Source organism: Mycobacteroides sp. LB1 (assembly GCF_013449725.1).
Lineage (GTDB): Bacteria > Actinomycetota > Actinomycetes > Mycobacteriales > Mycobacteriaceae > Mycobacterium.
In genome coordinates this window covers 1-57,671 of sequence record NZ_JACCFF010000006.1, presented here as the reverse complement: position 1 = coordinate 57,671, position 57,671 = coordinate 1, and the positions used below count along the sequence as shown (strand labels likewise).

The 57,671-nt window shown below is 63.4% G+C and carries 48 protein-coding genes, 1 tRNA gene and 3 rRNA genes (1 of these 52 running past the window's edge); 19 read left to right on the top strand and 33 right to left on the bottom strand.

What is annotated here, in order from left to right:
* From MLB1_RS20335 to MLB1_RS20320, 4 genes are all read right to left on the bottom strand, one after another.
* Nucleotides 1–1,093: the 5' end (the start) of a type I polyketide synthase gene (locus tag MLB1_RS20335; protein ID WP_180751673.1), read on the bottom strand. 8,156 nt of this gene lie to the left of the window's left edge; 1,093 of the gene's 9,249 nt are visible here — the first part of the coding sequence; the start codon lies at nucleotides 1,091–1,093; its stop codon lies beyond the left edge, outside the window.
* Nucleotides 1,094–1,638: 545 nt separating this feature from the next.
* Nucleotides 1,639–2,361: a DUF1906 domain-containing protein gene (locus tag MLB1_RS20330; RefSeq protein WP_180751672.1), complete on the bottom strand. Its 723-nt coding sequence runs from the start codon at nucleotides 2,359–2,361 to the stop codon at nucleotides 1,639–1,641.
* A gap of 123 nt (nucleotides 2,362–2,484) precedes the next feature.
* Entirely contained in the window at nucleotides 2,485–3,306 is an 822-nt protein-coding gene (locus tag MLB1_RS20325; protein ID WP_180751897.1) for an alpha/beta fold hydrolase, read from the bottom strand.
* Between the two features lie 71 nt (nucleotides 3,307–3,377).
* Nucleotides 3,378–5,075, bottom strand: coding sequence for an alpha/beta hydrolase (locus MLB1_RS20320; RefSeq protein WP_371750669.1), 1,698 nt, complete (start codon nucleotides 5,073–5,075; stop codon nucleotides 3,378–3,380).
* A 281-nt stretch (nucleotides 5,076–5,356) separates the two neighbouring features.
* Between MLB1_RS20320 and MLB1_RS20315 the strand changes: the two genes are divergently transcribed.
* On the top strand, nucleotides 5,357–6,097 hold the full coding sequence (locus MLB1_RS20315; RefSeq protein WP_180751670.1) for a TetR family transcriptional regulator: 741 nt from the start codon (nucleotides 5,357–5,359) through the stop codon (nucleotides 6,095–6,097).
* 7 nt (nucleotides 6,098–6,104) lie between these two features.
* On the opposite strand, the gene MLB1_RS20310 is transcribed toward MLB1_RS20315, so the two are convergent.
* Nucleotides 6,105–6,800 carry a sensor domain-containing protein gene (locus tag MLB1_RS20310; protein ID WP_180751669.1) on the bottom strand — a complete coding sequence of 232 codons (696 nt, stop codon included), beginning with the start codon at nucleotides 6,798–6,800 and terminating at the stop codon, nucleotides 6,105–6,107.
* 134 nt (nucleotides 6,801–6,934) lie between these two features.
* On the opposite strand from MLB1_RS20310, the gene MLB1_RS20305 reads away from it, so the two are divergent.
* The 3 genes from MLB1_RS20305 to MLB1_RS20295 all read left to right on the top strand — a co-directional run bounded on the left by MLB1_RS20305 (nucleotide 6,935) and on the right by MLB1_RS20295 (nucleotide 9,641).
* Nucleotides 6,935–7,390, top strand: a complete 456-nt coding sequence (locus tag MLB1_RS20305) for a MaoC family dehydratase (protein WP_180751668.1) — start codon at nucleotides 6,935–6,937, stop codon at nucleotides 7,388–7,390.
* Nucleotides 7,391–7,644: 254 nt separating this feature from the next.
* Nucleotides 7,645–8,217: a TetR/AcrR family transcriptional regulator gene (locus MLB1_RS20300; protein ID WP_180751667.1), complete on the top strand. Its 573-nt coding sequence runs from the start codon at nucleotides 7,645–7,647 to the stop codon at nucleotides 8,215–8,217.
* Nucleotides 8,214–9,641 carry an FAD-dependent monooxygenase gene (locus MLB1_RS20295; RefSeq protein WP_180751666.1) on the top strand — a complete coding sequence of 476 codons (1,428 nt, stop codon included), beginning with the start codon at nucleotides 8,214–8,216 and terminating at the stop codon, nucleotides 9,639–9,641. Before MLB1_RS20300 ends, MLB1_RS20295 begins: the two co-directional genes overlap by 4 nt.
* Here MLB1_RS20295 and MLB1_RS20290 read toward each other — a convergent pair.
* Together MLB1_RS20290 and MLB1_RS20285 are read right to left on the bottom strand one after the other, a co-directional pair.
* On the bottom strand, nucleotides 9,638–11,872 hold the full coding sequence (locus MLB1_RS20290) for a molybdopterin oxidoreductase family protein (RefSeq protein ID WP_180751665.1): 2,235 nt from the start codon (nucleotides 11,870–11,872) through the stop codon (nucleotides 9,638–9,640). The two genes, MLB1_RS20295 and MLB1_RS20290, sit on opposite strands and share 4 nt — an antisense overlap.
* Nucleotides 11,869–12,441: a TetR/AcrR family transcriptional regulator gene (locus tag MLB1_RS20285; RefSeq protein ID WP_180751664.1), complete on the bottom strand. Its 573-nt coding sequence runs from the start codon at nucleotides 12,439–12,441 to the stop codon at nucleotides 11,869–11,871. Before MLB1_RS20285 ends, MLB1_RS20290 begins: the two co-directional genes overlap by 4 nt.
* An 83-nt stretch (nucleotides 12,442–12,524) precedes the next feature.
* Here MLB1_RS20285 and MLB1_RS20280 point away from each other — a divergent pair, with 83 nt between their 5' ends.
* Entirely contained in the window at nucleotides 12,525–13,310 is a 786-nt protein-coding gene (locus tag MLB1_RS20280; RefSeq protein WP_180751663.1) for a crotonase/enoyl-CoA hydratase family protein, read from the top strand.
* A gap of 21 nt (nucleotides 13,311–13,331) precedes the next feature.
* On the opposite strand, the gene MLB1_RS20275 is transcribed toward MLB1_RS20280, so the two are convergent.
* The 5 genes from MLB1_RS20275 to MLB1_RS20255 form a co-directional block, all read right to left on the bottom strand.
* The gene (locus tag MLB1_RS20275) at nucleotides 13,332–16,697 is read right to left on the bottom strand and encodes an ATP-binding protein (protein ID WP_180751662.1); all 3,366 of its coding nucleotides are present in this window, start codon (nucleotides 16,695–16,697) and stop codon (nucleotides 13,332–13,334) included.
* Nucleotides 16,684–17,418 carry a DUF4194 domain-containing protein gene (locus MLB1_RS20270; RefSeq protein WP_180751661.1) on the bottom strand — a complete coding sequence of 245 codons (735 nt, stop codon included), beginning with the start codon at nucleotides 17,416–17,418 and terminating at the stop codon, nucleotides 16,684–16,686. Before MLB1_RS20270 ends, MLB1_RS20275 begins: the two co-directional genes overlap by 14 nt.
* Entirely contained in the window at nucleotides 17,415–18,875 is a 1,461-nt protein-coding gene (locus tag MLB1_RS20265; protein WP_180751660.1) for a DUF3375 domain-containing protein, read from the bottom strand. The genes MLB1_RS20270 and MLB1_RS20265 overlap by 4 nt, the downstream gene beginning before the upstream one ends.
* Before the next feature lie 149 nt (nucleotides 18,876–19,024).
* On the bottom strand, nucleotides 19,025–20,824 hold the full coding sequence (locus tag MLB1_RS20260) for a fatty acyl-AMP ligase (protein WP_180751659.1): 1,800 nt from the start codon (nucleotides 20,822–20,824) through the stop codon (nucleotides 19,025–19,027).
* A 53-nt stretch (nucleotides 20,825–20,877) separates the two neighbouring features.
* Nucleotides 20,878–20,963 (bottom strand) — tRNA-Leu (locus tag MLB1_RS20255).
* A 162-nt stretch (nucleotides 20,964–21,125) separates the two neighbouring features.
* On the opposite strand from MLB1_RS20255, the gene MLB1_RS20250 reads away from it, so the two are divergent.
* The 4 genes from MLB1_RS20250 (at nucleotide 21,126) to MLB1_RS20235 (ending at nucleotide 23,116) form a co-directional block, all read left to right on the top strand.
* Nucleotides 21,126–21,344: a hypothetical protein gene (locus MLB1_RS20250; RefSeq protein ID WP_255486061.1), complete on the top strand. Its 219-nt coding sequence runs from the start codon at nucleotides 21,126–21,128 to the stop codon at nucleotides 21,342–21,344.
* Between the two features lie 47 nt (nucleotides 21,345–21,391).
* Nucleotides 21,392–21,760, top strand: a complete 369-nt coding sequence (locus tag MLB1_RS20245; RefSeq protein WP_180751658.1) for a hypothetical protein — start codon at nucleotides 21,392–21,394, stop codon at nucleotides 21,758–21,760.
* Nucleotides 21,757–22,116: a DUF3817 domain-containing protein gene (locus MLB1_RS20240; RefSeq protein WP_180751657.1), complete on the top strand. Its 360-nt coding sequence runs from the start codon at nucleotides 21,757–21,759 to the stop codon at nucleotides 22,114–22,116. The genes MLB1_RS20245 and MLB1_RS20240 overlap by 4 nt, the downstream gene beginning before the upstream one ends.
* A gap of 67 nt (nucleotides 22,117–22,183) precedes the next feature.
* The gene (locus MLB1_RS20235) at nucleotides 22,184–23,116 is read left to right on the top strand and encodes an NADP-dependent oxidoreductase (protein ID WP_180751656.1); all 933 of its coding nucleotides are present in this window, start codon (nucleotides 22,184–22,186) and stop codon (nucleotides 23,114–23,116) included.
* A gap of 86 nt (nucleotides 23,117–23,202) precedes the next feature.
* Here the strand turns inward: MLB1_RS20235 and rdgB are convergent, their stop codons facing one another.
* From rdgB to clpS, 11 genes are all read right to left on the bottom strand, one after another.
* Nucleotides 23,203–23,823 (bottom strand): RdgB/HAM1 family non-canonical purine NTP pyrophosphatase, encoded by a 621-nt coding sequence (rdgB, locus tag MLB1_RS20230; protein ID WP_180751655.1) that lies wholly within the window; start codon nucleotides 23,821–23,823, stop codon nucleotides 23,203–23,205.
* Between the two features lie 10 nt (nucleotides 23,824–23,833).
* A complete protein-coding gene (rph, locus tag MLB1_RS20225) occupies nucleotides 23,834–24,613 on the bottom strand; it encodes a ribonuclease PH (RefSeq protein WP_180751654.1) in 780 nt (259 codons plus the stop codon).
* A 118-nt stretch (nucleotides 24,614–24,731) separates the two neighbouring features.
* A complete protein-coding gene (locus MLB1_RS20220) occupies nucleotides 24,732–25,493 on the bottom strand; it encodes a cyclic nucleotide-degrading phosphodiesterase (protein ID WP_180751653.1) in 762 nt (253 codons plus the stop codon).
* A 41-nt stretch (nucleotides 25,494–25,534) separates the two neighbouring features.
* A complete protein-coding gene (murI, locus tag MLB1_RS20215) occupies nucleotides 25,535–26,389 on the bottom strand; it encodes a glutamate racemase (RefSeq protein WP_180751652.1) in 855 nt (284 codons plus the stop codon).
* Nucleotides 26,386–27,048, bottom strand: a complete 663-nt coding sequence (locus MLB1_RS20210) for a rhomboid family intramembrane serine protease (protein WP_180751651.1) — start codon at nucleotides 27,046–27,048, stop codon at nucleotides 26,386–26,388. The genes murI and MLB1_RS20210 overlap by 4 nt, the downstream gene beginning before the upstream one ends.
* Nucleotides 27,045–28,019 (bottom strand): cysteine synthase, encoded by a 975-nt coding sequence (locus MLB1_RS20205; RefSeq protein ID WP_180751650.1) that lies wholly within the window; start codon nucleotides 28,017–28,019, stop codon nucleotides 27,045–27,047. The genes MLB1_RS20210 and MLB1_RS20205 overlap by 4 nt, the downstream gene beginning before the upstream one ends.
* A gap of 6 nt (nucleotides 28,020–28,025) precedes the next feature.
* A complete protein-coding gene (locus MLB1_RS20200; RefSeq protein WP_180751649.1) occupies nucleotides 28,026–28,298 on the bottom strand; it encodes a MoaD/ThiS family protein in 273 nt (90 codons plus the stop codon).
* Between the two features lie 32 nt (nucleotides 28,299–28,330).
* Nucleotides 28,331–28,744, bottom strand: coding sequence for a M67 family metallopeptidase (locus tag MLB1_RS20195; protein ID WP_180751648.1), 414 nt, complete (start codon nucleotides 28,742–28,744; stop codon nucleotides 28,331–28,333).
* A gap of 19 nt (nucleotides 28,745–28,763) precedes the next feature.
* Entirely contained in the window at nucleotides 28,764–29,756 is a 993-nt protein-coding gene (locus MLB1_RS20190) for a P1 family peptidase (RefSeq protein ID WP_180751647.1), read from the bottom strand.
* Complete coding sequence (locus MLB1_RS20185) at nucleotides 29,753–30,340, bottom strand: DUF2017 domain-containing protein (protein WP_180751646.1); 588 nt, start codon at nucleotides 30,338–30,340, stop codon at nucleotides 29,753–29,755. Before MLB1_RS20185 ends, MLB1_RS20190 begins: the two co-directional genes overlap by 4 nt.
* Nucleotides 30,341–30,378: 38 nt before the next feature.
* The gene (gene clpS, locus MLB1_RS20180) at nucleotides 30,379–30,681 is read right to left on the bottom strand and encodes an ATP-dependent Clp protease adapter ClpS (RefSeq protein WP_180751645.1); all 303 of its coding nucleotides are present in this window, start codon (nucleotides 30,679–30,681) and stop codon (nucleotides 30,379–30,381) included.
* 105 nt (nucleotides 30,682–30,786) lie between these two features.
* Between clpS and MLB1_RS20175 the strand changes: the two genes are divergently transcribed.
* From MLB1_RS20175 to MLB1_RS20155, 5 genes are read left to right on the top strand one after another with little or no spacing between them, the layout of a single operon-like run.
* Nucleotides 30,787–32,091, top strand: a complete 1,305-nt coding sequence (locus tag MLB1_RS20175; protein WP_180751644.1) for a nicotinate phosphoribosyltransferase — start codon at nucleotides 30,787–30,789, stop codon at nucleotides 32,089–32,091.
* Nucleotides 32,092–32,108: 17 nt separating this feature from the next.
* The gene (locus tag MLB1_RS20170; protein WP_180751643.1) at nucleotides 32,109–32,702 is read left to right on the top strand and encodes a TetR/AcrR family transcriptional regulator; all 594 of its coding nucleotides are present in this window, start codon (nucleotides 32,109–32,111) and stop codon (nucleotides 32,700–32,702) included.
* Between the two features lie 25 nt (nucleotides 32,703–32,727).
* Nucleotides 32,728–33,282 carry an isochorismatase family protein gene (locus MLB1_RS20165; protein ID WP_180751642.1) on the top strand — a complete coding sequence of 185 codons (555 nt, stop codon included), beginning with the start codon at nucleotides 32,728–32,730 and terminating at the stop codon, nucleotides 33,280–33,282.
* Nucleotides 33,279–35,357, top strand: a complete 2,079-nt coding sequence (locus tag MLB1_RS20160) for an ATP-dependent DNA helicase (RefSeq protein WP_180751896.1) — start codon at nucleotides 33,279–33,281, stop codon at nucleotides 35,355–35,357. The genes MLB1_RS20165 and MLB1_RS20160 overlap by 4 nt, the downstream gene beginning before the upstream one ends.
* Before the next feature lie 19 nt (nucleotides 35,358–35,376).
* The gene (locus MLB1_RS20155) at nucleotides 35,377–36,834 is read left to right on the top strand and encodes a peptidase (RefSeq protein WP_180751641.1); all 1,458 of its coding nucleotides are present in this window, start codon (nucleotides 35,377–35,379) and stop codon (nucleotides 36,832–36,834) included.
* A gap of 13 nt (nucleotides 36,835–36,847) precedes the next feature.
* Here MLB1_RS20155 and glgP read toward each other — a convergent pair whose 3' ends face one another.
* A complete protein-coding gene (gene glgP / locus MLB1_RS20150) occupies nucleotides 36,848–39,466 on the bottom strand; it encodes an alpha-glucan family phosphorylase (RefSeq protein ID WP_180751640.1) in 2,619 nt (872 codons plus the stop codon).
* 134 nt (nucleotides 39,467–39,600) lie between these two features.
* Here glgP and MLB1_RS20145 point away from each other — a divergent pair, with 134 nt between their 5' ends.
* Genes MLB1_RS20145 through MLB1_RS20135 form a run of 3 tightly spaced genes read left to right on the top strand, consistent with a single transcriptional unit; the run spans nucleotide 39,601 to nucleotide 45,395 of the window.
* Nucleotides 39,601–41,673, top strand: a complete 2,073-nt coding sequence (locus MLB1_RS20145) for an alpha-1,4-glucan--maltose-1-phosphate maltosyltransferase (protein WP_180751639.1) — start codon at nucleotides 39,601–39,603, stop codon at nucleotides 41,671–41,673.
* Nucleotides 41,673–43,889 carry a 1,4-alpha-glucan branching protein GlgB gene (gene glgB, locus MLB1_RS20140; protein WP_371750681.1) on the top strand — a complete coding sequence of 739 codons (2,217 nt, stop codon included), beginning with the start codon at nucleotides 41,673–41,675 and terminating at the stop codon, nucleotides 43,887–43,889. Before MLB1_RS20145 ends, glgB begins: the two co-directional genes overlap by 1 nt.
* Before the next feature lie 51 nt (nucleotides 43,890–43,940).
* Nucleotides 43,941–45,395: a neutral zinc metallopeptidase gene (locus MLB1_RS20135; protein ID WP_180751637.1), complete on the top strand. Its 1,455-nt coding sequence runs from the start codon at nucleotides 43,941–43,943 to the stop codon at nucleotides 45,393–45,395.
* Between the two features lie 31 nt (nucleotides 45,396–45,426).
* Here the strand turns inward: MLB1_RS20135 and MLB1_RS20130 are convergent, their stop codons facing one another.
* The 3 genes from MLB1_RS20130 to MLB1_RS20120 are packed head-to-tail and all read right to left on the bottom strand — an operon-like array spanning nucleotide 45,427 to nucleotide 47,980.
* The gene (locus MLB1_RS20130) at nucleotides 45,427–46,347 is read right to left on the bottom strand and encodes a co-chaperone YbbN (protein ID WP_371750668.1); all 921 of its coding nucleotides are present in this window, start codon (nucleotides 46,345–46,347) and stop codon (nucleotides 45,427–45,429) included.
* A gap of 34 nt (nucleotides 46,348–46,381) precedes the next feature.
* Nucleotides 46,382–46,735: a DUF3817 domain-containing protein gene (locus MLB1_RS20125; protein ID WP_180751636.1), complete on the bottom strand. Its 354-nt coding sequence runs from the start codon at nucleotides 46,733–46,735 to the stop codon at nucleotides 46,382–46,384.
* 57 nt (nucleotides 46,736–46,792) lie between these two features.
* A complete protein-coding gene (locus MLB1_RS20120) occupies nucleotides 46,793–47,980 on the bottom strand; it encodes an acetyl-CoA C-acetyltransferase (protein ID WP_180751635.1) in 1,188 nt (395 codons plus the stop codon).
* A gap of 60 nt (nucleotides 47,981–48,040) precedes the next feature.
* Here MLB1_RS20120 and mce point away from each other — a divergent pair, with 60 nt between their 5' ends.
* Nucleotides 48,041–48,514 (top strand): methylmalonyl-CoA epimerase, encoded by a 474-nt coding sequence (gene mce / locus MLB1_RS20115; RefSeq protein WP_180751634.1) that lies wholly within the window; start codon nucleotides 48,041–48,043, stop codon nucleotides 48,512–48,514.
* On the opposite strand, the gene MLB1_RS20110 is transcribed toward mce, so the two are convergent.
* The gene (locus tag MLB1_RS20110) at nucleotides 48,511–48,813 is read right to left on the bottom strand and encodes a hypothetical protein (protein ID WP_180751633.1); all 303 of its coding nucleotides are present in this window, start codon (nucleotides 48,811–48,813) and stop codon (nucleotides 48,511–48,513) included. The genes mce and MLB1_RS20110 overlap by 4 nt on opposite strands.
* Nucleotides 48,814–48,842: 29 nt before the next feature.
* A complete protein-coding gene (nucS, locus tag MLB1_RS20105; RefSeq protein ID WP_180751632.1) occupies nucleotides 48,843–49,520 on the bottom strand; it encodes an endonuclease NucS in 678 nt (225 codons plus the stop codon).
* A 36-nt stretch (nucleotides 49,521–49,556) separates the two neighbouring features.
* Between nucS and MLB1_RS20100 the strand changes: the two genes are divergently transcribed.
* Nucleotides 49,557–51,164 (top strand): adenylate/guanylate cyclase domain-containing protein, encoded by a 1,608-nt coding sequence (locus tag MLB1_RS20100; RefSeq protein WP_180751631.1) that lies wholly within the window; start codon nucleotides 49,557–49,559, stop codon nucleotides 51,162–51,164.
* Between the two features lie 10 nt (nucleotides 51,165–51,174).
* On the opposite strand, the gene MLB1_RS20095 is transcribed toward MLB1_RS20100, so the two are convergent.
* The 4 genes from MLB1_RS20095 to MLB1_RS20080 all read right to left on the bottom strand — a co-directional run bounded on the left by MLB1_RS20095 (nucleotide 51,175) and on the right by MLB1_RS20080 (nucleotide 57,269).
* Entirely contained in the window at nucleotides 51,175–52,047 is an 873-nt protein-coding gene (locus MLB1_RS20095) for a DUF4436 domain-containing protein (protein ID WP_180751630.1), read from the bottom strand.
* A gap of 93 nt (nucleotides 52,048–52,140) precedes the next feature.
* Nucleotides 52,141–52,257 (bottom strand): 5S ribosomal RNA (gene rrf / locus MLB1_RS20090).
* 82 nt (nucleotides 52,258–52,339) lie between these two features.
* Nucleotides 52,340–55,455 (bottom strand): 23S ribosomal RNA (locus MLB1_RS20085).
* Between the two features lie 298 nt (nucleotides 55,456–55,753).
* Nucleotides 55,754–57,269 (bottom strand): 16S ribosomal RNA (locus MLB1_RS20080).
* The 16S, 23S and 5S rRNA genes sit together here, the layout of an rRNA operon.
* Nucleotides 57,270–57,671 lie beyond the last annotated feature (402 nt).

Below are 57,671 nucleotides of genomic sequence, written 5' to 3'. Positions count from 1 at the left end.
TGACAGGGGCGGTCAGACGGGTGAGGAGGTCACCGGGGCCAAGATCCAGGATCCAGCGGGCACCGGCGTCGGCGACATGGCTCACCTCATTCACCCAGTCGACCGGGGCCACGAGGACCGACTCGGTCAAGGCCTTGGTCAGCTCGACGTCGAGGCCTGCAGCGGCCGCCCAGCGGCCGGCGATCTCGACACCATCGGCAAGGCGCGGAGAGTGGAAGCCCACCTCGACATTGACCGGGTCGAAGACCGGACTGAACACCGCGCCCCCGCGCACCTTGTCCTTGCGCTCGGCGGCCTCGCGGTCTGCGATCTGCTCGCAGTACAGCTCGAACCGTGACAGCTGCTCGGGGGTACCGGTGATGACGACGGAACGGCGTCCGTTGCGGATGGACAGCGCGGGCGGCTGAACGGTGCGGACATCCTGAGCGAAATCGTCGAGTAGCGCCTTAATGCGTTCGGGGTCGACATTGGTCACCGACACCATGGGGGTGCGGTTACCGCGCACCACGATGCCGCGGCGCCGCGCGACCAGGGTCGCCGCGGCGCCCACCAGCTGAGCGATGGCCAGCAGCTCGACATCGCGAGCACCGTGGGCCTTGAGCGCCTCGACCGCGAGCACGCCCTGTGAGTGTCCGACGACGGCGACCGGCGGGAGCTGGGCCAGATCCAGGCCTTGGATCTTCAGTGCGCGGACAGCGGCCAACTGGGCCAGCAGTACACCGGGCATGGAGACCGCGGCCGAAGTGAGCTGCGCGGCGACAGGCACAGGCTCCTCGGCGGTCAGCGCACGCATCCAGGTGAGCGGCGTGAAGCCGACCGGACGCACCACCACAAGTTCCTTGGCGACGGGCTCCAGGAGCAGCTCGGCCTCACCGGCCAGAGTCGCCAGCTCCGATTCGATACCGGCCGAGGCCGCCAGGTCGGCGAGTGACTCCAGCCAATCGCTGCCTTGACCCCCGAAGGCCACCGCGTAGGGCTCACCGGACTCCAGGCGATCAATCAGCGCGGGACCCGCACTGGGACCCGGATCGGCCGCACCGTTCGCGTCGGGGCCCTCAGAGCTGGTCACCTTGTCGTACTCGTTGATAGTCACGTCGCCGCTACCCGTCTTTCCGTCAGTCGTGAATCCAGCCGTACCCCGTGTCGTCGTCTCTGTCGATCGGGATTGATTGAGGCCGTGTTTTCGTATCGGTATCCGCATCACCGCAGGTCTGGACTTAAGAGTGTCATAAGAGGGGTGGCGATATCTTCTGGCGTAATAGTTACTGCCGAGTTCTACGCAGGAGTAACCACCGCTTACGTAACGGCAGGCCAAGTGCTGGCAACCAACCGCCCAATCAAACGCGCTGCATGCGGGTGGTTACGGCCGAGTAGGTATAACATCGCAGATCAGACATTGATTGTTATCGAATCGTTATGCTTGATTCCGGTAGCGGCGACCGCGTTCGCGCGTGTCGCGTTCAGCGCCTTCAACACGGTCATCCACACCAGGAAAAGCCAGAACATGTGCCATAAGTTTGCTGGCACACCAACGCGTTTCCAACTTGTGTTACCAGTGCGACTGGTGATGTTTAGCCAGCTACGTATCCGACCGCGAAAATGCTCAGGAGGCGCGTCAGCGCTGGTGAGACTCGACGCCTAGACCCACTGCCCGAAATTGGGCTGAAGAATGTCGTTGAGGTCGACGCCGATTCCTCCGACCTCGCGCTTGTCGATCTCGAACTGATGCAGATGAGCCTGGGGATGGACGAAGCCTTTAGGGCTGCCCCAATTGTGCTGCCAGAAGTACGAGCACAGCCCGTCCTGCAGGGCCCAATCGATGGTCTTGGAGTTGCCGTACAGCCCGGTGCGGGCATGTCCCAAAACCGACTCCCAGGCCTTCAGGTACGGCGCCACCTGGTTCTTGTACTGCTCAGGTGTCGGGTTGTCGTCGACCGAGACGTAAATCGGCACGTTGTAGGAGCCACCGGCGGCGACGTGCAGCTGCCACCCGCGTTGCGCGTGTTTGATTCCTGCGTCATGGCCACCGAGCCAGTCCGCGGTGTCCTGCTTGCCGTATTGGTAGTTGGAGACGATCTTCAGGCCGGCGCGATACAGATCGCGCGCTTCGGCAAGTTTGATGGGCTTACCCGCCGACAATCCCGGGCTGCGCGGATCCGATACGTACCGAATCGCACCCAGGTGTCCGGCGGCCTTGATCGACTCCGGAGACGGGACACCACCGGCGTAGTCGATGAGTGTCCCGAGCGAGGCAGCGTTCGCCCGCGCAGCCGTCAGGGAGGCTGTGGCACCTCCCAGTGCTACCGCGGCGGGTATGCCAGCGGCGTATTTGAGGACACCCCGGCGGGATATGGACACCACTACCTCACTGAAGCTGTTCGAAGTGCTGTTTTGCAGAACTCAAGCCTCAGATTACGACAACTGCCTCAACAAACACGGTAGCCACGCTAGTCACATACGCCACAGCGGCGTCTAGACGGGCGCCTACGCGTCCGCGATCCGAAACACCTCGTCGGCGATCAATCGCGGTTCGGTGAGGACAACCTGATGTCCGGATTTGCGAGCGAGCACATGGCGTGCCCCGAGCCGATGCGCCGTCACCTGATGGGCGGCGTTCAGCTCGGACCGTGTCTCCTCGTTCAGAAACTCAGCGCGGGCTCCCGATATGACAGTGACGGGAATGCCGTCGAACATCGGCGGGTTATCGCGCAATCGGGCCATCCCGTCGACAAAGCGGCGCTCCTCCTCGTTGGCGGCGCGTCCAGCCCGCCACGTGAGATCTTCGGACGTCATATCGTCGACGACATCGCGTGGCATCCGGGGCATCATGCGGCGCACGAGGTGCGCCAGCAGACCCACCCGCCCCATCGCGTCGAGCGTCGCACGATGGATGAACCCGAGGATTCGCGTGCCGATCGAGGCCGGACGGAAGTAGGAATCCAGGTTCTCGTCAGAGTGGTCGACGAGAACGATGCCCGCGATGCGTGACGGATCAGCCGCCGTCGTCGCCAGCGCGATGGTTCCGCCGTAGCTGTGCCCCACCAGGATGTAAGGCCCCGAATCGAGGGCCGTCAGCAAGGCGCCCAGGTCCGCGGTGATTCGCTCCAGCGTGCGCGGCTCCGGGTCGTCACCACTGCGCCCCAAGTTCGCACGGTCGTAGACCACCGACCGAAAACGCTGGGCGACAAGGGGTTGCACTAGACCCCAGGCCGACCGCGAGAAACCCATTCCCGATTCGAACACCACGGTCGGCTCACCGGATCCGGCGACCATGTAGTGCAACTCGCGCCCGTCGGCGGTCGTCACGTAGTTACTCGACCCCAGGGTGTGGCTCACCCAGCCACCGTACGGAATGCACGCTTCCCAGGTTTGGTGCCCTACTCCCCCGAGCGCAGCAGCAACCGCAATCGTTCGGTCTTCTCCGGAGTCCAGCCGGGCGGCTGCAGGATGGCTGCCCAGGCATCGGCGACGGCCCGGACATAAACGTGACCGTGACCATCGGGAACATCGACCGCGACAGCCATATCGGCGGATACCTGTAGGAACGTCACGAACGGTATCCACTCCATGCTCGGCAACACGTCGTAGCCGCGGGGTTCACGCAGCCAGTCAGGCTTGCTCAGGATGAGGTCCGGATTCCACCACGCGATCGGATCGGATGCGTGCTGCAGGTACACAATGCGTGGGCGCGCCCAAGGATCAGCGGGCCGATTCAGGTCCTCCGGGCGTGAGGCGAACCGGACGTTCCGCCCGTTGTCGTAGATGGGCAACACCTCCGGCGACCCGTCATCGCGGTTATGCGTGGCCTCAAGCCACATGGTGTTGTTGAACGTCGGGCCGGAGAACAACGCACCGTCGGTGCGGGCCACGATGTTGTTCACCGACAGGAACGGCGCTTCACCGCCGAATGAGCCGAGGCTCTCACCGAACACCACGAGCTTGGGCCGCACACCCTCCGGCATTGCACGGACCCGTGCCGAAACGGCCTCGAACAGCGCCTGCCCCGCCTGGCGGGCGTTCTCCTTGTCGACCAGGAACGAAATCCAGCTGGGCAAGAACGAATACTGCATGCTGACGATGGCGGTGTCACCGTTGTACATGTATTCGAGGGCGTCGGCCTCCGCTTCGTTGATCCAGCCGGTTCCCGTTGTGGTGGCCACCGCCACCACCTTTCGGTGAAGGCCGCCCTCACGTTCCAGTTCACGGGCGGCGAGCTCGGCCGTCGCCTTAATATCGTCAGCGGATTCCAGGCCCGCGTACGCCCGGATCGGTTCGGTCGCCGGAGCCTTGTTGAACGCCGAAAGCTCTTGTGTAGTGGCACCGCCTCCGATGAAGGCACGGCCTTGATTGCCCAGCGAGGCCCAGGAGACCAATGAATTCGGTCCGCCGGAACGCAATGAGGTGGTGGGCGGCGGGTTGTCGGGGTTCTCCTCGTTGTTCACCGCCGAGAATGTGTTGTTGAGGGCGCGCATCGTGAACCTCACGACGACGCCGTTGATGAGTGCCATCCCGAGGACCACCACCAACGTGACGGCGACCACCGCGGATACCCGTTTGGGGGCTACGCGATTGAGCCGCTCGACGAGGAACAGGATCAACCGGCGAATCTGCTGGCCGAATTCGACCAGGACGAACAATGCGATGACCGACATCACCGCGGTCTGCGGGTGCGCCCAGAATCCCAGCCGCGGCACACCCATGAGGTCACGCACCCGGTCCTGCCAGAAGTGGAACCACACGATCATCAGGGCAGTGCCGATAATCCCGAACACGATGAGCATTCGCCACGCGATGGCGGGCGGCGGCGGACTCGAATCCTTTGACCGCATGTACCGCACCAGCCATACCGCCAAGACGCCGAGCCCGTACCCGATGGCACCCGCGCCTCCGCTCACCAACGCCTGGAACAGCGGGCCGCGCGGAAGTAACGACGGGGTCATCGACAGCCAGAGGAAGGCCAGGCCCACCGCGGTACCCGTGAACGTGTACTGCCGCACCCACCAAGGGGTTTTCTCGGGCTTCGATACGGCAGCGTCTGCCGCCGGTTCCGTTTCGATATCCCTGTCGATTGCCATTGCCAAGCCCTTCCCGATGCCGCCAGCTGCGAATGCCAATGGTGCCCGCCGTCAGTGCCCCGCACACGGGTATGGCCAGAACAAGATCCATGTGTACTGCGGGAGGTACCCGGCGCGCAAAGCCCTGAGTCTGACCGCGTGCCACCGGCACAGCGAACTGAGCCAAACAGGGAGCTGACCGTGCCCACAGTTCTCTGCGGTATCCTGCCAACTTGCTACCAGGGCCTTTAAACCGTGGGCGGGGACAGATCGACGCAACGGGGGTACGACGAGGATTACACATGCAACATGCCGGTGTCGGCCGCGAGGCCAAGACGACCAGCACACAAGGCCCAAAAAGAGAACGGCGACGCCGCGGCTCCATCACTGCCGAGGACATCATCGCCGGAGCATTTGAGCTCGCCGAGGAGATAGGGATCTGCGGGCTGAGTATGCCGCTGCTAGCGAAACATCTCGATGTCGGTGTCACCAGCATCTACTGGTACTTCCGCAAAAAGGGCGAACTGCTCGATGCGATGACCGATCGCGCCACCAAGCAGTACCACTTCGCCGCACCCTTCATCGGAGACGAAACCTGGCAGGACGCCCTGCGCAACCACACCCGCCGGATGCGCCAGGCATTTCGAACACGCCCGGTGCTGGTCGAGCTCATCCTGATGCGCACGAGCGAGCTCAGTGCCGAGGCGCTGCAGGCGAGCATTCAGAACCTGGAATCCCTTGTCCAGACCCTGATCGGCGTCGGATTCAGCCCGGATAATGCGATAGACGTGTATTTCTCTCTGTCCCTGCATATTCGGGGCATCGTGGTGCTGGAACACTTGGATACCGTCATGCCTGCCTCCGGCGACGCCCGCAACCTGGCACCGAGCGCCACGGTCGCGCCCACCCTGCATGACCTCGCGTCCCGCGGCCATTCGATCGCGACCATCTCGGATGCCAACTTCGATTTCACCGTCAATGCCATCATCGAACGAGCCGAGCACCTGCTCACCCAGGACATCGCGGCACGCGAATCGTCCTGACCGGTCGTCACACCTTGGAGTTGAGCAGCTCCTCGATCTTCTGAAGCCGTTTGTTCGACAGTGCCCTATTGTCGATCGACCGATCCGCCGAACAAGTGACGAGCTGCGAGATCACGTTCGCCTTGGCGATTACGGTGAACTCGCAAACCCATTGATCACCATTGAGATTCGTCGACCAACGCACCATGTCCGGTGAACCGGGTACCACCGGACCGGGTGTGACGGTATGACGTTTCTCGTCATCGCCCCAGGCTGCGACCTGACGCTGGCACTCGGAGACGGTCGAGCGTACGGAGTCCAGAAACTTCACCGCCTGGAAGTCGCCGGGGTAGGTGGCCGACACCTCGAGGAGTTGGTGCTGGTTCGGGTACTGGTTGTCAATCTGTGTCCGCGCTTCACGCCCGGTGTAATTCGTGGGGAAGAGCGGATATCGGCCGTATCCGACGACACCTTGACATTCCGCGGGATCGGCACCGATCCAGAGGACCGACTGCATATCGGTTTCGAACAGCGGCTTTCCCGGCGTAATGGTCAGCGACTGCGCCGGAGTCAGGAGTTGGTCGAGCTGCGCCGGCTGAATAGGCCCCGCCGGGTCCGGCCCCTTATCGGCCGTCGCTTCCCCGTCGACACCACGTTGACAGCCCGTCGCCACGAGCAGTAATGCGAGCAGCAGCGGCACAGACCACCTCATGTCGGCAAACATTACCCGCACCCATCGCTCCCCCGGATTTCGGCATTGTCCCGTGGCAGGCATGAGAACTCGGGTAAGAAGAGTCCAGTCAACACAACACGTCGGTAATGCGATAAGGCACCACGACCCGAAAAGGAGCGCGCGGTATGTCCACCAAGCTGGCGACACCACAGGAGCTACTGTCCCTGGGCAGAGTTGAATTGGGTACCAGCAGTTGGGTTCAGATCACCCAGGAACAGGTCAACGAGTTCGCGGACGCGACAGGTGACCGGCAGTGGATTCATACCGACGCCGAGCGCGCCAAGGCCGGCCCATTCGGCGGGACCATCGTGCATGGATACCTCACCCTCGCGCTCGCCCCGGCCTTCCTGGACGAGGTGCTGGAGATCGCGTCCTACGACGCCGTGCTCAACTACGGGGTCAACAAGGTTCGGTTCCCAGCGCCGCTGCATGTGGGCGCGCGGGTTCGCGGCCACGTCACGCTACTGTCGGCCAAGCTGCGCGACAAGGGCACCGTCGAGGCGACGTACGGCATCAAGTACGAGACCGAGGGCAAGGACCGCCCGCCCTGCGCCGCCGAGAGCGTGTATCTGTACCAGTAGTCACGGCCTCGTCGAGCGCCGAGAACAACAGTTCCTGCGCGAGCACCTGAATCACCCGCTGGTGGCCCGCCCAATTACCTTGGGTGTCAACACATGCCCGCGACTGTCGATCCGTAAGGGATGGGGTCGAAAATTGCGACGAACACACCCAGCAGCACCGCATACGGCACGCCGACAGCCGACATAGGAGCGTCGGCGCCAGTTGGCGCCTAGATCCCGTTTTACTATGTGTACGAATAACGTACACTTAGCGCATGGTCCCCCGCGGAGAGGCGCGCAGCGCCGCAATACTCGATACCGCACTACAGGTATTGATATGCGACGGGTATGACCGATTCTCTATGGATTCCGTTGCAGCACAGGCACATGCCAGCAAAACTACGATATATCGCAGGTGGGGAAACAAGGCCGAGCTGGTGAAGGCCGCCCTGGACGCCCACGACGCGAGCTTCAACGACGAAGTCCCCGACACCGGCAATCTGCGTGGGGATCTCATTGCGACGCTGGGCATGCTGCGCCGGAAGGCCGAAGCAGTCCCACCGGCCCTCTATGCCGACCTCATCCGTGCGATGGGACACGACGAGGCGCTGACCGAGGCGATCAATCGTCATCTCGCCGATCCTGGCCTCTCGCCCTTCGATATGCCCCTGTCCCGGGCCATCTCTCGCGGCGAGGTGTCCGCCGAGGTCGACCGGGAGCTCATTCACGATGTCGCTGAGGCGATGATCACGCACCGGCTGACTCTGGACGCCCCCATCGACGATGCATTCATCGAGCGGCTCGTCGACCATGTGCTGATCGTGCTTATCCGAGGTGGTGTTTTATGACGGTAGTGATCGCCGGCGCCGGCCCCACCGGCCTAACGCTGGCATGCGAATTGGCACGTCGCGGGATCCCGTGCCGGGTGTTCGACAAGGCACCCGGCCTCTTCCCCGGTTCTCGCGGCAAGGGGCTGTCACCGCGCACCCAGGAGGTGCTCGACGATCTGGGTGTCGCGGATGCCATCGAGGCCGGCGGCATGGACATGCCACCGTTCCGTATCTACGCCGGACGGGAGACCGTCGGCGAACGAACTCTGGCCGAGATGGTCGGCTCGGGTGTGCCTTGCGGCCCCGGTGTGCCCTATCCACGCTTCTGGATGGTTCCGCAGTGGCGCACCGATGAGATCCTGTTAGGCCGTCTGCGTGAACTCGGAGGCGATGTTGAATTCAGTAGTGAGGTAATCGGTTTCGAGCAGGACGGCGAGGGGGTGACCGTCACGTTTCTTCGCGACGGCATCCCGGTGCGGATACGCGCGTCGCACCTTGTCGGCACCGATGGCGGGCGTAGCGCGATTCGCAAGGCCCTCGATGTGGGATTCGCCGGGAAGACCTTCGAGAGCGAACGAACACTGATAGGCGATGTCCGCGCCGACGGTTTGGACGGCACGTTCTGTCATGTACTGACACGCGGCGGGCAGGTGTCCGAACGGTTTTCGTTGTGGAACCTGCCGAGCAGTGATCACTATCAGTTTGTCGCGAGCATGGCCACCGACGATGTACCCCCATTGACGCTCGAGGCCGTACAGGGCCTCTTGGTGGAGCGGTCCGGACGCGATGACATTGTGCTGCACGACCTCCGGTGGATATCGCTCTACCGGGTCAACGCACGGATGGTGGACCGATTCCGCGTGGGCCGGGTGTTCCTGGCCGGAGACGCCGCCCACGTGCATTCCTCCGCGGGCGGGCAGGGTCTGAACACCAGCGTGCAGGACGCCTACAACTTGGGCTGGAAGCTGGCGGCAGTCATCTCGGGCGCCTCCGAGCAGCTGCTGGATACCTACGAAGAGGAACGGATGCCCGTCGCCGCATCGGTGCTCGGGCTGAGCACCGACCTGCACTGCCGCAACTTCGAGCCCTCCAATGAGACTGCGCCGCAGTTGCATCAGCTGGATATCGGGTATCGCAGAAGTTCCCTAGCGATCGACGACCGCGCGTCCCCCGGAAAGCTCCGGGCCGGGGACCGAGCGCCCGACGCGGCGCTGCAGGGCGGACGTCGTCTCTTTGACGTGCTCCGCGGAACCCACTTCACTGTGCTCACGTTTGAGAACCGCGCGGTGCACATCGATGGAGTACGCGTGCAACGCCTCGCACCGTCGGCCGAGTACGACGTCTCGGAATCGACACTCGCATTGGTGCGCCCCGACGGTTACCTCGGTGTCATAACCGAATCCGAGGAGACGGTGCGGAAATACGTCGCCAGCGTGCGTTAGACGCTAACCGCCAGCGGCTCGATACGCGCAGGAACGTGCTTGTGCCATGGGGTACCGGCGTACTCGTCACGCCAGGCCGATGAGGTGAGCGCATTCGGGGCGACACCCGGCACGTGCCTCACGCCGGTCTCGTCGGTGTAATCGAGCCCAAACCCGTTCGGCAATGAGGCATGGCCGGGCTGCATCATGTCGCTGATCTCGACGGTGGCCTCGGCGCTACCGGCCGCAGTGGCGACGCGCACTCGTTCACCGTCGGCGATACCGAGCTGCTGCGCATCCTCCAGGCTGATCCGTAGTGCACCTTGCTGGTCTCGCTTTCGCCACGACGGGTCCCGGAGGATGTCGTTGGCGGTGTATGCCCGCCGCTCACCCGCGGAGAGCACGATCGGAAATTCGGGTGTCGTCAGCTGGGCCGGGCGAGATGCCAATCCCCGGATATCCTCAAGCATTTCGGGGATCACCAGCGCAATCTTGTGGTCCGCATGAGTGATCAGCGCGAAGTCGTCCTCGTAGTCGTGAACGGTGAAGGTGACACCGGAAGGACTGTTCAGGATAGCGTCGAAAAGCGCGTTGCCATCGCGGTGGCCGGCTCGCGCCACCGCCTGCGGGTAGGTCATCATCGCCTTCTGCGCCAGACCCCAGAGTGCGGCGGCACCTTCCAATCCCTGGGGCAGGGTCGGGCCGAGGGTTTCGTATAGGACATAGGGTGCCAGCGAGGCGAGTGCCGGATTGGCCAGCACCGTGAAGAACGCCTGCAGATAGGCATCCCGGCCCTGTGCGGCGGCTTCGCGCAACGGCTGCAGATCCGCATCGTCCACCACACCCAGCGCCCGGACCAACCGCGCCCAGATCTCGGGCTCGGGGAGCGTTCCCCGCTCGGGTTCGAACAGCGGGTGTCGCAGCTGAAAGGTGTTGTGCGGAAACTCGAGATTGAAGAACGTCGCCTCCACCTTCTCGAATTGTGTGGCAGCTGGCAGCACGTAATGCGCGAGGCGGGCGGTCTCGGTCATCGCCACGTCGACGACGACAAGCAGCTCCAAGGTTTGGAACGCTTCCTTGCATCTCGCCGAATCCGCCAGGGAGTGTGCGGGATTGCTGCTCTCGACAATCATCCCGCGGAACCGGTCGGGGTGATCGGTGAGGATCTCGTCGGGGATGACGTTCGAGGGCACCAAACCGCCGATGATGCGGGCGCCGGTTACCGGGGTGTTTCCGAAGAAGCCACCCATGAGCGGTGCCATCCACGAATGCAGATGCTGGCCTCCGCGCTTGGCGAAACTCCCGGTGAGTATCCACAACATCTTGTTGAGGTAGGAGCTCAGTGTGCTGTTGGGGGCCTGCTGAATCCCGAGGTCTTCGAAGACCGCCACGCTCTCTGCGGACGCGACCCGACGGGCCGCCCGCCGAATGAGATCCTCGTCGACACCGCTGCGCTGTGCGTAGTCGCCGATCGGTACCGCACGTAGCGCGTCCCGAACCTCTTCGGTACCGGTGACATGTTCGGCGAGAAATGTTTCGTCACACAGGTTTTCCTGGACCAGCACCGCGGCGAGTGCCGCAAGGCACCAGGCGTCGGAGCCGGGTCTCACCCGGAGGTGAAAGTCGGCCATCTTGGCGGTATCGGTGATCACCGGGTCGATGACGATCATCGAGCGCTGCGGATCCTTGGCGATCTCGTTGAGCACCACCCGTGCCCGCGGAAAGCTCTGCGACATCCATGGGTTCTTCCCCACGAACACCGACACCTCGGCGTGCTCGAACTCCCCTCGGGTATGCCCGCCGTAGAGGCTCTTGTCGATCCAGGCCTCCCCGGTCTTTTCCTGGGCAAGGGCGTTGGAGCGGTACTTGGACCCGATCGCCTTGAGGAAGGCGCCGCTGTACGCGCCACCCAGATGATTCCCCTGGCCTCCACCGCCGTAGTAAAAGATCTTGTCTCCGCCATGGTTGTCGCGGATGTCTTTGAAGCCCTCGGCGATCTCCACGATCGCAGTGTCCCAATCGATTTCCTCGTAGGTGCCGTCGGGGCGGCGGCGCATCGGCGAGGTCAGCCGGTTGGCGTTGTTCTGGTAGTGATCCAGGCGCAGGGCCTTATTGCAGGTGTAGCCCTTCGAGCCCGGATGTTCTTTGTCACCGCGAATCTTGGCGAGCGTGCGGCCCTCGGTCTGTACAACGATGCCGCAGTTGCACTCGCACAGGATGCACGCGGTGGGCAGCCAATTGGTGGCGGTCATGACAGGGCCTCCTCGATCAGTGTGCGTAATTGCTTATGCACCACATCGATTGGTGTGACGTCGCGGATGGATCGCGCGACGATGATGGCCCCCTCCAGCGAGGTCGTCATCAACATCGCGAGTTCGTCGGCGCGGGTGCGAGTGGCACCGGCGGCGGCCAGCTTGTCCGCGATGAGGCCGACCCAGCGCTGGAACACCACCGCCGAGTGCGCGATGAGCTTCGCATTGCTGGCCGGACTTTCCGGGTCTCCGGCCTCGACAGCGACCGCTACCACCGGGCACCCTGCCCGAAAATCTGTGCGCACCAGTTGCTTCCGGTAGAGGGCGACGAGAGCGTCGAGAGCGTCCGTAGCGGTGGGCTTCCCATCGATCATCCCGGCGATGTACTCCCCCGCGAGATCCACGGCTTCGCCGAGCAGTTGGGTACGTCCGCCGGGAAAGTAGTGGTAGGCGGAGCCGCGCGGTGCACCGCTGTGTTCGAGAACATCGGAAATGGCGGTGGCATGTGCGCCGCGCTCGCGGATCAGTAGGGCCGCCGAGGCAACCATTCGTTCACGCGGCGTGCTCATCCTCGGCCTTCCGGTGTTCTCCCTCGCCCTGCGGCAACTATGTATGCTGCTCTACATAATCCTCGGTGTGGACGGAGAAGTCAATGAGCGAGTACGAAACCCTGAGCATCCGGCGTGAGGGATACGTCCTGGTGATCGGCCTGAACCGGCCGGCCAAGCGCAATGCGTTCGATAAGGCGATGCTCCAGGAGCTGTCCCGGGCATTCGGCGAATTCGACGCGGATGCCGATCTGCGGGCCGCGGTGCTTTACGGGGAGGGGACCATGTTCACCGCCGGCCTCGACCTGGCCAGCGTGGCGGCCGAGATTCAGAGCGGCGCGTCGTTAACAGCCGAGAACGGGATCAACCCGTGGCAGGTCGACGGTACGCATTTGTCCAAGCCGCTTGTCGTTGCCGTGCACGGCAAGGTGCTCACACTGGGTATCGAGTTGGCACTCGCCGCCGATATCGTGATCGCCGACGAGACCGCTACCTTCGCCCAGCTCGAAATCAACCGTGGCATCTACCCATTCGGCGGTGCCACCATCCGCTTCCCACGCACCGCCGGCTGGGGCAGTGCCATGCGGTGGATGCTGACGGCGGAGCCCTTCGACGCCGCCGAGGCGTATCGCATCGGGATCGTGCAGGAGGTCGTATCTGCCGGTGAGCATGTCGACAAGGCGATCGCTATCGCCCAGACGATCGCGCGCCAGGCGCCGCTGGGTGTGCAAGCCACCTTGCGCAACGCCCGGTTAGCCCTAGCCGAGGGTGAGGCCGCTGCCGAGGCGCAGCTTGTGCCCACCATCCGCGAGCTGTTCACCACCGAGGATGCCGCCCTGGGTGTGCAGGCATTTTTGACCCGCACCACCGCCGAATTCGTCGGGCGCTGATGACAGCCTGCGCGAAGAAGCTCAAACCCCGCGCGCGCTCACGGCCTTTCGCACATCTCCAAGCTCCCCGATCGGCACCGTGCGGGTCGAGGCCACCGGCCGCACCCCCGGGCCATCGGGTTTGGACACCATGACCACGCTGTCGATATAGGGCTGGATGGTGGTGGTGTTCTGCACGGTGGCGACGATCACCAGCTGGAACCCGAACTTGCGGAACGCCGACAGCGCCTGCTGCGCGAACTGTGGATCGGATTTCGAGAACGCCTCGTCGAGCATCAACTGCGCGAATACCGGCCGGTTGTCCCCGGTTTCGGGATTGGCGAGGTTGAAGCTCAGCGCACCGGCGAGACAGAACGCCATCAGCTTCTCTTGTTCCCCACCGGAGTTCGCACCCGCATTGCTGTAGGTACGGATCACCTCACCGGTGGTGGCGTCACTCTCCTCGCAGTACAGCACGAACCGGTTGCGCACATCCAATGCGTCGCGCGTCCACTGTCGGGCCTCGGGAGTCTCGGCCGCCAGCAGGTTCCGCAGCTGCAGGATGTCCTGGTACTGGTCGTGGATGGCCTTCTCGTCCCCCATGGACACCGCGACCGCGCGACCGGAGATGTGCCGGGCGCGTTCGTTGAGCTCACCCACCGCTTCGAGCGCCTTGGGCTCGGCCCGCAGCGTCAGCCGCGTTCCCCTGTTGAACTCCACCGAGCCCAAACCACTGTTGACGCGGTCGATCTGGTCGGTGATGCGATGCGCCTCTTCCTCGGCAAGCTGGTGCAGCCGCAGCACCGCAGTGGGTGCCTGCTCGGTGATGAGCCGCAGCATCTGCTCATATGCGGCAGGCAGGTCGCGCTCGTCGATCCGGCGGCACAGCGCCACGTAGTCGTGGATCTTCTCGTCGAAGTTCTCGCCGTCGTTGGGAATCGAGTCTGGGAAATCCCGGTCGTAGGCATTGAGGATTCGGGTGAGCTCGTTGCGCGAGCGGGTCACGCTTTCCCGCAGCACGGACTGGTCCTTCTCGATCTGGCGCCACAGCTCCAGCCGGTAAGCATCGGGCTCGAGCACATCCAGGCTGGACGACAGCTGCGGGACATAGACCTCGATACCGGAACGGGTGTGCCCGCCCACCTCCCGTGGGCTGAGGTTGTCCATCAGGTCAAGCAGCCGAGTACGGCGTGAATCATGTTCGGATTCTTGCCTTCTCAACGCACCGATACGCTCGGAAAGCTTCTTGATCTCGTCGAGATAGGAGTCGGCCTGCTGCTGAAGACCTGTCAGGTCCGGGTTGGCCTCCAGCATCGCGTCGTACTGATCCTGCAACCGCCCGACGGCCGCATCGGCCGACTCGGTATCGATCTGGCTCCAGTACTCGTACTGGCCGTGCAGCTTTGACCACCGCACCACCTCGGAGCGAAGCTCCTCACGCTTGGTGTCCATCTCGCCGATGAACTTCTCCGCGTCCCCCACAGACTGCTGCGCCTCGACCACATCGTCGGAAAGCGCGGCCCGCTTGTCACCGGCATTGCCTTGGTAGATGTACTGAGAGGCACGCAGTTCACGCCGGTCGTCCTTGACCGCCCTGCGGTCACCGTCCTTGCGCAACCCCTGGTCGGTGACGGCCCGGCGGTGCTTACTGAACTCGTCGGGGCTGTCCACCAATGCGTAGTCGCCCACTGCGATAACGAGATTCATCGCGGCGCTTGAGCATTCGTGGTTGGGGTTAGTAAGGCGCAGGCAATCCGCGAGGGTGCCTGGCTCGGCTCGACGCGGCGCACCGGAAGGGATCACCCGTTCCATCTGCAGGTAACCCCGCATCGGGTTCTCGTTGACGTACCGCAGCACCTGCCGGTGGTGCTGGTCGGGAACCAGCAGGCATAGGCCGGTAGATCGGAGCACCTTCTCCACGGACCGGCGCCAGCGCTCCTGCCCGGGACGCAGGTCCATCAGCTCGCAAACGTAGGGCAGGTCCTTGAGGGTGAGGCCCAGCGCCGCAACGATTTCCCCGCGCATGCGGTCCTCGTCCGGCGGCACCGGAGTACCGACATGCTCGACCCGCTTGAACTCGGAAGATGCGGACCTGAGTTGGTCTCGCGCGGCGGACAGCGCACCGGCCGCCATGACATAGGCGTCGTGCCCGGCTTCCAGCTCGGCATTGATCCGGGTGACCGACCGCAGGCTTTCCACCCGCATGGCCTCGAACTCCTCGGCGGACTCAATATCGTCCGCGTGCCCAAGGTCCCACAGCGCGCTCTCATACGCGGTGCGCCGTCGCGACACCTCTTCGGCACGGGCGCGGGCGTGGGCCAGCTCGCTCTTCAGCGGTGCCAGGTTGCTATCGGCGGCAGCGATGCGCCCCAGCAGTTTGTCGCGCTCACCGGTGAGAATGTCCTGGCGCGTCTGGATTTCGTCGCACTCCCCGCCCAGGCGGGTGATCTCGGTGTCCAGCAGATCAATCTCCGGGACCGCCAGCGCCAGGCGCTGCTGGTCCACGTAGTCGCGCACGGTGTGATGATCGACGACATCGACAGTCGCAAGCTGAGCCGCGTCGCCGGCGTAAGTCTGCTGGATCTGTTCGATATCGCCCAGTGTCTGCCGCTGACGCTGCGCCACCGCCAGCGCGCCGCGGGCGTCGACCAATGGCGTGATCTGGCCCAAGGCTTCGGAGATCGCGGCCATCGACTCAGGTTCGTCGAGCATGTACTCGCGCACGAACTGCTCAAGACCACCGACGCTCTTGAGCGATTTCGCCTTACCCAGCAGCTGCTGGGCCGCCGAGGACCCCTGAATCCCGACGGTGGCATAAAGCTGTTCCAGATACCAGCGCTCGCTCTTGTGGCCGCGCCAGCCGGCGCTCTCAAAGACCGAGCCCGAGTACCCCTTGCTGGCCCACCCGTTGCACAGGTCGCGAATATCGGTATCGGCGTCGATGAGGTAGTAGCGGCTCGAAGAATCCGAATCAGAGCCCGGAGCAAGCCATTTGAGCACAAGGCCGGTGATGACGCGGCCGTCGGTGCCGGCGTAGGTGACCGCGATGGCCGACCACGCCGCACCCTTGCCGCGCAGAAACATCTGCTTGGGCCGCTCCCCGGGGTTCTTCAACTCACCCCACAGGCCGCGTATGTACTTGTCGACGGTGCGTTTGCCCATATTGGAGCCAGCGGCGGTGGTGTCGCTGGACGCGTTGAAATTGCGGCGGTTCGAGGACAGGAACGCCAGCGAGATCGCGTCCAGCAGAGATGATTTGCCGCTACCGGAGGAGCCGGTGATCAGTGTGCCGCGGCGGCTGAACTCGATGCTGTGGTAGCCGTCGAAGACACCCCAGTTGATCACCTGCAGTCGGGACAGCCAGAACTGCTGGGTGGCAGAATCATTCAGGCCGTCATTCGTCGTCATCGGTATCGCCATCTTCTTCGTCGGTGGAGTCTTCCGGCGCGGGGCCGCCGCGCTGGAGCTGCTCGTACTGGCGTTGCAACGCCTCGATCATCTGCGCGGACATCAGCGCGTTGATGACCGGACTGATGCTGTAGCTGTGCTCGTCGTCGCGAGTGCGCTGCAGGATTTCGGCCTTGGACAAACGTTTGATGGCCTCGTCGACTCGGTCGCGCAGCATCGCCTCGTCGCGGTCGATATCGTGACTGACGTTGGCGAAGAGCTCGTGGATATCGTCACGGCTGACCAGGACATGTTCGTCGTGGGCGGTCCGTGCGATTTTGGCCAGGTGCAGCGCGACGATCGATGCGTAGGTGCCCAGGGGTTCGCGGCGCAGTACCCGGGCGCCGTACGGGCTGGGGTTCTCCAAGAGCGCCGGTTCTGCGTACGCAACCTCAAGGTCATCGAATACCCGCAGTCGTAGGTCCAATTCGGAGAGCCGTGCGGCGAGCACCTTCCGGTGCTCGATCATCGTCGCCCACAGTTCGGGCTGACCGTCCTTGCTCAGGTAACGCCGGGCAACCAGGTTCTGCAGTGCCCAGCACGCCTTGTCGGGCAGCTCGCTGGTATCGCCATCGAACCGTGGTCCCTTGACGGTTCTCGGCGCGGAGGCATCGGGTTCGACGCCGGGGAGGTCGTCAAAATTGATATTTCCCAAGGGCTTACCAGTGGACACGGCGCTCATAACTCACTCCCAGTCACCAGCACGGGTTCACGGAACATCAGCTGAGGTACCTCCATCACCCGGTCCTGTCCGTCGAGGGACCGGAACTTCACCTTTGCGGATTCACGGTCGGGGGCGGATCCCGCTTCCGGGTCCTGTTTGAGCGCCAGCGACCACAGCACGATGACATCGCCCAGATAGGGCGCATCGACGTGAGAGATCATGTCGGGCAGCGACACCGGCCCCTTGGCGACGGCGCTGTTCACCGTATCCGCCAACGAGGCCATATCCACCTGGGTGACCAACGCCGAAAATCCGCTCAAATCGAGCAGCCCCGACTGCGCGTCCTGAGCGAGCACCGGCGGCGCGGTGTCCTTGATGGTGAACGACAAGGCGCCGATGGACGCCGCTGCAGAACGGCCAATCGGCAGTTCGGCGTCGATTGGCGAATCCGCCGTGGACACTTTAAGCAGGGCGTGCCCGGAGGCCAGCGCGTCGTTGAGCTGTCGTGCGCGGCCACGTGCCTGCTCTGTGGTGCCCGCCGCGAAGAATCTCCGGATGCGCTGTGCGCAGCGCTGTTCGATGCGGGAGACCTCGGCGATCTGCTGCGAGACCAGCTTGAAAAAGTTCTTCATAACATCGCGCAGCCCTGGGTCGAGCGCGGGTAATCCCTCAGCGACACAAGCGATATCGGTGCGCAGCGCAGCACGCTGATCAGGGTCCTGAATGGTGCGCGTGAAGGCCGCGTAGGAGGCGCGTTCACGCGAGTCGAAGAGGGTGTCATAGTCGGCGAACATCCGTCGCGCACGGTCCCGGAACCCGGAATCGGAATCCTCGGCGGCATCGATGAGACCTGCGGTGATCTCATTCTGCATGCTGCCGTAGCGGACGATATCGGTGATCACCTGTTCCATCTGGTAGGCAATGGCGCGGGTCTCATCTTCGAGGTCCACGATGTCCGGTTCAGGGCGGTATCCGTCGTCGACGGCGTGCAGCTGGGTCTGCAGCTCGGCGATCTGGGCTTCGATATCGGCGCGCATGCGGGCAGGGTCGCCGTCCAGCTGCGTGGCGACCCGTTTGAGGCCCGCGGCGATACCGGCGATGGACCCGCCGGTGGCCACGGTGTCTGCTCGACGCAGGCGACGGACGAAGGCCAGCGCGCTGCGGGCATCCTCGGTCAGCGAGCAGACATTTTCGGCGTCCGGACCGGTGCCGTCCGACACCCGGTGCAGCCAGCCGTCGCTGGCCCAGCTCTTGATCAGGGCGAGACCGGACTGTTCGCCCAGGCCCACGGCGTTCAGATCTCTGTCCAGCTTGGCCACCAGCGCAGGTTCGGAAACCTTCGCACTGCGGTCCAGGTGGCGTTCCATCAACGTGATGTACGGCGCCAGATTCTTAGCGGCCAACAGCCGGACCGCACGGGATTTCTGCACGTCATCGTTGTGCGCGAACAGCTCTTCGACGGTTAGGTCATTCATCGCACACCTCCATCACGTTGCTAACGGTTTGTTCCCCAGCCAGCGCAGCTGCCTTAGCCACTGGCCCGGAAAACCTACCGGGCCGAGAGGGGCGTGGCGAATGGGCTCGCTGACGTGGGACAAATGAGGCAAATGAGTTAGCTGGGGTCTCAGCGGATGCCCAGGGCGTCGTCCAGGTACTGGAGGCGGCAGGCCCTTCGTGCCAGCTTTCCACTGGTGGTGCGCGGGATGGCTCCTGCGGGCAGCAGTCGCACGTCGGAGGGTTCTAGCCCGTACTCGGCGTCGACTGCGGCCCGGATAGCGTCCACGGCTTCCTGCGGGTCGGCCTTGGCGGTACGCGAGGCGCGCTCGGCGACGATGACCAGACCTTCGTCGACGGTGAACGCGGTGACGTATCCGCGGCGCACGATCGGCGAGGCGTCGGCGACAGTGGCCTCGATGTCTTGCGGGTAGTGATTCTGGCCGTCGACGGTGATGTGGTCGGCGAAGCGGCCGGTGATGTACAACTCGCCGTCCAGGTAGAAGCCCATATCGCCGGTGCGCAGCCAATCGCCGTCGGCATTGGCCTTAGCTGCATGACTTTTCGGGGCTGTCCCGCCTAGCCGGGCGCGGAACGCTCTCTCGGTATCTTCGGGACGCCTCCAATATCCGCGCCCAACGTTGTTGCCCTGCAACCAGATTTCCCCGATATGACCGTCCGGAAGTTCGGTCTCGGTGATGGGGTCCACGACGACGCCGTGGAGGCTGCGGGCCAGTTGGCCACAGGACACATGGGTGGACGCGTTGGGTGCATCGGCGGTCGTTGGCACCGCACGGCCTTCGGCGAGCTGCCCGCGGTCGAGGTGCACGACGGAGGGCTCGGCATCTGGGGCGATATTGGAGATGAACAGAACCGCCTCGGCGATACCGTACGAGGGCTTGAAGGCGGTCGGTGGTAATCCAAAGGGCGCAAAGGCTTTTTCGAATGTACGGATGGCGTCGATACTCACCGGCTCGGAACCGATGATCATGACCACGCTGCCGAGGTCGATATCTGCGCCCGCCTCGGGCACACCGCGCTGTGCGGTGTATTCGTACGCGAAATTCGGAGCGGCGGTGATCACGCGGCCCTCCTTACAGCCATCGGAGAGCGCCTTGATCCAGCGTTGCGGGCGGCGAATGAATGCCGTCGGCGACATGAGGGTGGAGTTGCCGCCGTAGACGGTCGGGAAGCCGATCATCGACAGGCCCATATCGTGGTACAGCGGCAACCAGCTACAGCCGTGGGTGTTTCGGTCCAGCAGGTCGATGGACAGGATCATCTGTGTCAGGTTGACGCCAACGGCGCGATGGGTGATCTCCACGCCGACCGGCGGGCGGGTGGCACCCGATGTGTACTGCAGGTGTGACACGTCATCATCGACGAGGTGGACGTATTCGAAGGTCTCTCCCGCTTCGTCGGGTATCTCGTCGATGACCACGATCTGCGGCGTTTCAATATCTTTCAGGCCGCCGAGGAACTGTTGCACGGCATCCCGGACGGTAGATGTGGTGAGGATGGTTGTCGGCGTGCAGTCCCTTAGCGCCGTGTCGAGGCGTTCGGCGTGGCCGGGCAGCTCTGGCGCGAAGAGCGGCACTGCGATGCCGCCGGCCTTGATCGCAGCGAAGAAGCCCACGATGTAGTCGAGGCCCTGTGGGGCCAGGATGGCGACGCGTTCTCCGCGTTCGATGGTCTTCTGCACCTCCGCGGCGACGGCCCGCAGACGGATCCCGAGCTCCGACCAGGTGAGCTCGATGGCCTGCCCGTCTTCCGAACCGGTGAAATCGAGGTAGCGATACGCGACGGTGTCCCCGACGTTTCTGATGTTCCGGTCGATGAGGGCGATCAGCGTGGTACCGGGCGGTAGACCGATGTTTCCATCGGCGTCGAGGCAATCCTCGATACGAAGCAAACCGTCAGGGACAGACATGTTTTCAGTCTAGGGCGGTTAGCGATGACACTTCGGTGGCCAACAAGACCAAGTGGTGCGGGCGGAGGGAGTCGAACCCACACGTTCTTTCGAACACGGGCACCTAAAGCCCGCGCGGCTGCCATTTCGCCACGCCCGCAGGGCTCCGATCATACCTCGCGGCTGTCAGTGGCCCCGGTTACGTTCGAATTGTCAGCTGCCATCCCACTACTCCAAGCACTGGCCATGCCTGTTCCCTTAGCATGGCCCAGGCCGCAAGCATTCACCGAAGATCGCCCTCGAACGCTGGCAGCAACATCTCGTGGATCAAGCCACCGAGGATTTCATTCGCGGCCTGATCCACAGCGACGGATGCCGAGTCGTCGCGAACGATCGTGGTGTCGCCAGCGTCCGATACCACTTCACCGCCGCCCTCGACCACCTCGGTATCCCCTGGACGCGATCGACCAAGTACGTCGTCTCCATCTACCGCAAGGTGGCCACCGCACGTCTCGACGAGTTCATCGGACCGAAGCGCTGACCAGGGGCATTGGCATCTCCATCGACCTCACGCGGTACCGTCAGAGGGTGTCCACTACACGGCGTCGGAGGCCCGCACTCATCGTGCTGGTCGCCGTCAGCGCGGTCGCCTTCCTCGGCCTGGCGTGGTGGCAGTTCCAGCGCTTCGAATCGGTGTCAGGAGACGGCCAGAACCTCGGTTACGCACTGCAATGGCCGCTCTTCGCAGTGTTTGTGATCTACGCGTACCGCCGCTTCGTCCAGTACGAGGACGAGGGCCCGCCCCCGCCGCCGGCCGACCTGGTCACCGAAATTCCGGAGGGCTTGCTCCCCGATCGGCCCGCCGCAGCGAAACCGGACCCCACCGACCGCACGCTCACCGAGTACAACGCCTACCTCGCCGCCCTGACCGAACAAGATAGGAATCCCGCCTCGTGACCGAGCAAGAAGCCACGTCCGACACGCCCACCGTCACCACGCCGGTCGAAAAGATCCGTAGCGCACTGTGGCGCTACCGCATCCTGGCGTGGACCACCGGTGTCTGGCTGATCGCTCTCTGCTGGGAGATGTGGCTCAAATACATTGAGCACGTGCCGCATCCGCCGAGCTGGATAGGGATCGTGCACGGGTGGATCTACTTCGTGTACCTGATCTTCACCACCGACCTGGCGATCAAGGTCCGCTGGCCGTGGCCCCGCACTGCCGGCACCCTCCTGGCGGGCACCATCCCGCTACTCGGCTTCATCGTCGAGCACTACCGCACTCAGCAGGTCAAGCAGCAGTTCGGTCTATAGGCCTGTAGCCGCAAAAAGATCCCTGATGTCAGGAATACTGACATCAGGGTGCGGGTTTGATAGCGGTATGACCACCACACATGTAGTTGTCGCCACCGCTTATGGTGCACCCGATGTCCTCGAACTCCGCGAGGTGCCGATCGACGGCCCCGCCGAAGGCCAGGTGCTTGTCGACGTCAAGGCCGCGGGAGTCAATCCCATCGACTGGAAGCTGTACTCCGGGGCCTTCGGCACCGACCCGTCCGCGCTTCCGATGCGCCTCGGCCTCGAGGTGTCCGGAACGGTCGCCGCCGTCGGACCGGGTGTCGACGGGCTCCAGCCCGGCGATGAGGTCATCGCCGCCGGGCAGATCGGCGGCTACGCCGCTCAGATCATCGCCTCGGCGGACGAGGTGTTCAGAAAGCCGGCGAATTTGTCGTTCGCCGAAGCTGCCGGGTTCCTCCTCACCGGGCAGACCGCGGTCCACCTGTTGGAAGCCACCAATGTCACCGAAGGCGACACCGTGCTCATTCACGGCGCCGCCGGGGGCGTCGGCCTGCTCGCCATCCAGCTCGCCAAGGCCCGCGGCGCCAAGGTGATCGCCACCGCAAGTCCCGCCCGACACGAGCAGCTGCGCAGCTACGGCGCGATCCCCGTCGAATACGGTCCTGGCCTCCTCGAGCGAGTCACCGCCATCGGGCCGGTGGACGTCGCCCTCGATCTCGTCGGCACCGACGAGGCCGCAGATGTCTCCCTGGCCCTGGTGTCGGACAAGGACCGAATCGCCACCATCGCAGGATTCGCCCGCGCGGCAACCGATGGCTTCAAGGCGCTCGGCGGCGTCGGCCCCGACGCCGGCACCGAGATCCGCCTCGCCGCCCGCCCTGAACTGATCCGTCTGGCCGGCAACGGTGAGCTCGATGTCACCATCGATCGCACCTTCCCGTTGGCCGAAGCCCGGCAGGCACACGAGTACGTACAGACCGGCCACGCCCGCGGAAAGATCCTGCTGGTTCCGTAATACCCGCGAGCAGACGCTTAGTGCACACAGATCCCAGGTGGCACGTGCACTAAGCGTCTGCTCGCCGGAAAGATGGCGGAAAGAAGTCAGGGTGCAGTGCGACCCAGCGCGACGAAGTTGCGCAGCATCGGCAATAGCGCCGCGAGCGCTCGCCCGCGATGCGATACCGCATCCTTTTCCTCGGGCGTCATCTCCGCCGCCGTCCGAATACCACCGCGCGGAACGAAGATGGGGTCGTATCCGAAGCCGTTCTCCCCCGCGGGTTGCCGCGCGACCGAACCCTTCCAGCGCCCTTCGACGACGACCTCTTCGCCCTCCGGCGTCACCAGCGCACACGCCGATACGAACGCCGCACCGCGACGATCGTCGGGTACCTCGGAAAGCTGTGCAAGTAGCAGCGCGGTGTTGGCGGCATCATCACCATGACGGCCGGACCACCGTGCCGAAAGCACACCGGGCATCCAGTTCAATGCGTCTACGGCAATCCCGGAATCATCCGCGACACAGGCCAATCCGGTATGGCGCACCCCCTCACGCGCCTTGATCAGCGCATTGTCCTCGAAGCTGGCCCCGGTCTCGGGTACTTCCTCGTAGGCAGGTACATCGGCTAGCGACACCAGCTCGACACCGGAAACTCCGGCAGCTGTGAGCACTCGTTCAAGCTCGCGAAGCTTCTTCGAGTTACGGCTTGCGACAAGTATTTTCATGGCCCCCCGCCTACTTCGAACCGAATGCCTTCTTCTGTGGTGCGTCCGGCAGAACCCCCGGGTACGGCAACGCCAGCGCTTCCTTTTGTAACACGAACAGCTGGTCGGCAGCACCCACCGCCGCGTCGAGCAGCTTGTCCAACGTCGAACGCGGGAAGGTGGCGCCCTCACCGGTGCCCTGCACCTCCACCAGCGTGCCGGTGTCGGTGGCCACCACATTCATGTCTACCTCGGCGCGCGAATCCTCTTCGTACGGAAGGTCGACACGCACCCGACCGTCCACCACGCCGACGCTCACGGCGGCGATCGCGCACGACAGCGGCTCGTCATCGGCCAGCTTGCCGTGTGCGGCCAAGTACGTCACCGCATCGGCCAGTGCCACGTAAGCGCCGGTGATCGCCGCGGTGCGGGTACCGCCGTCGGCCTGCAACACATCGCAGTCGATGGCAATGGTGTTCTCCCCCAACGCCGATAAGTCGATACACGCCCGAAGCGAGCGTCCGATCAGGCGGCTGATCTCCTGTGTGCGGCCACCCACGCGTCCCTTGACCGATTCACGATCGCTGCGGGTATGAGTCGAGGCCGGCAGCATCGCGTATTCGGCTGTCAGCCAACCAAGTCCGGAACCTTTCCGCCAACGCGGCACACCCTCGGTCGCGCTGGCGGTGCACATCACCCGCGTCCCGCCGAACTCGATGAGCACCGAACCCGCCGGATGTGCGGTGAATCCCCGCGTGATGGTCACCGGGCGCAGTTCGTCGTCTTGTCTGCCGTCTTCTCTTCTGGACACGCCTTCGACCTTATCTTCTCCGTCGCCGCGTCGAGTGTGAGCGGCGATGTGGGTGATTGCGCCGAGGGTGAGCGCTGCTGCTCACGCGCGACGGGAAAGGCGAGAGTGCCCTCCAGAACTACAGGTCGATGGTCTCGCCGGCGACCACGGCCCGGACCGGTCCGTCGAACACCGACTTGGCCTCCGCGATGACATCCTCACGCGAAGTCCACGGCGGGATGTGGGTCAGGAGCAGTTCCTTCACACCCGCCCGGGCGGCGATCTGGCCGGCCTCGGTACCCGACAGGTGCAGGTCCGGTGGACGGTGTCCCGGCATATGCGTCCACGACGCCTCGCACAGGAACACGTCCGCATCGCGTGCCAATTCGACCGCGGCATCGCATATGCCCGTATCCCCGCTGTACGCCAGCACCGCACCCGAGGCATCCTGCACGCGCAGCCCGTACGACTCGGGCGGGTGCGCCACTCTGGTGGGGGTCACAGTGAGCGATCCGAACTCGACGGGCTCGCCCTCGATCCAGTGGAAGATGTCGAAGATATCGGTGAAATCGTCCACCTCACCCCCGATCTCGGCGGAAGCAGCTCCCACCCGAACGAGCGTGTCGGCAGGCCCGTACATGATGGCCTTGCCCTTGGGTGGATTCGGGTGATAGCGACGCCACACGAACAGACCGGGCAGATCTAGGCAGTGGTCGGCATGCAGGTGTGAAAGCAGAACGCTGACGGATCCGGGATCGGCGAAGCGTTGCAGAGAGCCCAAGACACCACCACCGAAGTCGATGACCAACGGTGGCGCATCCGGTGCCGTCAGGAGGTAACCAGACGCCGGGGAATCCGGTCCGGTGACGCTGCCTGAACAGCCGAGCACGGTGACTCGCACAGCCCTAGCTTGCCACGCCGGGCAAGCGTCTCGGCAGAGGGTTAGAGAGGTGTTGCAATTTCGGTGTAACCCGGAACACCGCTAGCTCGAGTTTGCACTGCCGTCACAGCCGGGCCGAGGAATCGGGTCGCTAGGGCGCGGAATGCATCCGGGTCGCCGGTTGCCTCGAAAACGCGGTTCGGACGCGAGGCACTCGGGTTATCCGGATGCGGCCGCAGTAGATCCCTCTCCGACAGAACCCGCAGCAGGTCCTTGGCGGTTTCCTCGGCGCTGGACACCAACGTGACGTCCTCGCCCATAGCGAGCTGGATCAGCCCGGACAGCAACGGATAGTGGGTGCAGCCCAGCACCACGGTGTCCACCTGCGCCCGCTGCAGCGGCTCCAGATACCCCTCGGCAAGCTGCAGTACCTGTCGGCCGCTGGTGATGCCGCGTTCGACGAAATCGACGAAACGTGGACACGCCACCGCCGTAATTTCCGTGTCGCGCGCGGCCGCGAAGGCATCCTGGTACGCACCCGATGCGATGGTCGCCTCGGTGCCGATGACGCCGATCTTGTTGTTGTGCGTGGTGTGCACGGCCCGCCGCACGGCAGGCAGCACCACCTCGATCACCGGCACCGGGGCATAGCGTTCACGGGCGTCGCGCAGGCATGCCGCCGATGCCGTATTACACGCGATAACCAGGGCTTTCACCCCGCGATCGACGAGGTCGTCGCCGATGGCCAGCGCATGCTTGCGAATCTCCGGAATGGTCAGCGGACCGTACGGCCCATTGCCGGTATCTCCGACGTAGACGATGTCCTCATCGGGCAGCTGATCGATGACGGCCCGCGCAACGGTCAGTCCCCCGACCCCCGAATCGAAGATCCCAATCGGGGCGCTCGGAAGTGTCACGTCGTCAACCTCGGTGGCGAACCCTCCCGCGCCTTACGTTCCCTACCGGACAGCCAGTAGGCCGCAAGCACGCCGGCGATGGCCCCACTCAGATGGCCCTGCCAGGACACCCCGAACTGTCCGGGCAGCACACCCCACAACACCCCGCCGTAAATGATGATCACGACGACGCCGATGAGGATCTGCCCGACGCTGCGGTTGAAGAACCCTCTGACGATCACATAGGTGAGCCAGCCGAAGATCAGTCCCGACGCCCCGATGTGGTTGGTCTCGTAGGGCGAGCCGAGATTGCCGATGAACCATGTCCCCACACCGCCGAGCACCCAGATGATGGCGGTAGCCAGCAGAAAGCGTCCGAGCCCGGCCGCGGCGGCCAGGAAACCCAGCACGAGCGCGGGCACCGTGTTGGCAACCAGGTGCCCCCAGTTGGCGTGCAGCAGCGGCGCGAAGAGGATGCCGTCGAGTCCGTCGACCTCCAGGGGCCGGATGCCGTTCTCGTCGAGGCGGTGTCCGGTGACCGAATCGATGCCCTCAACGACGTACAGCAGCGCGACGAAGGCGGCCACCAGAATTCCTCCGGTGACCCATTGCGGACGTCCGGACCGCTGATCGGGGTTGGCAGGGCGGTATCCGTCGGGGCCGCCGCCATATCCCGTCATGCCCACAACTGCCCTTCCAACGCGTCCTCTGCGTCATCCACGGTACCGGCGTAGGCGCCGGTCGACAGGTACTTCCAGCCCGCATCGGCCACCACGAACGCGATATCGGCGCGCTCCCCGGCCTTGACGGCCTTAGCGGCCATGCCGAGTGCCGCGTGCAGGATCGCGCCGGTCGAAATGCCCGCGAAGATGCCTTCGACCTGGACCAGCTCCCGGGTGCGACGCACCGCGTCGAACGATCCGACCGAGAAGCGGGTGGTCAGTACCTCGGGGTCGTACAGCTCGGGGATGAAGCCCTCGTCGATATTGCGCAGTGCATAGACACCCTCGCCGTAGCGCGGTTCGGCGGCGACGATCAGCACACCCGGCACCTTCTCGCGCAGGAACCGTCCCGTGCCCATCAAGGTGCCGGTGGTCCCGAGCCCGGCGACGAAATGAGTGATCTCCGGCAGGTCGGCCAAAATCTCCGGGCCGGTGCCGTAATAGTGCGCATCGGCGTTGGCAGGGTTGCCGTACTGGTACAGCATCACCCACGAAGGGTTTTGTGCGGCAATCTCTTTGGCTGTAGCGACAGCGGTATTGGAGCCACCTTCGGCCGCAGAGAAGATGATCCGGGCACCGTAGAGCTCGAGCAGCTGGCGCCGCTCGATGGAGGTGTTCTCCGGCATCACGCAGATCATCTTGTAGCCCTTGAGCTGCGCGGCCATCGCCATCGAGATACCGGTGTTGCCGCTGGTGGGTTCCAGGATCGTCGCCCCGGGTTCCAACAGCCCGTCCCGTTCAGCCTGTTCAATCATGCGCAACGCCGGCCGGTCCTTGATGGATCCGGTCGGATTGCGGTCCTCCAGCTTGGCCCAGAGACGCACGTGGGGGGCATCGTCACCGTCCGAATCCCACCGAGGGGACAGGTTCTGCAGCCCGACCAGCGGGGTGTTCCCCAGTGACTGCAGCAGCGAGTCATAGCGGGTCATGCGCCGCTAGCCACCTGCCACGGCAGGCAGGATGGTGACCGAATCGCCGTCGGCGATCTCGGTGTCCAGCCCACCCGAGAACCGCACATCTTCGTCGTTGACGTAGATGTTGACGAAGCGGTGCAGCTTGCCGCCGTCGACGAGTCGCTCGGAGATCCCGGAGTAGTTGGACTCCAGATCCGCGATCACCGCCTGCAGGGTAGAACCCGTTGCGGGGACCCGCTTCTCGCCACCGGTATGGGTGCGCAGGATGGTGGGAATCGATACTTGAATCGACACGGCGGACATCTCCTTAATTCTCGTACTGCTCTTTAGTACTGCTCGACAACGGAAATGTCCTCTTCGGTGACCACCCCGTCGGCGATCCGATAGCTGCGCAGCTCGTGCTGCTCAGGATCGCGGGTGGACACCAGGACGTAGTGGGCATCGGGCTCGGCGGCCAGGTTGATATCGGTGCGGCTGGGGTAGGCCTCGGTCGCGGTATGCGAGTGATAGATCACCACGGGCACCTCGTCGGCATCATCCATTTCCCGCCAAACCCGAAGCTGCTCACCGGAATCAAAGCGATAAAAAGTCGGGGACCGCTCCGCATTGAGCATCGCCACGTGCCGCTCGGGGCGATCGGAGCCCTCCGGGCCCGCCAGCACGCCGCATGCCTCATCGGGGTGGTCGGCACGGGCGTGCGTCACCATGGCGTCGACCAGGTCGGCACGGATTACCAGCACTAGCACCCCTTCCGGACTATCAAGAAAACGCTCCAGGCAACACGTCACGATATGCGGGTATTCCGGCGACGCTCGCGGCGCCCACCACCGCACGCACCACGGCCCGCTCGACACACTCGGCGGCGGCGATCCCCACCGCGACGGTCAGCGCATCGGGATCACCGTCGCCCGTGCCTGTCGCGAGTACGTACAGCGTGTCCCCGTCCATCGGGGTGTGCGCCGGTCTGATGGCCCGAGCCAACCCGTCGTGGGCTGCGATGGCCACGCGACGGCACTGCGCCTTGCTCAGCGGGGCGTTGGTGGCCACCACACCGATGGTGGTGTTCAACGACACCGATTTGTCGGGCAGGCCCCCCAGCTTCTCGACCTCGCCGACCGGGGGCACGCTCAGCTCGGGTGCGGACTCAGGGCTCCAGGGCAGACCGGTCGCCGGATTGATCACCAGTCCAACGGGATTAGCGACGACGACGGCGCCGACGATGATTCCATTGCCGAGATCCGCGCTAGACGATCCAACGCCCCCTTTGAGGGTGCCCGCCCGTGCTCCGGCACCGGCGCCCACTGCACCCCATTCCGGCGTATCGCTAGCGAGTTCAGTTGCACGGTAACCGAATTCGGCATCGGGCCGGTTCTTCCAAGCGCCCACCGGCAGATCGAAGATGACGGCCCCCGGCACGATGGGCACGGTGCCACCCAATAGTGCGACTCCCCTGCCCCGTTCCTCCAGCCAGCGCATCACACCGTCGGCAGCCGCCAATCCGTAGGCACTTCCCCCGGTGAGCATGACGGCATCGACGGTCGAGACCGTGTTCGCCGGGTCGAGCAGATCGGATTCGCGCGTTCCCGGAGCTCCCCCTCGCACGTCGACGGCGCCCGTGGTCCCGGGTGGTGCCAATACGACGGTGGTGCCGGTGGCCCATCCCGATCCCAGGGTGGCATCGGGATCCACCCGCTGGTGATGCCCGACCAGAATTCCCGGAACGTCGGTGATCGCCCCAGAGAACAGGCTCATACCGCTGATTTCCCCATCAACGCGAGTACCAGCAGCTCCTGCATGACGGTGAGCCAGTGATAGATGTCCATATGCCCGGCCATCGGATCGTCTGTGGGCAGTTCTCGCGGCCCGTCGCTGTCGATCCCCAGCATCGCGCCGAGCGCCAACCGCACGTCATTCAGCGCGGTCAACCACGCCTGCGCATCCTCTTCGGACAGCTCAAACCGCCCACCATCGACCGGAAGTGTCCGCAACAGCTGTTGCCCGGCCTCGCGTTTGGCGTCGATGATCTCCGGCTCGTACAGGCTGCGCAGCGCGCTGTTGAGTCCGCTGACCACCTCGATGCTGCTGGTGCCGTCCTGGTCAGGTCGGTGAAAGTCCGGAAGCAGCCGCCCCAGTGTGACATCGGTGGGGGCCGCGGTGTTGCCCGTGCGAATACCCGTCAGTTGCTCCAATTCGTCACTGGGAGCTGATGATTCGCGCTCATCCAACATCGCCAACATGGATGTGACCATGGACTGCAAGAGCGCCGCCTCGTGCGGCTCAATTTCCGAACGCAGCCGAATTTCATCGGAGGCGTTGATGCGCTTCCACTTTCGCACAGGTCTGCGCTACCTCGCCGCTATCTCTTGGTGCACGATCATCGGTCCTGCTGCAGCGTGGCCCACAGGCCCGCGGAATGCAGCTTGCTGACGTCGATCTCCATCGACTCGCGAGCGCCGCATGACACCACCGCCTTGCCCTCGTGATGTACCTGCAGCATCAGATTGGTCGCCTCGGTCTCGCTGTAGCCGAACAGCTGCTGGAACACGTAGGCGACATAGTTCATCAGGTTTACCGGGTCGTCCCAGACGATGGTGACCCACGGCGACTGGGTCGCGTCGACATGCTCGACGGACCGCTCCGCTGTAGTCCCTGGCAAGGCTCGCGCCGGCGCACCCATAGGCCCAGAATACCGGGACCGCTGAGTCTGTCAGCATGGAGTTCGGAGTTTCGACGGCGCCTGGGGGCCGGTCACGGACCCGGATATCCCGCTAACGTTGCGCCCATGGGGCATATGTCTACGTCATTGCTCACCGACAAGTACGAGCTCACGATGCTCGCCGCGGCCCTGAGCGATGGCACCGCGGGACGCCGAGCCACCTTCGAAGTGTTCGCCAGAAGGCTCCCGGACGGACGCCGGTACGGCGTGGTCGCGGGCACAGGTCGGTTACTCGACGCACTCGGCGAGTTCCGATTCGGACCCGAAGAGCTGAGGTCGCTGTCCGATTTTCTGGACAACGACGCACTCGAGTACCTCACCGCGTATCGATTCGGTGGCGATATCGACGGCTACCCTGAGGGCGAGCTCTACTTCCCCGGGTCCCCGGTGCTGACCGTGCGCGGAACCTTCGCCGAATGCGTCATTCTCGAAACCCTGACATTGTCGATCCTGAACCACGACAGCGCCGTCGCCTCGGCCGCCGCCCGGATGGTGTCCGCGGCTTCGGACCGCCCGCTCATCGAGATGGGGTCGCGGCGCACCCATGAGCTCGCCGCGGTGGCCTGTGCCCGCGCCGCCTATCTCGCAGGATTCGAGTCGACCTCCAATCTGGAGGCGCAGCGCCGATACGGGGTGCCTGCCCGGGGCACTGCCGCACACGCCTTCACTCTGCTGCACGCCCAGGAAGGTATGAGCCCCAGCGAGGCCGAACGCGAAGCATTCCGCGCCCAGGTAGAGGCGCTCGGTATCGGCACCACCCTGCTAGTGGACACCTACGACATCACCACCGGTGTCGAGAACGCCATCGCCGTCGCAGGCCCCGAGCTCGGGGCCGTGCGTATCGATTCGGGCGATCTGGGCATGCTGGCCCGTCAGGTGCGTGCACAGCTCGACGGGTTGGGCGCACACCGAACCCGCATCGTCGTCTCCGGCGACCTCGACGAGTACTCCATCGCGGCGCTGCGCGCCGAGCCCGTCGACATCTACGGGGTAGGCACCTCGGTGGTAACCGGCTCGGGAATGCCGACGGCCGGCATGGTCTACAAGCTTGTCGAAATCGACGGCATCCCGGTGGCTAAGCGCAGCAGCCATAAGGAATCCCACGGAGGTCGCAAGTGCGCCCTGCGCACCGCCAAACCAACCGGCACCATCACCGAAGAGGTGGTGTACCGCGCGGCCACGAGCGGGCCGGTGATAAACGAGCCACACCGGACGCTCACCGTTCCACTGGTGCGCGGCGGCACGTCGGTCTCGGCCGACACACTCGAAGCCGCCAGGGGGCGCGTACGAGCCGGACTGCTGAGCCTGCCCTGGGAGGGACTCGGCCTTTCCCACGGGGATCCTGCGATCACCACCCGACTGATGGGATAATTCCTGCCGGAGGTCACATGGCGGCCAGAAGGCAATGGGCGGGAACCACTCCCGATGAGCGTCGGGCGACGCGTCGACGCGCACTGCTCGACGCGGGTATCGCCGCGCTCGGCGCCGTCGACGGCCCAGCTCTGACCATCCGTACCGTGTGCCGATCTTCCGGTGTGTCGGAACGTAATTTCTACGAGGAGTTCGGTGACCGCGACGACTTTGTGCGCGCGGTGTACCAGGACGTTCTCGAATCCGTGATGCGTGTCGTCACCGAATTCACCGTGGATGGTGACGATCCAGAGACCCGTGCGGTGGAGACCTTCATCGGAGCGACAGTCGACAACCCGACGTACGGACGCATCATGATGCTGGCTCCCTTCACCGAGCCGATACTCGGCAGTATCGGGTTTGCGGGTTCGATGGCCTTCGCCTCGCTCGCCGAGAAGGCACTGGTCGATATCGACGATCCGGGACGACGCCGGTTCCTGTCGGTATCGCTCGTCGGTGCCGCGTCGGGCGCCATCATCGACTATCTACGCGGTGATCTGGCCATCACTCGCGATGAGCTCATCGACTACATATCCCGCATGGGCCGCCACGTGTCGACAATCTTCGACTGAGCACCAACAGAGGTACGGTCGGTCCATGGGCAGGGCACTTATCGTGGTCGACGTGCAGAACGACTTCTGCGAAGGCGGCTCCTTGGCGGTGCCCGGCGGTGCGGCACTGGCCCGGACGCTCAACGGCCTCACCAACTCCGGCAGCTATGACGCGGTGGTCGCCACTCGCGACTTTCACGTCGACCCCGGCAACCACTTCTCGAAGGAACCGGACTTTGTGACGAGCTGGCCCCCGCACTGTCGGGTCGGCACGCCCGGCGCCGACTTTCATCCCGATCTGAATCTCGCCATCGTCGAGGAGGTGTTCTCCAAAGGAGCGTATGCCGCCGCATATTCCGGCTTCGAGGGCGTCTCCGCGGATGGCACCGCACTGGCGCCGTGGCTACGCTCCCGAGATCTGGACAGCGTTGACGTAGTGGGTATCGCCACCGATTACTGCGTGGCCGCCACCGCCCGCGACGCGGCCGGTGCAGGGCTCAATACCCGCGTACTCACCGCGTATTCCGTTGGCATTGCCGAAGAATCGGTGGGTCGCGCCCTGGATGAGCTCCGGGGCGCCGGCGTCGAGGTGATCACCTGAGCGGCTCATCCAAACTCAATGGTCTTCGCGCGAGCGGCTCATCCAACCCGGCGTCTGGTCTCCTTGCCACTGCTGTCGCCGCGCTCGGCGGCACCGAACGCGCCGGACAGTCCACCATGGCCACCGCCGTGGAACACTCCCTGCTCAGCGGTGAGCATTTAGTGGTCCAGGCCGGCACCGGCACCGGCAAGTCCCTGGCGTATCTGGTGCCTGCAATTGCCCACGCAATCGAGGAGTCATCCCCGGTCGTAGTCTCGACGGCTACCATCGCCCTGCAGCGCCAGCTCGTGGATCGCGATCTGCCCCGGCTTGCCGAAGCGTTGACACCTTCGCTGCCTCGTAAGCCCAGGTTCGCGATACTCAAGGGGCGAGGAAATTACCTGTGCCTCAACAAATTGCACAACGGTGGTGCATCCGACCAGGAGGCTCCCGACACTCTCTTCGAGCCCTTCGCCGCCAGCGCGCTGGGCCGCGATGTACAGCGGCTCAACACCTGGGCGGATGCCACCAAGACCGGAGATCGGGATGAACTCAAACCCGGTGTCCCCGAACGTTCCTGGTCGCAGGTCAGCGTGTCGGCACGCGAATGCCTGGGTGCCACTCGGTGCCCGTTCGGCACCGAGTGCTTCGCCGAGTTGGCCCGGCTCGAGGCCGGACAGTCCGATGTGGTGGTCACCAACCACGCACTGCTGGCCATCGACGCCATCGCCGATATGAACATCCTGCCCGAGCATGACGCGGTAATCGTCGACGAGGCACACGACCTCGTCGACCGAGTGACGAGCGTTGCCACCCAAGAGCTTTCCGCCGTCGGGCTCACCGTGACCATCCGGCGCATCGCCCGGCTGGTTGCTCCCGAGACGGCGAGCCGATTCGAGGCGAGCTCTGCGACATTCTCCTCGCTGATCCACGACAGCAGGCCGGGAACCATCGACCGCGCGGACGAGGAGACCGTCACGTACCTGACCGCGCTGCGCGATGCCGCGGCAGCGGCGCGGACCGACATACCGACGGGCCAATCCACGGACCCGGCGACCGCCGCAGCACGTACGGAAGCGGTTGCCGCACTGGATGATATCGTCGATACCGCCTCCCTGGTGCTGGCCTGCTGGGCCGAACCGGAGATCACGGTGCGACCCAACGTGGTGTGGCTCGATCATGAGGACAACCGAGGCTCGGTGCGGCCCGTGCTGCGGATCGCCCCATTGTCGGTAGCCGGGCTGCTGCGCACCAGGCTCTTCGGCCAGCGCACCGTCATCCTCACCTCCGCCACCCTGGCTCTCGGTGGGAAGTTCGACACGATGGCCGCCTCGTGGGGACTGCCCGCCCGAGAACCCAGCACAGAGACCGCTACCGAGGCCAAGGCCACCTGGCACGGCATCGATGTCGGGTCACCTTTTCAGCACGAGAAGTCCGCGATCCTCTACCTCGCACGACACCTTCCCGCCCCCGGCCGCGACGGCCTGGGTGCGGCGACACTCGATGAGATCGAGACCCTCGTGCAGGCGGCGGGCGGACGCACCCTGGGGCTGTTCTCCTCGATGCGCGCCGCCAAGGAAGCATCCGAGGAGATGCGCACCAGGCTCGACACCCCAGTGTTGTGCCAAGGCGACGACGCAACATCGGTTCTGGTCGAACAATTCAGCGCCGACCCCGAAGCCTCATTGTTCGGCACCCTCTCGCTGTGGCAGGGCGTCGACGTGCCCGGCCCCTCGCTATCACTCGTTCTCATCGACCGAATCCCGTTCCCTCGCCCCGACGATCCGCTGCGGGCGGCCCGGCAGCGCGCGATCAGTGCGCGCGGAGGCAATGGGTTCATGGCGGTGGCAGGCACCCAGGCGGCGCTACTGCTGGCTCAGGGCACCGGACGGCTGCTGCGCAGCGCGCAGGACAGAGGCGTTGTCGCGGTGCTCGATTCACGGATGGCAACGGCGGGTTACGGCGGATTTCTGCGTGCATCGCTGCCCCCGTTCTGGACGACGCACGATTTGTCGGTGGTCACCGCGGCGCTGCAACGCCTGATGACGGAGCATAAAGCGACATATGCTGGCAAGGGTTCCCGCACACAGGGATAGCCACGACAGAGAGACGGCCATGTCGATTCCGGTCAGGTGGTACTCCGCGCCGAAGGTAATCCTGGCCTGCGGTGCCGTCTTGGTCCTCGTGCTGTCGGCGTGTGCGAATGCCGTTGACGGCTCCCCGGTTTCGCAGCTCGGCAACGCTTACCAAATCGCCGGGCTTCCGGCCGTCGACGGTCCTTCCGGGCTGCGTCCACATCCCAAACCGGCCGACAGGGCCGTGCACGGCACCGACGGCGGCGAGATGGACCGGCTCGCGGTCAACGCGATCGCCGACATCGAGGACTTCTGGCAAGAGGCCTATCCCAAGACCTTCTGGGCCAAGTTCCATCCGGTCGAATCGTTGATCTCCTGGGATAGCATCGGCCCCGACGGGACGGAATTCTGTAACAACCCCACCGCCGGCTTCGACAATGCCGGGTACTGCATCAGCCAGAATGCCCTCGGCTGGGACCGCGGCGTGCTACTGCCAAGGCTGGAGCGCATGTTCGGGTCCATGGCGGTACCCATGACGCTGGCCCACGAGTACGGGCACGCCGTCGCACACCAATCAGAGATGGTTGACTCCGGGACGCCGACGCTGGTCGGTGAGCAGATGGCCGACTGCCTCGCCGGAACTTACCTGCGGTGGGTGGCGCAGGGCAGCTCACCGCGTTTCACGCTGAGCACCGGCAACGGTCTCAACCATGTCATCGCGGCGCTCATCGCCTTCCGGGACGACCCGATCGAGGCCGGCGATACCGTCGACGCGCACGGATCCGCATTCGAGCGGGTGTCGGCATTCCAGCGCGGATTCGTCGACGGTGCAGCGGAATGCACCCGGATCGACATGGCAGAGATCGCCAAGCGTCACGGCGGGCTCCCGGTCAACTTGCCGTCCGGCGAGTCCGGAGGCATGCCCGTCACCGTCGATACCTTGCGCACACTGATGACGGTGCTCAGGGCGATCTACGCACCTGAGGGAAACACAGCGGCGCCACGTCTCTCGGTGTCGGGGGCCGCATGTGATGAGCCCGGCCACCGCGCGGAGTCGCCTGCGGTGGTGTACTGCCCAGACTCCAACACCGTGGCTCTCGATCTACCGCGACTGGCCCAACTAGCCCGGCCCAGCCACGATCAGGGACAGATCACCGGCGATTTCACCGCATACTCGATGGTCATCTCGCGCTATGCGTTGGCCGTCGAGCATCAACACGGACTACCGCTCGACAACGGGCAGAGCGCATTACGCACCGCCTGCCTGACGGGAGTCGCGTCGGCGGCGATGGCCAAAACCACCACACCCACCCAGGAGCCGAACCCGATGGTGCTCGCTGCCGGCGACCTCGACGAGGCGGTATCCGGACTGCTGACCAACGGGGTGGCGGCCAGTGATGTCAACGGAACCACTATCCCGGCGGGCTTCTCCCGGATCGATGCCTTCCGCGACGGAGTGGCCGGGTCGACCGACCGCTGCCTCAAGCGCTACGGCTGATCGCGTTCAGAACCTAGTGCTCCAGGTCGCTGGCGGCCAGTACCGCCAGACCCAGCTCACCATCCCCGGCCAGCAGCGGATGGTGCGGAAGCACCCGCACCGTGTACCCCACGGACCCGGATACCGGCAACGTGGTGGTGGTGGAGAAGGTCTCGACCCCACCGCCACGGCTACCGGTATGTGTCATCGGAATGTTCACCGCTTCGGAGAGCTTGTCGTCCAGGTCAACTCGTCCAATCACCGCCTGAACGGCGACCTCCGACGGGGCCAGACCGGACAACTGAACCGACGCGGTGAGCGTCAGCTGCGATCCCAGCAGCGGGGTATCCGGCAGGCCCGAACTGTCGACCTCGGTGATGACCAGCGACGGCCACACCTGCTGTACCCGCTCCCGATAGCGCGCCAACTCCTTGGCCGGGGCGAACGAATCGCCGGAACCGACCGTGGCGCGCAACGACTTGGCCGCGGGAGCGTAGTAGCCAACGGTGTAATCGCGAACCATCCTGGATGCCAACACCTTTGGACCCAACTTTTCCAAGGTGTGGCGAACCATCTCGACCCACCGCTGCGGCGTGCCGTGCTCATCGCGTTCGTAGAACTTGGGCGCCACTTTCTGCGCCAATAGCTCGTAGAGTGCCGCGGCCTCCAGGTCATCGCGTCGGGCGTCATCGGTGACGCCATCGGCCGTCGGTATCTCCCAACCGTTTTCGCCGTCGTACCACTCGTCCCACCAACCATCGCGGATGGACAGGTTGAGCCCGCCATTGAGCGCGCTCTTCATCCCCGAGGTACCGCAAGCCTCCAGTGGGCGCAACGGATTGTTGAGCCACACATCGCAGCCAAAGTACAGGTAGCGCGCCATCGACATGTCGTAGTCGGGCAGGAACGTGATGCGGTGTCGCACATCGGCCTGATCGGCGAATCTGACGATCTGCTGGATGAGCCCCTTGCCTCCGTCATCGGCGGGATGCGACTTACCGGCGACGATGAGCTGAACCGGATGCTTCTCGTCGAGCAATAGCTCGCGCAGCCTGTCGGGGTCACGCAGCATAAGGGTGAGCCGCTTGTATGTCGGCACCCGGCGCGCGAACCCGATGGTCAGCACTGTCGGATCGAAAGCGCTGTCCACCCAGCCCAACTCGGCCTCGGCCGCACCGCGTTGCAGCCACGAAGCACGTATCCGCCGACGCACGTCCTCGATCAGCTGAGCACGAAGCTGCGACCGTATCCACCAGATGTGGCCGGGGTCCACCTCGTGGATGCGCTCCCATCCGCTGGCATCGTTGAACGCCTCGGCGCCGACAAGCTGCTGCCCCAGTTCCAGCCACTGCGGAGCCGCCCAGGTGGGCGCGTGCACACCGTTGGTGATCGATCCGATGGGGACCTCTGCGGCATCAAATGACGGCCATAGTCCGTTGAACATCGACCGACTCACCTGGCCGTGCAGCAGCGATACGCCGTTGGCACGCTGCGCCAGTCGCAGGCCCATGTGTGCCATGTTGAAGGTGGACGGATCGTCCTCGGCGCCCAGCGCGAGGATGCGGTCCACCGGCACACCGGGCAGCAAGGTGGAATCACCGGACTCACCGAAGTATCGGCGCACCAGATCGACGGGGAATCGGTCGATACCGGCGGGAACCGGTGTATGCGTGGTGAATACAGTGCTGGACCGCACGACCGTCAGTGCCGTCTCGACATCCAGCCCGTGCTGTCCGATGTACTCGCGGATGCGCTCCAGACCGAGGAAGCCCGCATGTCCCTCATTCGTGTGGAAAACCTCGGGGGCCGACGCACCGGTCGAGGCGACATAGGCGCGGATGGCGCGCACGCCGCCGATACCGGCCAGGATTTCCTGTTTGATGCGGTGATCTTGGTCGCCGCCGTAGAGCCGGTCGGTGACGTAGCGCAGTTCCCGATCGTTCTCGGCGATATCGGAATCCAAGAGCAGCAACGGAATCCGACCCACCTGGGCAATCCAAATGCGGGCCGAGAGCACCCGGTCCTGCGGCATCGGCACAGTGATGAGGATCGGGGTGCCGTCCTCGTGCGCCAGCAGCCGCAACGGTAAGCCTGCCGGGTCGACCAGCGGGTACTGCTCGGTCTGCCAGCCGTCGGCGGTCAGGGACTGCCGGAAGTACCCCGACCGGTAGTGCAGTCCCACCGCAATGAGCGGAAGCCCCAGATCGGACGCGGCCTTGAGATGGTCGCCGGCCAGGATGCCCAAACCGCCCGAGTAGTTGGGCAGCACCTCGGAGACGCCGAACTCCATCGAGAAGTAGCCGATCGCGGCGGGAAAGTCGGACGTGCCCGCCGCATCTTCTCGCCCGCGCTCCAGCTGACGCTGGTACCACATCGGCCGGTTCAGGTAATCGTGGAGATCTGCCGCGAGGGCGGCCACTCTGTCGACGAAGCCGTCATCAGCCGCCAGTTCGTCCAGCCGCTGCGCCGGGACCGATCCCATCAAGGCCACCGGGTCGTGATTGGTCTGTTCCCACAGCCGGTGGTCGATATCGGCGAAGAGGTCCCGGGTCGGCTGGTGCCATGACCAGCGCAAGTTGTTCGATAACTCGCCCAGCACCGCTAACCGCTCCGGTAGATGGGCGCGAACCGTGAATCGACGAAGGGCTTTCACCCTTCAGAACCTTACTGAGATTTTGGTCGTGCGCATGCCCTGCAGTCATTCCACACCGCCACGCCTTGTCGACGTCGGTTTCCACACCATGTTCGACACCACGCCGCAAGGCCCTGTCTACTACGGTGGACGTGGTGACCGGACGTATAGGCATCGACGATGTCGGCCCCGTCATCTCGGGTGGACGCTATCCGGCCAAGGCCGTCGTGGGCGAGGTCTTGCCCGTGGCCGCCACCGTCTGGCGGGAAGGCCACGAGGCCGTGGCCGCGACCCTGGTACTGCGCTGTCTGGGTCCCACCTATCCGCAACTCGCGGAGGGTCCGTTGCGCCGAATCTCGGCCCCTCGCGACAAGGACAAGAGCGCGACTCGGATCAAGCCGCTGCACGTCCAGATGCAGCCGGGCGGGGCACTCGATCGTTTTCACGCCAGCTTCGTCCCGGATCGGGAGGGACTGTGGACCTTCCGGGTCGACGGGTGGGGTGACCCGATCGGAACCTGGCGTCATAACGTCCAGGCCAAGCTGGAGGCCGGCCAGGGCGCCGCGGAATTGGCCAACGATCTGGAGATCGGTGCGCGGCTGTTCGAGCGTGCGGCGACCGGGGTGCCGCGCAAGCATCGCCAGCCGCTTCTGGATGCCGCGGAAGTGCTGCGAACCCAGGACGATCCCGGTGCACGGTTTCAACACGCGCTCTCCGGTGAGGCGCAGGCGCTGCTTGACGAGTACCCATTGCGCGACCTACTCACCCGCGGTACGCAATACGGCATCTGGGTGGACCGCCCACGTGCACTCTATGGCTCCTGGTACGAGCTGTTCCCGCGTTCCACCGGTGGAGTCGGACCGGACGGTCGGCCCATGCACGGCACCCTCGCGACGGCTGCCGCCGATCTCGCCCGGGTTGCCGCGATGGGATTCGACGTGGTGTACCTACCGCCAATTCATCCGATCGGCGAGATAAACCGTAAGGGCCGCAACAACAATCCGATCGCCGAACCCGGCGAGGTCGGCTCGCCGTGGGCCATCGGCAGCGCCGCCGGCGGCCACGATGCGATCCACCCAGAGCTCGGTACCCTCAAGGATTTCGACCGGTTCGTGGCCACCGCCGGCAAGCTGGGTCTGGAGGTGGCGCTGGACTTGGCGTTGCAATGCGCACCGGATCATCCGTGGGTGGGCGCGCATCCCGAGTGGTTCACCGAACTCCCCGATGGCACCATCGCCTACGCAGAAAACCCTCCCAAGAAGTACCAGGACATCTATCCCCTGAACTTCGACACCGATCCTGCGGGCCTGTACACCGAGGTACTACGTGTGGTCCAGCACTGGATTGCCCACGGAGTCAAGATATTCCGGGTAGACAACCCACACACCAAACCGCCCGATTTTTGGCAGTGGCTCATCGCCGAGGTCAAGGCGGCCGATCCCGATGTGCTGTTCCTCTCCGAGGCGTTTACTCGCCCGGCGCGGCTGTACGGCCTGGCCCGGCTGGGGTTCACCCAGTCGTACACCTATTTCACCTGGCGCACCGGTAAATCCGAGATCGCCGACTTCGGTAGGGAGATCGCCGCGCAGGCGGATTTGGCCCGCCCGAACCTCTTCGTCAACACCCCGGACATTCTGCATGCCAGCCTGCAGCACGGCGGGCCAGGCATGTTCGCCATCCGCGCTGTGCTGGCCGGCACGTTGAGTCCCACCTGGGGTGTGTACTCCGGATACGAGCTCTACGAACATGTTCCGTTGCGTGAGGGTAGCGAGGAATACCTGGACTCGGAAAAATACCAGCTACGCCCGCGCGACTACAAGGGTGCCGTGGCGCGCGGCGAATCGTTGGAGCCGTTCATCACTCGGCTCAACGAGATCCGCCGGCTGCACCCGGCCTTGCACCAGCTGCGCAACATCACCTTCCATCACATCGAGAATGACGCTCTGGTGGCGTATTCCAAGTTCGACCCGGTGACCGGTGACGCGGTGCTAGTCGTCGTCAATCTCAACCCGTTCGGCCCCGAGGAGGGCACGATCTGGCTCGATCTCTCTGCGCTCGGTCTCGACTGGCACGAGACGTTCTGGGTGCGTGACGAACTCACCGGTGAGCAGTATCGCTGGGGCCAGGCCAACTACGTGCGGCTCGATCCTTCCAAGGGCGTCGCCCACATTCTCAACCTGCCGCAGGTTCGTGAACCTGCCAGGGCGCACCTGGTGTACCGGCCGTGATCAAGGGCAGCGGCGCACCGCCGCTCTTCCTCAAACCGGACGCCGCCGATATCGCCAGACTCGTGGCAGGCACCCATCACAACCCACATTCGATCCTCGGCGCGCACGAGTACCCGAATCCGGGCGGTAAGGGACACACCGTCATTCGCGCATTCAAGCCCGGGGCCGCCGCGGCCGCCGCGGTGGTGGGCGAGGAAATCCATCCGATGACCGATCTCGGGTCGGGACTGTTCGGCGTGGCACTGCCTTTCCTGAACCTCATCGACTACCGCCTCGAAGTCGACTACGACGGCACCACGCTAGTGATCGCCGATGCCTATCGATTCCTGCCCACGCTCGGTGAGGTGGACCTGCACCTGTTCAACGAGGGCCGTCACGAGCGGCTCTGGGAAATTCTCGGTGCACACCCGCGCTCATTCGTCACCGCGGACGGCGAGGTCAGCGGCATCTCCTTTGCGGTGTGGGCACCCAACGCGGGCGGCGTCTCGGTGATCGGGGATTTCAACGGGTGGAACGGCAATGACGCACCCATGCGAACGCTGGGATCGTCCGGAGTCTGGGAGCTGTTCTGGCCCGGCATGACGCTTGGCGCACTGTATAAATTCCGCGTGCACGGCGCCGACGGGGCGGTGACCGATCGCGCCGACCCCTTCGCGTTCGCAACCGAGCTGCCACCGGCCACCGCATCGCGGGCCACCACCTCGTCGTACTGCTGGGAGGACGACGCATGGATGTCCCAGCGCCCCTCACGCAATCCGGTGTTCGAGCCGATGAGCACCTACGAGGTGCACCTGGCCTCATGGCGTCCGGGACTCTCCTACCGACAGCTAGCCCAAGAACTCACTGAATACGTTCTGACACAAGGTTTCACCCACGTCGAGCTGCTGCCGGTGGCCGAACATCCCTTCGGTGGATCCTGGGGTTACCAGGTGACCTCGTACTACGCACCCACGTCACGACTCGGCACACCCGACGATTTTCGGTACCTGGTCGACGCGCTGCACCAGGCCGGAATCGGCGTCATCGTCGACTGGGTGCCCGCACATTTCCCAAAGGACGCGTGGGCGCTGGCCCGCTTCGACGGGACGCCCCTATACGAACACGCCGATCCGCATCGTGCCGAACAACTTGACTGGGGCACATATGTTTTCGACTTCGGACGTCCCGAGGTCCGCAACTTCCTGGTCGCCAACGCCCTGTTCTGGCTCGACCAGTTCCATATCGACGGGCTGCGAGTGGATGCCGTCGCGTCGATGCTCTACCTGGACTACTCGCGCCCCGAGGGCGGCTGGACGCCCAATATCCACGGTGGGCGCGAGAACCTCGAAGCGGTGCAGTTCCTGCAGGAAATGAACGCCACCGTGCACAAACTGCATCCCGGGATCGTGACGGTGGCCGAGGAATCCACGTCCTGGCCGGGCGTCACCCGGGCGACAAGCCTTGGCGGTCTTGGGTTTTCCATGAAGTGGAATATGGGCTGGATGCACGACACCCTGGGCTACCTGGGACGCGATCCCATCCATCGCAGCTTCCACCATCACGAGATGACCTTCTCGATGCTGTACGCGTTCAGCGAGAATTTTGTGCTGCCCGTGAGCCATGACGAGGTGGTGCACGGCAAGGGCACGCTGTGGACCCGAATCCCGGGGGACGACCATGCGAAGGCCGCCGGACTGCGCTGCCTGCTGGCATACATGTGGGCGCATCCCGGAAAGCAGCTGCTGTTCATGGGGCAGGAGTTCGGGCAGCGCGCCGAATGGTCCGATGAGCGCGGTGTCGACTGGTTCCAGCTGGGCGAGGACGGGTACTCGCCGGGAATTGCGGCCCTGGTGGCCGATCTGAATTCCACATACCAGCAGCGCCGCGCGTTGTGGTCACAGGACACCGCGCCCCAAGGGTATTCGTGGATCGATGCCAACGACTCGACCAACAACGTACTGAGCTTCCTGCGCTTCGGTGACGACGGCTCGGTGCTGGCGTGCATCTTCAATTTCGCGGGTGTCGAACACAGCAGCTACCGAGTGGGACTGCCTCTCACCGGACGCTGGCGTGAGGTCATCAACACCGATGCGCTGCAATATCACGGGACTGGCGTCGGGAATCTCGGCGAGGTCATCGCATCGGCGAACCCCTGGCACGGCCGCCCCGCCTCGGCCACGCTGGCACTGCCGCCCGCCGCGGCCATCTGGCTGGAACCCGTCTCCGAGGACCTGTAGGAAACATTAGGATGCGCTAAACGCAGACACGCGTATTTAGGGGGAGGCTCGATGTCCAAACGGTGGATGGCACTGCTCGTGGGCCTGGTGCTGGTGATCACGTCATGTGGCCGACCACTCGGTGGGCAACCACAGTCGATCTACGCCGATCCCCTGCGAGTGGCCGGTATGCCCGCCGTCGACGGCCCATCGGGCATGAAGCCCGGCGTACAGGTCCCTAAGCGCGAGATCCAGAACACCGACAACGGCGAGATCGACAACTACGTCCGGGTATCGCTCGCCGATATCGAAGAATTCTGGACACAGTTCTACGGTGATTCATTCGCCAACTTCCGCCCCGTGTCCCGCCTCATCTCGGTTGACTCGCGCAAAGACAACAGCGATATCGAGTTCTGCGGAGGTGACCTGAACGACTTCATCAACGCCGCGTTCTGCTTCGCGGACAATTCATTTGCCTGGGATCGCGGTCAGCTGTTCCCCTACCTGCGCAAGCAGATGGGCGATATGGCTATGAACACCGTCATGGCCCATGAGTACGGGCACTCGATCCACTACCACGCACAGCTCATCACCCCGATCGACGATCCGAAGATCAGCAAAAAAGACGTCGAGTACCTCATGGACCTCAACCAGGAACAACAGGCCGACTGTTTCGCTGGGTCCTATCTGCGCTGGGTCACTCAGGGTGATTCGCCACGATTCACCCTGAACACCGCCGATGGCTTGAACAAGGTCATGGCAGCGATGATCGCGATCCGCGATAACGACACCAGTAAGGCGTGGGCCATCCACGGTTCCGCCTTCGAACGGGTCTCGGCATTCCAGTTCGGGTTTGGCGACGGCCCCATGGCCTGCAAGCGCATCGATTCCCGCGAGATCCTCAAACGCCGGGGCGAGCTTCCCAAGGGCCTGGGTGTGGGGCCCAACGGCGACAACTGGCCCGTCAACCCCGACACCATCGACGTCGTGTTGGCCGCCGCCGCACAGGTCTTCCCCATGGACAACCCGCCCAAGGCGGTCTATGGCGAAGGGAAGTGCTCCGATGGTTCGGGTACGGCGCCTGCCTCGTTCTGCCCCAAGGACAACACAATTGCCCTGGACCCGAAGGCCTTGCAGAAGATGGCGACCCCCGCATCTGATCGCGCCCTGTTCTCCGCGCAAGTGAACGGCGACTACTCGGCGTTCAGCGTTGTCGTCTCTCGATACGCGCTGGCGGCCCAGAAGGCCGCCGGACTGGAGACCGAGGGCATCATGACGGGGCTGCGCACCGCCTGCCTGACGGGCTACTTCACCTCGCGCGCCGCGGGTAGGGGCATTGTCACCCCGCGCTCGCCGGTCATCCTGTCCGGCGGCGACCTTGATGAGGCAGTCTCCGAATTGCTCTCCAGCGGTATGGCTTCCAGCGATGTGAAGGGTGAGACGGCTCCGGCCGGATTCTCGCGTATCGACGCCTATCGAATCGGCGTGCTGGGCAACGACCAAACGTGCGCCAAGCGCTTCCCGTAATCCCGGATTTCTCCCGCGAGCGCAGGAAAACTTAGAAGAGGGCGTTGGCGAGCTTGCGCCGCCCGGCGATCACCGCGGGGTCAGCAGGATCGAAGAGCTCGAACAGCTCCAACAACCGGGCACGAATCTTCGCCCGGTCATCTTCGCTGGTGACGCGAACAAGCGCGACGAGCCTATCGAAGGCCGAATCTGGCTGCTGGGCAAGCACTTCCACGTCGGCGGCAGCCAACCCTGCGTCGATGTCGGTCGGCGTGGAATTGGCGACGACTACCGCATCCTGTTCCTGACCCGTCGCACGGATCAGAAACTCGATCTGGCGCACCGACGCTGTCGCCTCGGCCGCTACCGCACCGGTGGCGCCGTCATCCAGCAGGCCCCGATAGGCGGCAAGGGCCGCCTCGAAGTCCCCGGTATCGAGGGCGTCACGCGCGGCGGCGAGCGCCGGGTCGACCGTCTCTTCAGCGCCGTCGTCCTCCGACTGAGCGGCATCGGGCAGCTTGCCCACGACCGCGTCGAGAATCGAATCGAGCCACCGCCGAAGCTGATCGGCCGGCTGCGGTCCCGTGAAGCTGGTGATGGGCCGGCCGGCGGCCACCGCCACCACGGTCGGCACGGCCTGCACGCCAAAGACCTGCGCGATCTGCGGGCTGGTGTCGACATTGACACTCGCGAGCGTCCACGTGCCACGGTCCTCGGCGACCAAGTCGCCCAACGTGGCGGCGAGCGCGGCCGAGGCCTCGCTACGCGGCGAGCCCAGCAGCACGATGACCGGGGCGCGGTTCGACTGCGCGAGCACCTCGGCTTCCAGATTCGCCTCGGTTACCTCGATGGTCCAGTCACCCCCGGCGGCAGGCTCACGGGGTGTAGCGGGCTCCTGGGCGCGTTGTTTGAGAGCAGAAAGGTCGACGGCACCGGACATGGCCGCAGCCATCGCGGGACGTGGTCGGGTCACGCTGTCCAGTCTGTCACGGCTCGCGGCCTGCGCACTACGGCGCCGTGTCACCTGTCGCCGCGGCCCCGGCGACGGGCAATTTGCCCGCCCTATCTGCCCATATGACAAAGATCACACTGCACAAAGGGGCGAGCCCAGCTAACAACGCGAGCAACCAGGTGAGCGGCCGCCAGCGGTATTCACGGCCCGCCAGGAATCCCACCACCAGGTAGGTGATGAAGATGATTCCGTGGATCCACCCGAAGATCTTCACGCCGATCTCGTTACCGGGGTCCGGCACGTACTTGAAGAACATCCCGGTGAGCAGGCCCGCCCAGCTGACGGCCTCGAGCAACGCGATGGCGCGGAACCTGCTGGCAGTGCTACGCAGGTCGAAATGCTGTGTCATGCCCTCATTGTGCCCGACCCCGCGCCCATCTACTACGTCACGTCGTAAAGCCGAATTTCACACGCGCACAATCAGGGCATCACCTTGGCCGCCGCCACCGCACAGAGCCGCGACGCCAATTCCGCCGCCCCGACGCTTGAGCTCCTGCGCCAGATGCAGCGTGATCCGAGCACCCGACATCCCGATGGGGTGACCGATCGCGATCGCGCCGCCGTTGACGTTGACCTTCGCCGGGTCGATGCCCAAGTCCTTGATCGAGGCCAAACCCACCAACGCAAAGGCCTCGTTGATCTCGACCAGATCGAGCTGCTCGGGGGAAATCCCTTCCCGCTCACAGGCTTTACGAATGGCGTTGGCCGGTTGCAGCTGCAGGCTGGAATCTGGACCCGCCACCACGCCGTGCGCACCGATTTCGGCGATCCAGGAGAGTCCTTCACGTTCGGCACGGTCTTTACTCATCACCACGACAGCACACGCGCCATCGGAGATGGGCGAGGAAGACCCCGCAGTGATGGTGCCGTCCTTGCTGAACGCCGGACGCAGCCCGGCCAGGGAGGCGGCAGTGGTGTCCGCACGGATGCCCTCGTCCTCCGAAAACTCGATCGGATCCCCCTTGCGCTGCGGGATCTGCACCGCAACCACTTCGTCGGCGAAGACCCCGTCCTTCCAGGCGCGAGCGGCGTTCTGGTGCGACCTCGCCGCGAACTCGTCCTGCTCCTCGCGGGTGAACTTGTCGGAGACATTGCGCTGTTCGGTGAGTATGCCCATCGCCTGGTCGGTGAAGGCATCGTGCAGACCATCGAAGGCCATGTGGTCAATGAGCGTCACGTCGCCGTACTTGAACCCGAACCGGCTCTTGGGCAGCAGGTGCGGCGCATTGGTCATGGATTCTTGCCCACCGGCGACCACCACCTCGAACTCACCTGCCCGAATCAGCTGGTCAGCGAGAGCAATGGCATCCACGCCGGAGAGGCACACCTTGTTGATGGTGAGCGCCGGGACATCCATACCGATACCGCCGGCAACCGCGGCCTGCCGCGCCGGGATCTGACCCGCACCAGCCGTCAGCACCTGCCCCATGATTACGTAATCCACCGCGGAGGGCGCCACCTTGGCCTTCTCCAGGGCGCCCGCGATGGCAACGCCACCCAGCTGGGCACCCGAGAAGTCCCTCAGCGACCCCTGGAACCGGCCAACAGGCGTGCGCGCTCCAGCAACAATGACGGACTTAGTTATCGGGGCCATTGGGGTCCTTCCAGATTTCTCGATTGGACGCCGTTTTCTAGCACGAGTTACCGTTACGTTATGACGACATCGTCTCCTCTTGATGTACCGACGATCCTATCGACCGGGCTGGTAACCGCTATCGACCACGTCGGTATCGCGGTGCCCGACTTGGACGTCGCGATCGAGTGGTACCACGAGCATCTGGGCATGATCCTGGTGCACGAGGAGATCAACGAGGGCCAGGGCGTCCGCGAGGCAATGCTGTCCTTCCCGGGTGCCGAGCCCGGCGGTGCACAGCTTCAGCTCATGGCCCCGCTCAACGAGTCCTCACCCATCGCCAAGTTCCTGGATACGAAGGGCCCCGGCCTGCAGCAGCTGGCCTACCGCGTCACCGATATCGACGCGCTGACCGATCAGCTGCGCGCCGCCGGACTACGGGTGCTCTACGCCGAGCCCCGTATCGGCACGGCGAACTCACGCATCAACTTCCTGCACCCCAAGGACACCGGCGGCGTGCTCGTCGAGCTCGTCCAGCCGGCAGATTCTCACTAACTCCATTTGCGAGTCGGGCCCCGGTTGGCCCGGTTGCCCCAGCACGGTGAATGCCAGTGGCGGCGCTCGTCGACTCCCCCGTCGTAGGAGCCGACCGGCCACACCACCACATGCGCCACTCCGACCGCGATCTCGTGATCACACCCGGGGCAGCGGTATACCTTGACCGCGCGTGCGCCCGCGATGCGGCGCACCCGGTAGTCGAAACCGTCGGCACCTTGCTCCACCTGATCCCCGCCGAGGGGCGGCAAACCAGGAAGATCGGGGATGTCGCGGCGCGGCGGATGTCGGCGGCCCATACGGTGATTCTATGAGTGGCGAAGCGATTTCAGAACAGACGGAATTCGCTTGAGTCCATCCCCCGCATCGCGTCGTAGTCCAGTGTGAGACAACGGATTCCGCGGTCCTCGGCAAGGGTGCGGGCCTGCGGCTTGATCTGTTGGGCCGCGAAGACGCCCGCGACCGGCGCCAACGTGGTGTCCCGATTGAGCAGTTCGAGGTAGCGGGTCAGCTGTTCGACACCGTCGATCTCACCGCGGCGCTTGATCTCCACCGCGACCGTCGCACCCCCGGCATCGCGACAGAGCAGATCCACCGGCCCGATCGGGGTCATGTACTCACGGCGTACCAGGGTGTAGCCGGCACCGAGCAGCGCAACATGCTCGGCGAGCAACTCCTGCAGGTGCGCCTCCACGCCGTCCTTGACCAGTCCGGGGTCCACCCCGAGCTCATGTGCGGAATCGTGCTCGATGTTCTCGAGGGTAATGCGCAGCTGCTCACCTGCCTTGTTCTCCACCACCCAGACAGTCGAATCCTCGGGTTCTGCAGCGGTTTCGGTAAGCCAGCACGGCGGGCTCATCCAGTTGAGCGGCTTATAGGCGCGGTCATCGGCGTGCACACTCACCGAACCGTCCGCCTTGATCAACAGCAGCCGCTTAGCGGAGGGAAGGTGAGCGGTCAATCGTCCGACGTAATCGACCGTGCACTGAGCTACAACAAGACGCACCGGCCCACTCTAACGGGCGTTAGGCTGACCACAACTATGGCAAACGAGTCGATTCGCGCAGTGTCGCGAAGAGTAGGCGCGGCGCTTGCCGCCATCACCGGTCAGACCGGGCGGCTCCAGGCCGGTAACGGATACGGATCCTGGTTGCTCGGCACAGCTGACGAGAGCACCCGTATCCAACGGATCCGGATTCAGCTGATCCTCACCGTCTTCGTGGTGGTCGCCAACCTCATCGGTGTCGCCGTCGTCATCCTGCTGGTGCTGGTGGCAATACCTGACCCCAACGTCTTCGATGCGCCCTGGTGGATCAACTTTGTAGCGGTGCCTGTCTACGTAACGCTCGCAGTCCTCATCGGCGCGTACTGGGGTACCCGGCGCATCTTCAAGGTGGTGCGCTGGGCTATGGAGGAGAAGACGCCGACTCTCGCAGACCAGCGAAATACGTTCGCGGTGCCGTGGCGGCTCACCGTCGTGGAAGCAATCCTCTGGGTTGGCGGAACAGCCTTGTTCACCACGCTCTTCGGCTTGCAAGACCCGATGTACATCCCAAAGATCTTTTTCGCCGTCGGCTTCAGCGGAATTGTCGTCTGCGCCGCGAACTACTTGTTCACCGAATTCGCGATGCGGCCGGTCGCTGCACGGGCCCTCGAGGCCGGTCCCCGCAAGCGAAGACTCGTCTCGGGGATCATGGTCCGCACCCTTCTGGCGTGGATGCTGGGTTCGGGGGTCCCCGCCGCGGGCATCATGCTCACTGGTCTCGGAGCGTTGATCTTCGGCAACTTCACCCTGAATCAGCTGGCGATTGCCGTCATAATCCTGTCCGGCGCACCATTGATCTTCGGGCTGATCCTCATCTGGACCGCGTCTTGGATGACAGCCACCCCGGTCAAGGAAGTGCAGGCCGCGCTCAAGCGGGTGGAACAGAACGATTTGGACGTCAATCTCGTCGTCTACGACGGCACCGAGCTCGGCGAGCTGCAGGCAGGTTTCAACACCATGGTGGAGGGCCTGCGTGAACGCGAGCGGGTCCGAGATCTGTTCGGCAAGCATGTCGGCCGGGAGGTTGCCGCCGCCGCCGAGCTGCAGCAGCCCGAGCTCGGCGGTGAAGAGCGCCATGTCGCGGTGCTTTTCGCCGATATCGTCGGCTCCACCCAGATAGCGGCCACCCGTCCAGCCATCGAGGTGGTCGCGCTGCTGAATCGGTTCTTCACCGTCGTCGTGGAGGAAATCGACCGATTCGAGGGCATGGTCAACAAATTCGAGGGCGACGCAACCCTTGCGGTATTCGGAGCGCCAGTCCGGCTGGACCGTCCCGAGAGTCAGGCGCTCGCAGCTGCGCGGGCCATCGCCCGCCGGCTACGGACTGAGGTGCCCGAATGCCGGGCTGGCATCGGCGTTGCCTCGGGGCAGGCAGTCGCCGGAAATATCGGCGCCCATGACCGATTCGAATACACCGTCATCGGCGACCCGGTCAACGAAGCAGCCCGGCTCTGCGAGCTGTCCAAGACGGTGCCGGGACACCTGGTGGCCTCCCTCGACACGGTCCTGCGCGCCCACCATCGGGAGGCCTTGCACTGGCGTTCGGGCGATACGGTAACGCTGCGCGGCCGAACCGAGCCCACCGAGCTTGCGGTACCGGTCTAGCCCGTCTCGCCTACTCCGACTGCTTCCACCAAGCCTCGACGTAGAGCACCATCGCCACCACCAGAGCAATGAGCACCCACAGCACAAGCGCCTGATCGATCCAGGCGCCGGGCGGGGGCGCACCGGGCAGTATGTTGCGCAGCGGCACGATCGCGAAGAGCATGGTGCCGAACCAGGTGGTCAGCGGCGGGTGAAACTTCTTTCTGCCCTTCACCGTCTCGATCGCGACAATCAGCGCCATTGTCGGCAGCGTGATCAAAACAAGACAGATACCCACGTCGAATGCGAGCGTGCCGCGGGCCCGTACCAGCGTGACCGTGGTCTCGTCCCCCGTGCCGCCGGGCGCGGGAGACGTTTCCGAAGACACCCGCCATCCGCCCAGGCTCCCGATCACTTCGATGCGAGCGGGCACCGGGCGCCGCCCCTCGCCGTTGCCCAGCATGACCTCGGCGCGCAGATGCGCGGTGGAGTATTCGTCGAACGGCCAGATCTGCGCGTCACCGACGGCGACCAGGGTGTCATCCATGGCCGCGGGAACCGTGCCGCGAGGAAAGCGCCGTTCCCCGTAATCGAGTGAAGACACCAGTCGCACAGACATATCAGCCTGCAACAGCCCGAAACTGTCCAGGGTCGATTTCGCAGGCAGCACCACAACCTCGGCGTCCAGTCGGTTATTCACCGTCCGTAAGTCTTGGAGGTCGATAACCACCACAGTCTCATCATCTCGCGAGAGATCCAGATCAGCCGATAGCGGTGGTGTCGAGTGCTGATCCAGCATCCGGTAGATAACAAGAAATCCCACGTAGATGACCAGAACGAGTACTACCGTCCCGACGGTCGTGGCGGCCGGCTTCAGCCTGAAGCGACCCTTGAATGCCTGCACATGATTCCTATCTCTACAGCCAGAAGATGATCAGAAATCTAACAGTAGATATGAAAATACCCCCCAGTTTCCTGGGGGGTATTTCCAATTTATGTTCGGCGGTGTCCTACTCTTCCATTCCGTGTAAAGAACAGTACCATCGGCGCTGAGAGGCTTAGCTTCCGGGTTCGGAATGGGACCGGGCGTTTCCCTCTCGCTGTGGCCGCCGTAACTCTGTTGTGCGATAAACACACAAGTTATCTGGTGGTGGAGTGTGGTCGTCAAAATGACGACGAATAGTGGTTGCGATTTATTAGTAAGTTTTCGGTCGATTAGTGCCAGTTCCCTGAACGTATTACTACGCTTACAGGTCTGGCCTATTGAACCCATAGTCTGTGGGTGACCTTATCCCTCTAAAAGGGTAAGAAACCTGGTCTTGGAATAGGTTTCCCGCTTAGATGCTTTCAGCGGTTATCCTGTCCGAACGTAGCTATCCAGCCGTGCTCCTGGTGGAACAACTGGTACACCAGAGGTTCGTCCGTCCCGGTCCTCTCGTACTAGGGACAGGTTTCCTCAAGTTTCTGACGCGCGCGGCGGATAGAGACCGAACTGTCTCACGACGTTCTAAACCCAGCTCGCGTGCCGCTTTAATGGGCGAACAGCCCAACCCTTGGGACCTGCTCCAGCCCCAGGATGCGACGAGCCGACATCGAGGTGCCAAACCATCCCGTCGATATGGACTCTTGGGGAAGATCAGCCTGTTATCCCCGGGGTACCTTTTATCCGTTGAGCGACACCCCTTCCACTCAGAGGTGCCGGATCACTAGTTCCGACTTTCGTCCCTGCTCGACTTGTAGGTCTCGCAGTCAAGCTCCCTTGTGCACTTGCACTCAACACCTGATTGCCGTCCAGGTTGAGGGAACCTTTGAGCGCCTCCGTTACATTTTAGGAGGCAACCGCCCCAGTTAAACTACCCACCAGGCACTGTCCCTGGACCGGATATACGGTCCGAGGTTAGAGGTTCAATACGATCAGAGTGGTATTTCAACGATGACTCCACAAACACTGGCGTGCCTGCTTCATAGTCTCCCACCTATCCTACACAAACCGAACCAAACGCCAATACCAAGCTATAGTGAAGGTCCCGGGGTCTTTTCGTCCTGCCGCGCGTAACGAGCATCTTTACTCGTAGTGCAATTTCGCCGAGTCTATGGTTGAGACAGTTGAGAAGTCGTTACGCCATTCGTGCAGGTCGGAACTTACCCGACAAGGAATTTCGCTACCTTAGGATGGTTATAGTTACCACCGCCGTTTACTGGGGCTTAAATTCTCAGCTTCACCCCGAAGGGTTAACCGGTCCTCTTAACCTTCCAGCACCGGGCAGGCGTCAGTCCGTATACATCGTCTTGCGACTTCGCACGGACCTGTGTTTTTAGTAAACAGTCGCTTCTCACTGGTCTCTGCGACCTCGTCCAGCTCACGGAGCAAGTCCGGTCACCAAGCGAGGTCCCCCTTCTCCCGAAGTTACGGGGGTATTTTGCCGAGTTCCTTAACCATAGTTATCTCGTACGCCTTGGTATTCTCTACCTGACCACCTGTGTTGGTTTGGGGTACGGGCCGTGTGTGAACTCACTAGAGGCTTTTCTTGGCAGCATAGGATCACTGAATTCGCCTCAATCGGCTATGCGTCACCTCTCAGGCTTTATGACATCCGGATTTACCTAGATGTCGCCCTACAGGCTTGCTCCGGTATTACCACTGACCGGTACAGCTACCTTCCTGCGTCACCCCGTCGCTTGACTACTACCACCGTGGGTCCCACGCAGCGGGTTCATGTCGCACTCCGAAGAGATTGATCTAGAACCTTTTGGGTGGTTAGTACCGATGATTCATCATGGGCGCGCACACACGGGTACGGGAATATCAACCCGTTGTCCATCGACTACGCCTGTCGGCCTCGCCTTAGGTCCCGACTTACCCTGGGAGGACTAGCCTGGCCCAGGAACCCTTGGTCATTCGGCGGACAAGTTTCTCACTTGTCTGTCGCTACTCATGCCTGCATTCTCACTCCCGCACCCTCCACTGCTGGATCACTCCGCAGCTTCGCTGGGTGCAGGACGCTCCCCTACCCATCCATGCCACTGCCCCGAAGGGAATGTATTGCATGAATGCCGCGGCTTCGGCGGTGTACTTGAGCCCCGCTACATTGTCGGCGCACAATCACTTGACCAGTGAGCTATTACGCACTCTTTCAAGGGTGGCTGCTTCTAAGCCAACCTCCTGGTTGTCTTTGCGACTGCACATCCTTTTCCACTTAGTACACGCTTAGGGGCCTTAGCCGGCGATCTGGGCTGTTTCCCTCTCGACGCACGGAGCTTCTCCCCCGCCGTCTCACTGCCGCGCTCTAACTTATTGGCATTCGGAGTTTGGCTGACGTCAGTAACCTTTTAGGGCCCATTGGCCATCCAGTAGCTCTACCTCCAACAAGAAACACGCGACGCTGCACCTAAATGCATTTCGGGGAGAACCAGCTATCACGGAGTTTGATTGGCCTTTCACCCCTACCCACAACTCATCCCCTCAGTCTTCAACCTAAGTGGGTTCGGGCCTCCACGGCGTCTTACCGCCGCTTCACCCTGGCCATGGGTAGATCACTCCGCTTCGGGTCCAGAACACGCCACTATGGGCGCCCTATTCAGACTCGCTTTCGCTACGGCTACCCCACACGGGTTAACCTCGCGACGTGTCCCTGACTCGCAGGCTCATTCTTCAAAAGGCACGCCATCACCCCACTTGGAGGCTTTGACGGATTGTAGGCACATGGTTTCAGGTACTATTTCACTCCCCTCCCGGGGTACTTTTCACCATTCCCTCACGGTACTAATCCGCTATCGGTCACTAGAGAGTATTTAGGCTTACCGGGTGGTCCCGGCAGATTCACAGCAGATTCCACGAGCCCGCTGCTACTCGGGTGGTAATACAAGACAGGTGTCGGATTTTCGCGTACCGGACTCTCACCGTCTGCGGCGGGCCGTCCCAGACCACTTCCGCTAATCACGACACTTTCTTACTGTCCGCCGGCCTGGTAGAGCCGGCATGTATTACTCCCACAACCCCGCACACACAACCCCTACCAGGTATCACATGCATGCGGTTTAGCCATCTTCCGCTTTCGCTCGCCACTACTCACGGAATCACTTTTGTTTTCTCTTCCTACGGGTACTGAGATGTTTCACTTCCCCGCGTTTCCTCCCAAAGCCTATATATTCAGCAGTGGGTAACACGACATCACTCGTGCTGGGTTTCCCCATTCGGACATCCTCGGATCAAAGCTCGGTTGGCAGCTCCCCGAGGCTTATCGCAGCCTCCTACGTCCTTCATCGGCTTCTAGTGCCAAGGCATTCACCATGTGCCCTTAAGAACTTAGCTAATAAATTGCAAAAACTAGCCTCACTCGTAAACGAGCGAGGCTTGTTAGATGCTCGCAACCACTATCCATAAGTCAAGGACCACACCCCACCACCAAGCGGGGTGACAACACAAAAAGCGTGTTGCCTCAGGACCCAACAGTGTGCCAGCATTTCAATTCTATTGACGGTTTTAGCGTTTCGCTGATTACCTGTTCACGGGGTGAACAGGATTTATAAAACATATTCACCGAGTGATCGCCCACTACAGGCGTTCACAAATGTCTCAGTTCATTCGACTGAGAAATGGTGCTCCTTAGAAAGGAGGTGATCCAGCCGCACCTTCCGGTACGGCTACCTTGTTACGACTTCGTCCCAATCGCCGATCCCACCTTCGACAGCTCCCTCCAAAAGGTTAGGCCACTGGCTTCGGGTGTTACCGACTTTCATGACGTGACGGGCGGTGTGTACAAGGCCCGGGAACGTATTCACCGCAGCGTTGCTGATCTGCGATTACTAGCGACTCCGACTTCATGGGGTCGAGTTGCAGACCCCAATCCGAACTGAGACCAGCTTTAAGGGATTCGCTCCACCTTGCGGCTTCGCAGCCCTCTGTACTGGCCATTGTAGCATGTGTGAAGCCCTGGACATAAGGGGCATGATGACTTGACGTCATCCCCACCTTCCTCCGAGTTGACCCCGGCAGTCTCCTACGAGTCCCCGGCATTACCCGCTGGCAACATAGGACGAGGGTTGCGCTCGTTGCGGGACTTAACCCAACATCTCACGACACGAGCTGACGACAGCCATGCACCACCTGCACGCAGGCCACAAGGGAATACCTATCTCTAGATACGTCCTGCGCATGTCAAACCCAGGTAAGGTTCTTCGCGTTGCATCGAATTAATCCACATGCTCCGCCGCTTGTGCGGGCCCCCGTCAATTCCTTTGAGTTTTAGTCTTGCGACCGTACTCCCCAGGCGGGGTACTTAATGCGTTAGCTACGGCACGGATCCCAAGGAAGGAAACCCACACCTAGTACCCACCGTTTACGGCGTGGACTACCAGGGTATCTAATCCTGTTCGCTACCCACGCTTTCGCTCCTCAGCGTCAGTTACTGCCCAGAGACCCGCCTTCGCCACCGGTGTTCCTCCTGATATCTGCGCATTCCACCGCTACACCAGGAATTCCAGTCTCCCCTGCAGTACTCTAGTCTGCCCGTATCGCCCGCACGCCCACAGTTAAGCTGTGGGTTTTCACGGACAACGTGACAAACCACCTACGAGCTCTTTACGCCCAGTAATTCCGGACAACGCTCGGACCCTACGTATTACCGCGGCTGCTGGCACGTAGTTGGCCGGTCCTTCTTCTGTAGGTACCGTCACTTTCGCTTCGTCCCTACTGAAAGAGGTTTACAACCCGAAGGCCGTCATCCCTCACGCGGCGTCGCTGCATCAGGCTTGCGCCCATTGTGCAATATTCCCCACTGCTGCCTCCCGTAGGAGTCTGGGCCGTATCTCAGTCCCAGTGTGGCCGGTCACCCTCTCAGGCCGGCTACCCGTCGTCGCCTTGGTGAGCTATTACCTCACCAACTAGCTGATAGGCCGCGGGCTCATCCCACACCGCAAAAGCTTTCCACCACACGCCATGAAGCGCGTGGTCCTATTCGGTATTAGACCCAGTTTCCCAGGCTTATCCCAAAGTGCGGGGCAGATCGCCCACGTGTTACTCACCCGTTCGCCACTCGAGTACCCCGAAGGGCCTTTCCGTTCGACTTGCATGTGTTAAGCACGCCGCCAGCGTTCGTCCTGAGCCAGGATCAAACTCTCCAATAAAATTTGATCCCAGCGAAACAACTGTCAAAAGAATTGTTTTCGACATATAATGTCGAATTAAACACTGACACACTATTGAGTTCTCAAACAACACACTTCAAGTTGTATTTGGCGATGAATTCCGGAATTACTTCCTTTGTTCTCGCCTTTGCCCTTTCGGGCGGCTTGGAAACCGTATCAAGTTCGATGAACTTGAGTCAAATTCCCGGTTTTGGCTGGTCACTTGCGCACCATCCGATCGCCGAGATATCTGAATTTCTTCTTCTATTTCGGCTTTTGCCCTTTCGGGCGGCTTGGAAACCGTATCAAGTTCGATGAACTTGAGTCAAATTCCCGGTTTTGGCTGGTCACTTGCGCACCATCCGATCGCCGAGATATCTGAATTTCTTCTTCTATTTCGGC

Coding starts and splice junctions, on each gene's coding strand:
- MLB1_RS20285 (WP_180751664.1), bottom strand. CDS start 12,441: ATGAGCACGCCGCGTGAACGAATGGTTGCCTCGGCGGCCCTACTGATC.
- MLB1_RS20305 (WP_180751668.1), top strand. CDS start 6,935: ATGTCCACCAAGCTGGCGACACCACAGGAGCTACTGTCCCTGGGCAGA.
- MLB1_RS20275 (WP_180751662.1), bottom strand. CDS start 16,697: ATGACGACGAATGACGGCCTGAATGATTCTGCCACCCAGCAGTTCTGG.
- MLB1_RS20175 (WP_180751644.1), top strand. CDS start 30,787: ATGGGGCATATGTCTACGTCATTGCTCACCGACAAGTACGAGCTCACG.
- MLB1_RS20320 (WP_371750669.1), bottom strand. CDS start 5,075: ATGGCAATCGACAGGGATATCGAAACGGAACCGGCGGCAGACGCTGCC.
- MLB1_RS20165 (WP_180751642.1), top strand. CDS start 32,728: ATGGGCAGGGCACTTATCGTGGTCGACGTGCAGAACGACTTCTGCGAA.
- MLB1_RS20315 (WP_180751670.1), top strand. CDS start 5,357: ATGCAACATGCCGGTGTCGGCCGCGAGGCCAAGACGACCAGCACACAA.
- MLB1_RS20295 (WP_180751666.1), top strand. CDS start 8,214: ATGACGGTAGTGATCGCCGGCGCCGGCCCCACCGGCCTAACGCTGGCA.
- MLB1_RS20265 (WP_180751660.1), bottom strand. CDS start 18,875: ATGAATGACCTAACCGTCGAAGAGCTGTTCGCGCACAACGATGACGTG.
- clpS (WP_180751645.1), bottom strand. CDS start 30,681: ATGGGTGCGCCGGCGCGAGCCTTGCCAGGGACTACAGCGGAGCGGTCC.
- MLB1_RS20125 (WP_180751636.1), bottom strand. CDS start 46,735: ATGACACAGCATTTCGACCTGCGTAGCACTGCCAGCAGGTTCCGCGCC.
- MLB1_RS20205 (WP_180751650.1), bottom strand. CDS start 28,019: ATGACCCGCTATGACTCGCTGCTGCAGTCACTGGGGAACACCCCGCTG.
- MLB1_RS20270 (WP_180751661.1), bottom strand. CDS start 17,418: ATGAGCGCCGTGTCCACTGGTAAGCCCTTGGGAAATATCAATTTTGAC.
- MLB1_RS20170 (WP_180751643.1), top strand. CDS start 32,109: ATGGCGGCCAGAAGGCAATGGGCGGGAACCACTCCCGATGAGCGTCGG.
- MLB1_RS20190 (WP_180751647.1), bottom strand. CDS start 29,756: ATGAGCCTGTTCTCTGGGGCGATCACCGACGTTCCGGGAATTCTGGTC.
- MLB1_RS20100 (WP_180751631.1), top strand. CDS start 49,557: ATGGCAAACGAGTCGATTCGCGCAGTGTCGCGAAGAGTAGGCGCGGCG.
- MLB1_RS20135 (WP_180751637.1), top strand. CDS start 43,941: ATGTCCAAACGGTGGATGGCACTGCTCGTGGGCCTGGTGCTGGTGATC.
- MLB1_RS20120 (WP_180751635.1), bottom strand. CDS start 47,980: ATGGCCCCGATAACTAAGTCCGTCATTGTTGCTGGAGCGCGCACGCCT.
- MLB1_RS20260 (WP_180751659.1), bottom strand. CDS start 20,824: ATGTCTGTCCCTGACGGTTTGCTTCGTATCGAGGATTGCCTCGACGCC.
- MLB1_RS20110 (WP_180751633.1), bottom strand. CDS start 48,813: ATGGGCCGCCGACATCCGCCGCGCCGCGACATCCCCGATCTTCCTGGT.
- MLB1_RS20235 (WP_180751656.1), top strand. CDS start 22,184: ATGACCACCACACATGTAGTTGTCGCCACCGCTTATGGTGCACCCGAT.
- MLB1_RS20300 (WP_180751667.1), top strand. CDS start 7,645: ATGGTCCCCCGCGGAGAGGCGCGCAGCGCCGCAATACTCGATACCGCA.
- rdgB (WP_180751655.1), bottom strand. CDS start 23,823: ATGAAAATACTTGTCGCAAGCCGTAACTCGAAGAAGCTTCGCGAGCTT.
- mce (WP_180751634.1), top strand. CDS start 48,041: ATGACGACATCGTCTCCTCTTGATGTACCGACGATCCTATCGACCGGG.
- MLB1_RS20290 (WP_180751665.1), bottom strand. CDS start 11,872: ATGACCGCCACCAATTGGCTGCCCACCGCGTGCATCCTGTGCGAGTGC.
- MLB1_RS20155 (WP_180751641.1), top strand. CDS start 35,377: ATGTCGATTCCGGTCAGGTGGTACTCCGCGCCGAAGGTAATCCTGGCC.
- MLB1_RS20310 (WP_180751669.1), bottom strand. CDS start 6,800: ATGTTTGCCGACATGAGGTGGTCTGTGCCGCTGCTGCTCGCATTACTG.
- MLB1_RS20280 (WP_180751663.1), top strand. CDS start 12,525: ATGAGCGAGTACGAAACCCTGAGCATCCGGCGTGAGGGATACGTCCTG.
- MLB1_RS20210 (WP_180751651.1), bottom strand. CDS start 27,048: ATGACGGGATATGGCGGCGGCCCCGACGGATACCGCCCTGCCAACCCC.